This is a genomic window from Bradyrhizobium sp. BRP22 (assembly GCF_020194175.1).
GTDB lineage: Bacteria > Pseudomonadota > Alphaproteobacteria > Rhizobiales > Xanthobacteraceae > Bradyrhizobium.
On the sequence record NZ_JADYVX010000026.1, the window covers coordinates 1 to 57,671 of the forward strand.

The 57,671-nt window shown below is 63.7% G+C and carries 48 protein-coding genes (1 of these 48 running past the window's edge); 19 read left to right on the plus strand and 29 right to left on the minus strand.

Features of this window, described 5'->3' with window-relative positions:
* Positions 1–177 precede the first annotated feature (177 nt).
* Positions 178–1,797 carry a GMC family oxidoreductase N-terminal domain-containing protein gene (locus I6F35_RS26900; RefSeq protein ID WP_225120683.1) on the minus strand — a complete coding sequence of 540 codons (1,620 nt, stop codon included), beginning with the start codon at positions 1,795–1,797 and terminating at the stop codon, positions 178–180.
* A gap of 213 nt (positions 1,798–2,010) precedes the next feature.
* On the opposite strand from I6F35_RS26900, the gene I6F35_RS26905 reads away from it, so the two are divergent.
* The gene (locus I6F35_RS26905) at positions 2,011–3,183 is read left to right on the plus strand and encodes a M20 aminoacylase family protein (protein WP_225120684.1); all 1,173 of its coding nucleotides are present in this window, start codon (positions 2,011–2,013) and stop codon (positions 3,181–3,183) included.
* A gap of 172 nt (positions 3,184–3,355) precedes the next feature.
* Here the strand turns inward: I6F35_RS26905 and I6F35_RS26910 are convergent, their stop codons facing one another.
* Entirely contained in the window at positions 3,356–4,984 is a 1,629-nt protein-coding gene (locus I6F35_RS26910) for an inorganic phosphate transporter (protein WP_225120685.1), read from the minus strand.
* A 448-nt stretch (positions 4,985–5,432) separates the two neighbouring features.
* The gene (locus tag I6F35_RS26915) at positions 5,433–6,830 is read right to left on the minus strand and encodes a UdgX family uracil-DNA binding protein (RefSeq protein WP_225120686.1); all 1,398 of its coding nucleotides are present in this window, start codon (positions 6,828–6,830) and stop codon (positions 5,433–5,435) included.
* Positions 6,831–7,044: 214 nt separating this feature from the next.
* Between I6F35_RS26915 and I6F35_RS26920 the strand changes: the two genes are divergently transcribed.
* From I6F35_RS26920 to I6F35_RS26935, 4 genes are all read left to right on the plus strand, one after another.
* The gene (locus I6F35_RS26920; protein ID WP_225120687.1) at positions 7,045–7,836 is read left to right on the plus strand and encodes a DNA repair protein; all 792 of its coding nucleotides are present in this window, start codon (positions 7,045–7,047) and stop codon (positions 7,834–7,836) included.
* A complete protein-coding gene (locus I6F35_RS26925) occupies positions 7,730–9,358 on the plus strand; it encodes a DNA polymerase Y family protein (RefSeq protein ID WP_225120688.1) in 1,629 nt (542 codons plus the stop codon). Before I6F35_RS26920 ends, I6F35_RS26925 begins: the two co-directional genes overlap by 107 nt.
* Positions 9,358–13,017, plus strand: a complete 3,660-nt coding sequence (locus I6F35_RS26930) for an error-prone DNA polymerase (protein ID WP_225120780.1) — start codon at positions 9,358–9,360, stop codon at positions 13,015–13,017. Before I6F35_RS26925 ends, I6F35_RS26930 begins: the two co-directional genes overlap by 1 nt.
* Positions 13,018–13,193: 176 nt before the next feature.
* Positions 13,194–14,033 (plus strand): universal stress protein, encoded by an 840-nt coding sequence (locus I6F35_RS26935; RefSeq protein ID WP_225120689.1) that lies wholly within the window; start codon positions 13,194–13,196, stop codon positions 14,031–14,033.
* Between the two features lie 1,211 nt (positions 14,034–15,244).
* Here the strand turns inward: I6F35_RS26935 and I6F35_RS26940 are convergent.
* On the minus strand, positions 15,245–15,529 hold the full coding sequence (locus I6F35_RS26940; protein ID WP_225120690.1) for a hypothetical protein: 285 nt from the start codon (positions 15,527–15,529) through the stop codon (positions 15,245–15,247).
* Between the two features lie 347 nt (positions 15,530–15,876).
* Here I6F35_RS26940 and I6F35_RS26945 point away from each other — a divergent pair, with 347 nt between their 5' ends.
* Together I6F35_RS26945 and I6F35_RS26950 are read left to right on the plus strand one after the other, a co-directional pair.
* Positions 15,877–17,121 carry an efflux RND transporter periplasmic adaptor subunit gene (locus I6F35_RS26945; protein ID WP_225120691.1) on the plus strand — a complete coding sequence of 415 codons (1,245 nt, stop codon included), beginning with the start codon at positions 15,877–15,879 and terminating at the stop codon, positions 17,119–17,121.
* Positions 17,122–17,152: 31 nt separating this feature from the next.
* The gene (locus I6F35_RS26950; protein WP_225120692.1) at positions 17,153–20,281 is read left to right on the plus strand and encodes a CusA/CzcA family heavy metal efflux RND transporter; all 3,129 of its coding nucleotides are present in this window, start codon (positions 17,153–17,155) and stop codon (positions 20,279–20,281) included.
* Here the strand turns inward: I6F35_RS26950 and I6F35_RS26955 are convergent.
* From I6F35_RS26955 to I6F35_RS26970, 4 genes are all read right to left on the minus strand, one after another.
* Positions 20,271–21,242: an amidohydrolase family protein gene (locus I6F35_RS26955; RefSeq protein WP_225120693.1), complete on the minus strand. Its 972-nt coding sequence runs from the start codon at positions 21,240–21,242 to the stop codon at positions 20,271–20,273. The two genes, I6F35_RS26950 and I6F35_RS26955, sit on opposite strands and share 11 nt — an antisense overlap.
* Before the next feature lie 123 nt (positions 21,243–21,365).
* Positions 21,366–22,712: a TolC family outer membrane protein gene (locus I6F35_RS26960; protein WP_225120694.1), complete on the minus strand. Its 1,347-nt coding sequence runs from the start codon at positions 22,710–22,712 to the stop codon at positions 21,366–21,368.
* Between the two features lie 448 nt (positions 22,713–23,160).
* Positions 23,161–23,940, minus strand: a complete 780-nt coding sequence (locus I6F35_RS26965) for an enoyl-CoA hydratase (protein ID WP_225120695.1) — start codon at positions 23,938–23,940, stop codon at positions 23,161–23,163.
* A gap of 118 nt (positions 23,941–24,058) precedes the next feature.
* Positions 24,059–24,745 carry a hypothetical protein gene (locus I6F35_RS26970; RefSeq protein ID WP_225120696.1) on the minus strand — a complete coding sequence of 229 codons (687 nt, stop codon included), beginning with the start codon at positions 24,743–24,745 and terminating at the stop codon, positions 24,059–24,061.
* Between the two features lie 358 nt (positions 24,746–25,103).
* On the opposite strand from I6F35_RS26970, the gene I6F35_RS26975 reads away from it, so the two are divergent.
* Both I6F35_RS26975 and I6F35_RS26980 read left to right on the plus strand, forming a co-directional pair.
* Positions 25,104–25,649 carry a sigma-70 family RNA polymerase sigma factor gene (locus I6F35_RS26975; protein WP_225120697.1) on the plus strand — a complete coding sequence of 182 codons (546 nt, stop codon included), beginning with the start codon at positions 25,104–25,106 and terminating at the stop codon, positions 25,647–25,649.
* Between the two features lie 2 nt (positions 25,650–25,651).
* Positions 25,652–26,290: a DUF1109 domain-containing protein gene (locus I6F35_RS26980; RefSeq protein WP_225120698.1), complete on the plus strand. Its 639-nt coding sequence runs from the start codon at positions 25,652–25,654 to the stop codon at positions 26,288–26,290.
* Positions 26,291–26,403: 113 nt separating this feature from the next.
* Here the strand turns inward: I6F35_RS26980 and I6F35_RS26985 are convergent, their stop codons facing one another.
* Positions 26,404–27,510, minus strand: a complete 1,107-nt coding sequence (locus I6F35_RS26985; RefSeq protein WP_225120699.1) for a DUF2336 domain-containing protein — start codon at positions 27,508–27,510, stop codon at positions 26,404–26,406.
* A gap of 75 nt (positions 27,511–27,585) precedes the next feature.
* Positions 27,586–28,734: a GGDEF domain-containing protein gene (locus I6F35_RS26990; RefSeq protein WP_225120700.1), complete on the minus strand. Its 1,149-nt coding sequence runs from the start codon at positions 28,732–28,734 to the stop codon at positions 27,586–27,588.
* 425 nt (positions 28,735–29,159) lie between these two features.
* On the opposite strand from I6F35_RS26990, the gene I6F35_RS26995 reads away from it, so the two are divergent.
* From I6F35_RS26995 to I6F35_RS27010, 4 genes are all read left to right on the plus strand, one after another.
* Complete coding sequence (locus tag I6F35_RS26995; protein ID WP_028166186.1) at positions 29,160–29,729, plus strand: sigma-70 family RNA polymerase sigma factor; 570 nt, start codon at positions 29,160–29,162, stop codon at positions 29,727–29,729.
* Positions 29,726–30,454 (plus strand): hypothetical protein, encoded by a 729-nt coding sequence (locus I6F35_RS27000; protein ID WP_225120701.1) that lies wholly within the window; start codon positions 29,726–29,728, stop codon positions 30,452–30,454. The genes I6F35_RS26995 and I6F35_RS27000 overlap by 4 nt, the downstream gene beginning before the upstream one ends.
* Positions 30,455–30,609: 155 nt before the next feature.
* Positions 30,610–32,193, plus strand: a complete 1,584-nt coding sequence (locus I6F35_RS27005; RefSeq protein ID WP_225120781.1) for a S8 family serine peptidase — start codon at positions 30,610–30,612, stop codon at positions 32,191–32,193.
* A gap of 440 nt (positions 32,194–32,633) precedes the next feature.
* Complete coding sequence (locus I6F35_RS27010; RefSeq protein WP_225120702.1) at positions 32,634–33,092, plus strand: TIGR03809 family protein; 459 nt, start codon at positions 32,634–32,636, stop codon at positions 33,090–33,092.
* 120 nt (positions 33,093–33,212) lie between these two features.
* On the opposite strand, the gene I6F35_RS27015 is transcribed toward I6F35_RS27010, so the two are convergent.
* The 15 genes from I6F35_RS27015 to I6F35_RS27080 form a co-directional block, all read right to left on the minus strand.
* Positions 33,213–34,583 carry a TIGR03808 family TAT-translocated repetitive protein gene (locus I6F35_RS27015; RefSeq protein ID WP_225120703.1) on the minus strand — a complete coding sequence of 457 codons (1,371 nt, stop codon included), beginning with the start codon at positions 34,581–34,583 and terminating at the stop codon, positions 33,213–33,215.
* Between the two features lie 196 nt (positions 34,584–34,779).
* Positions 34,780–35,442: a pyroglutamyl-peptidase I gene (locus I6F35_RS27020; RefSeq protein WP_225120704.1), complete on the minus strand. Its 663-nt coding sequence runs from the start codon at positions 35,440–35,442 to the stop codon at positions 34,780–34,782.
* Entirely contained in the window at positions 35,439–36,425 is a 987-nt protein-coding gene (gene meaB / locus I6F35_RS27025; RefSeq protein WP_225120705.1) for a methylmalonyl Co-A mutase-associated GTPase MeaB, read from the minus strand. The genes I6F35_RS27020 and meaB overlap by 4 nt, the downstream gene beginning before the upstream one ends.
* The gene (locus tag I6F35_RS27030) at positions 36,422–37,213 is read right to left on the minus strand and encodes a DUF3298 and DUF4163 domain-containing protein (RefSeq protein WP_225120706.1); all 792 of its coding nucleotides are present in this window, start codon (positions 37,211–37,213) and stop codon (positions 36,422–36,424) included. The genes meaB and I6F35_RS27030 overlap by 4 nt, the downstream gene beginning before the upstream one ends.
* Entirely contained in the window at positions 37,213–37,326 is a 114-nt protein-coding gene (locus I6F35_RS40270) for a HepT-like ribonuclease domain-containing protein (protein ID WP_275945500.1), read from the minus strand. The genes I6F35_RS27030 and I6F35_RS40270 overlap by 1 nt, the downstream gene beginning before the upstream one ends.
* A gap of 26 nt (positions 37,327–37,352) precedes the next feature.
* On the minus strand, positions 37,353–37,556 hold the full coding sequence (locus tag I6F35_RS40275) for a HepT-like ribonuclease domain-containing protein (RefSeq protein ID WP_346283197.1): 204 nt from the start codon (positions 37,554–37,556) through the stop codon (positions 37,353–37,355).
* Position 37,557: 1 nt separating this feature from the next.
* A complete protein-coding gene (locus I6F35_RS27040) occupies positions 37,558–37,854 on the minus strand; it encodes a nucleotidyltransferase domain-containing protein (RefSeq protein ID WP_225120707.1) in 297 nt (98 codons plus the stop codon).
* A 35-nt stretch (positions 37,855–37,889) separates the two neighbouring features.
* Positions 37,890–40,046 (minus strand): methylmalonyl-CoA mutase, encoded by a 2,157-nt coding sequence (gene scpA, locus I6F35_RS27045; protein WP_225120708.1) that lies wholly within the window; start codon positions 40,044–40,046, stop codon positions 37,890–37,892.
* Positions 40,047–40,277: 231 nt separating this feature from the next.
* A complete protein-coding gene (locus tag I6F35_RS27050; RefSeq protein WP_225120709.1) occupies positions 40,278–40,742 on the minus strand; it encodes a GFA family protein in 465 nt (154 codons plus the stop codon).
* Positions 40,743–40,744: 2 nt separating this feature from the next.
* Positions 40,745–42,610, minus strand: coding sequence for a methylmalonyl-CoA mutase subunit beta (locus I6F35_RS27055; RefSeq protein WP_225120710.1), 1,866 nt, complete (start codon positions 42,608–42,610; stop codon positions 40,745–40,747).
* A gap of 187 nt (positions 42,611–42,797) precedes the next feature.
* Positions 42,798–43,292 carry a 2-amino-4-hydroxy-6-hydroxymethyldihydropteridine diphosphokinase gene (gene folK / locus I6F35_RS27060; protein WP_225120711.1) on the minus strand — a complete coding sequence of 165 codons (495 nt, stop codon included), beginning with the start codon at positions 43,290–43,292 and terminating at the stop codon, positions 42,798–42,800.
* Positions 43,285–43,665, minus strand: coding sequence for a dihydroneopterin aldolase (gene folB / locus I6F35_RS27065; RefSeq protein WP_225120712.1), 381 nt, complete (start codon positions 43,663–43,665; stop codon positions 43,285–43,287). Before folB ends, folK begins: the two co-directional genes overlap by 8 nt.
* Positions 43,662–44,510: a dihydropteroate synthase gene (gene folP, locus I6F35_RS27070; RefSeq protein WP_225120713.1), complete on the minus strand. Its 849-nt coding sequence runs from the start codon at positions 44,508–44,510 to the stop codon at positions 43,662–43,664. Before folP ends, folB begins: the two co-directional genes overlap by 4 nt.
* 55 nt (positions 44,511–44,565) lie before the next feature.
* Positions 44,566–44,973 carry a DUF4332 domain-containing protein gene (locus I6F35_RS27075; RefSeq protein WP_225120714.1) on the minus strand — a complete coding sequence of 136 codons (408 nt, stop codon included), beginning with the start codon at positions 44,971–44,973 and terminating at the stop codon, positions 44,566–44,568.
* Positions 44,974–45,010: 37 nt separating this feature from the next.
* Complete coding sequence (locus I6F35_RS27080; RefSeq protein ID WP_225120715.1) at positions 45,011–45,376, minus strand: DUF2267 domain-containing protein; 366 nt, start codon at positions 45,374–45,376, stop codon at positions 45,011–45,013.
* 347 nt (positions 45,377–45,723) lie between these two features.
* On the opposite strand from I6F35_RS27080, the gene I6F35_RS27085 reads away from it, so the two are divergent.
* Genes I6F35_RS27085 through I6F35_RS27095 form a run of 3 tightly spaced genes read left to right on the plus strand, consistent with a single transcriptional unit; the run spans position 45,724 to position 50,126 of the window.
* On the plus strand, positions 45,724–47,346 hold the full coding sequence (locus tag I6F35_RS27085) for a helicase HerA-like domain-containing protein (protein ID WP_225120716.1): 1,623 nt from the start codon (positions 45,724–45,726) through the stop codon (positions 47,344–47,346).
* A 45-nt stretch (positions 47,347–47,391) separates the two neighbouring features.
* Complete coding sequence (locus I6F35_RS27090; protein ID WP_225120717.1) at positions 47,392–48,723, plus strand: glycosyltransferase family 87 protein; 1,332 nt, start codon at positions 47,392–47,394, stop codon at positions 48,721–48,723.
* Entirely contained in the window at positions 48,723–50,126 is a 1,404-nt protein-coding gene (locus I6F35_RS27095; protein WP_225120718.1) for a M20/M25/M40 family metallo-hydrolase, read from the plus strand. Before I6F35_RS27090 ends, I6F35_RS27095 begins: the two co-directional genes overlap by 1 nt.
* A 107-nt stretch (positions 50,127–50,233) precedes the next feature.
* On the opposite strand, the gene I6F35_RS27100 is transcribed toward I6F35_RS27095, so the two are convergent.
* Together I6F35_RS27100 and I6F35_RS27105 are read right to left on the minus strand one after the other, a co-directional pair.
* The gene (locus tag I6F35_RS27100; protein ID WP_225120719.1) at positions 50,234–51,013 is read right to left on the minus strand and encodes a class II aldolase/adducin family protein; all 780 of its coding nucleotides are present in this window, start codon (positions 51,011–51,013) and stop codon (positions 50,234–50,236) included.
* Positions 51,014–51,122: 109 nt separating this feature from the next.
* The gene (locus I6F35_RS27105; RefSeq protein ID WP_225120720.1) at positions 51,123–52,772 is read right to left on the minus strand and encodes a glycosyltransferase family 39 protein; all 1,650 of its coding nucleotides are present in this window, start codon (positions 52,770–52,772) and stop codon (positions 51,123–51,125) included.
* Between the two features lie 335 nt (positions 52,773–53,107).
* Here I6F35_RS27105 and I6F35_RS27110 point away from each other — a divergent pair, with 335 nt between their 5' ends.
* Together I6F35_RS27110 and I6F35_RS27115 are read left to right on the plus strand one after the other, a co-directional pair.
* Positions 53,108–54,025, plus strand: a complete 918-nt coding sequence (locus I6F35_RS27110) for a DUF308 domain-containing protein (RefSeq protein WP_346283198.1) — start codon at positions 53,108–53,110, stop codon at positions 54,023–54,025.
* A gap of 184 nt (positions 54,026–54,209) precedes the next feature.
* Positions 54,210–54,623, plus strand: a complete 414-nt coding sequence (locus tag I6F35_RS27115) for a MucR family transcriptional regulator (RefSeq protein WP_225120722.1) — start codon at positions 54,210–54,212, stop codon at positions 54,621–54,623.
* Between the two features lie 116 nt (positions 54,624–54,739).
* Here the strand turns inward: I6F35_RS27115 and I6F35_RS27120 are convergent, their stop codons facing one another.
* Both I6F35_RS27120 and I6F35_RS27125 read right to left on the minus strand, forming a co-directional pair.
* Complete coding sequence (locus tag I6F35_RS27120) at positions 54,740–55,171, minus strand: SufE family protein (RefSeq protein ID WP_225120723.1); 432 nt, start codon at positions 55,169–55,171, stop codon at positions 54,740–54,742.
* A gap of 90 nt (positions 55,172–55,261) precedes the next feature.
* A complete protein-coding gene (locus I6F35_RS27125; protein WP_225120724.1) occupies positions 55,262–55,648 on the minus strand; it encodes a DUF5330 domain-containing protein in 387 nt (128 codons plus the stop codon).
* A gap of 426 nt (positions 55,649–56,074) precedes the next feature.
* Here I6F35_RS27125 and I6F35_RS27130 point away from each other — a divergent pair, with 426 nt between their 5' ends.
* Positions 56,075–57,671, plus strand: the 5' portion of a protein-coding gene (locus I6F35_RS27130) for an ATP-binding protein (protein ID WP_225120725.1). 218 nt of this gene lie beyond the right edge of the window; the window shows 1,597 of its 1,815 coding nt (coding positions 1–1,597); its start codon is at positions 56,075–56,077; its stop codon lies beyond the right edge, outside the window.

Below are 57,671 nucleotides of genomic sequence, written 5' to 3' on the forward strand. Positions count from 1 at the left end.
TTATCTCGTGCCCCTGCTGCTCAACATTGCGTCAGCGGCCATAGCCGGCTTCCACACCCTGATCTTCTGCCCAAAAGCTAGGATCTGTCCGGAATTGAGCGCGCCAGCCTAGCCGGACGCTCAAAACAATTCTTGCCCAGTCTCTGCGCTCCATCCGGGCTATGCGTCTATGCTCCGCTATTTGGCATCCTCCAATATCATCGCCGCAGCCTTCTCCGCGATCATGGCGGTTGGCGTGTTGGTGTTGCCTGAGGTGATCGTCGGCATCACCGAGGCGTCGGCGACGCGCAGGCCGGCGATGCCGTGGAAGCGCAGGCGTTCGTCGACCACGGCCATCGGGTCGTTGGCCGTGCCCATCTTCGCGGTGCCGACGGGATGGAAGATCGTGGTGCCGATGTCGCCGGCGGCTTTTGCCAGCGAGGCATCGTCGTCGCCGACGGAAGGGCCGGGCAGATATTCTTCCGGTCGGTATGGCGCCAGCGCTTTCTGCTGCATCAGGCGCCTTGTAGTGCGGATCGCGTCCGCGGCGACCTGGCGGTCCTCGTCGGTCGAAAGATAATTCGGCGCGATCGAGGGCTTCTCGTCGGGCTGGGCCGAGCGGATGCGCACGGTGCCGCGCGAGGTCGGCTGCAGATTGCAGGCGCTAACGGTGATCGCGGGGAAGCGGTGCAGGGGATCGCCGAACTTGTCGAGCGACAGCGGCTGCACGTGGAACTGGATGTTGGCGCGCTCGCGAGTGGAATCGGAGCGGGTGAAGATGCCGAGCTGCGACGGCGCCATGGTCAGCGGCCCGCGGCGGCGCAGCGCATAGTCGAGGCCCATCAGGCCACGGCGGAACAGCGAATAATAAGTCTCGTTCAGCGTGCGCACGCCGGTGACCTTGTAGATCGCGCGCTGCTGCAGATGGTCCTGCAGGTTGCGCCCGACGCCCTGTCTGTCGAGCACGACGTCGATCCCGAGAGGCGAGAGCCACTCGGCGGGCCCGATGCCGGAGCGCTGCAGCACCTGCACCGAGCCGATCGCGCCGGCGGTCAGGATCACCTCGCCCCTGGTACGGGCTTCGATGATTTCGCTGCCGCGGATGAAGCGCACGCCGACCGCGCGGCCCTGCTCGACGATCAGGCGATCGACCAGCACGTTCTTTTCCAGGTGCAGGTTCGGCCGGTGCAATGCAGGTTTGAGGAAGCCGCGCGCGGAAGACCAGCGGCGGCCGCGCTTCTGGTTGACGTGGAAATAGCTTACGCCTTCATTGTCGCCAGTGTTGAAATCCGGAATGCGTCTGATGCCCATTTCCTCGGCGGCATCGCCGACCGCATCCAGCACTTTCCAGGACAGTCGCGGTGCCTCGATGCGCCAGCCACCGCCGGTGCCATGATCCTCGCTCGGCCCTAGGAAATGATCCTCGAGCCGATGGAATACCGGCCGCACGTCGTCATAGCCCCAGCCGGTGAGGCCGAGCTGGCGCCAGTGATCGTAATCGGCGGCCTGTCCGCGCATCGAGATCATGGCGTTGATCGCCGAGCAGCCGCCGATCACCTTGCCGCGGGGATAGGCGAGCGCGCGGCCGTTGAGGCCGGGCTCCGCCTCGGTCTTGAACATCCAGTCCGAGCGCGGATTGCCGATCGCGAAGAGGTAGCCGACCGGGATGTGAAACCAGATCCAGTTGTCGTCGCCGCCGGCTTCGAGCACCAGCACGCGCTTGCTCGGATCGGCCGAGAGCCGGGTGGCCATGATGCAGCCGGCCGTGCCGGCGCCCACGACGATATAGTCGAAATCACCCTCGAGCTTCCCAGGCATTCTCTTGCTTTCCACCCATCCGCTGGCCGCGTTGCCGGAAAATGTTCCAGGCATCCATGGATTTTTCTGCCGTTCTAATAGTCAGAGGGGGGCGGGTGGGACAAGCCCGGCCATGACGGCTCGGCATGGGCCGCCGGGCTCGGCGGTTGGGTGGACCGCGGCTTGCATGGTAGAGAGATCACAGACGTTTGAATCACAGACTTGAGAAGTGCCATGCCCATCGTCAACCGCGTCGCCGATCTGCAGCCCGCCATCCAGGCCTGGCGGCGGAACATCCATGAACATCCCGAACTGATGTACGACACCCACCGCACCGCAGCATTCGTCGCCGAGCGGCTGCGCGAATTTGGCTGTGACGAGGTCGCGACGGGAATCGGCCGTACCGGCGTGGTCGGTGTGATCAAGGGCAAGAAGCCGGCCGGCAATGGCGACATCAGGGTGATCGGGCTGCGCGCCGATATGGATGCGCTGCCGATCGAGGAGGAGACCAATCTGCCCTATGCCTCCAAGACGCCGGGCAAGATGCATGCCTGCGGCCATGACGGGCATACCGCGATGCTGCTGGGCGCCGCCCGCTACCTGGCGGAGACCCGCAATTTCGCCGGAGACGCCGTCGTGATCTTCCAGCCGGCGGAGGAGGGCGGCGCGGGTGCCGCCGCGATGATCAAGGACGGGCTGATGGAGCGGTTCGGCATCGAGCAGGTCTATGGCATGCACAACGGCCCCGGCATCCCCGTCGGCTCGTTCGCCATCCGGACCGGCCCGATCATGGCGGCAACCGATGCGATCGACATCAGGATCGAAGGCGTCGGCGGCCATGCCGCGCGGCCGCATAAATGCATCGACAGCGTGCTGGTCGGTTCGCAACTGATCACGGCGCTGCAGTCGATCGTCTCGCGCACCGTCGATCCCTTGGATTCAGCCGTGATCTCGATCTGCGAATTCCACGCCGGCAATGCGCGCAACGTGATCCCGCAGACCGCGGAGCTGCACGGCACGGTGCGTACGCTGACGCCGGAGGTGCGCGCGCTGGTCGAGAAGCGCGTGCACGAGGTGGTCGCGGGCGTCGCGCAGATGACCGGCGCTCGGATCGACCTTACTTACGAACGCGGCTATCCCGTCACCGTCAACCATCGCTCGCAGACCGAGTTCGCGACCAAGATCGCCAGGGAAATCGCCGGGGACGGCAACGTCCACGAGATGCCGCCGATGATGGGCGCGGAGGATTTCGCCTACATGCTGGAAGCGCGCCCCGGCGCCTTCATCTTCTGCGGCAACGGCGACAGCGCCGGCCTGCATCACCCCGCCTATAATTTCAACGACGAGGCGATCGTCTACGGCACGTCCTACTGGATCAAGCTGGTGGAGAACACGCTGGCGGCGTGACGCTTTATCCGGCCGTCATTGCGAGGAGCAAAGCGACGAAGCAATCCATTTCTCAGCAAGTGGAGAGGTGGATTGCTTCGCTTCGCTCGCAATGACGGTGCCTGGCGCTGTCGTCGTACAAAACAAAAGGCCCGCGCGTCGCGCGGGCCTTTGTCGTTGATGGCTTGGCGGCTCAGAACACGTTCGCGAACAGCACGTAGAGCGACGCCGACAGCATGATCGCGGCGGGCAGCGTCAGCACCCAGGCCATCAGCATGTTGCGGATGGTCGCGACCTGCAGGCCCGAACCGTTGGCGGCCATGGCGCCGGCGACGCCTGATGACAGCACATGCGTGGTGGACACCGGCAGGCCGAAGGTGTCGGCCGCGAAGATCGTGCCGGCGGCGACGAGCTCGGCGGAGGCGCCCTGCGCGTAGGTCAGGTGAGTCTTGCCGATCTTCTCGCCGACCGTGATCACGATCCGCTTCCAGCCGATCATGGTGCCGAGGCCGAGCGCGATGGCGACCGCGATCTTCACCCAGGTCGGGATGAACTTGGTCGCGCTGTCGAGCGAAGCCTTGTAGGCGTTCAGCGTCGCGATCTCTTCCTTGGAGAGGTCGCTTTCCTTGTCCTTCATCAGGAAGCGGATCGCTTCCGAGGTCAGGTACATGTCGTTGCGGGTGTTGCCGACGGCTTCCGCCGGCACCTTGGTCAGCGAACCGTATCGCTGCACCTGCTCGCCGACATCCTTCACCAGTACCGCGAGCGAGGGATAGGTGCCCTCGTTGATGTGGTGCATCGCGATGTACTGCGTCACGGCCGGGCGGGGATCGCCGATGATGCTGTGTCCGGCGCCCTTCGCCGCGATCACCTTGGCGGCGGCTTCCGAGGTCCTCGCGAACTGGGCGACCTGGGATTCCGGTAGCGTGCGGTTCAGCGCATAGGCGGTCGGCACGGTGCCGATCAGGATCAGCATGATCAGGCCCATGCCCTTCTGCCCGTCATTGGAGCCGTGCGCGAAGCTGACGCCGGTGCAGGTCAGGATCAGGAGACCGCGGATCCAGAGCGGCGGCGCCTTGTTGCCTTCGGGCGCGGCATAGAGCGCGGGGTTGCGCACGATCGTCTTCAGCACGAGCAGGAGCACCGCGGCGCAGATGAAGCCGACCAGCGGCGACAGCAGCAGCGCATAGCCGATCTCGGTGGCCTTGCTCCAGTCGACGCCGGAGGTGCCGTCGCGGCCGCGCATCAGCGCGTTGGCGATGCCGACGCCGATGATCGAGCCGATCAGCGTGTGCGAAGAGGAGGCCGGCAGGCCGAAATACCAGGTGCCGAGATTCCAAAGGATCGCGGCGATCAGCAGTGCGAACACCATGGCGAAACCGGCGCCGGAGCCGACCTGCAGGATCAGTTCGACCGGCAGCAGCGAGATGATGCCGAAAGCGACCGCGCCCGACGAGAGCAGCACGCCGAGGAAGTTGAAGAAGCCCGACCACATCACCGCGACTTCGGCGGGCAGCGAATGCGTGTAGATCACGGTCGCGACCGCATTGGCGGTGTCATGGAAGCCGTTGACGAATTCAAAGCCGAGCGCGATCAGGAGCGCAACGAACAGCAGGATGTAGGGCAAAAACGTGGTGACGCGGGTGCCGGTGGCATCGACATCGACATAGATGCTGTAGGCAACGAACAGCAGCCCCGCAGCGAGGATGCCGAAGAAGATGATCATCGTCAGCGGATTAAAGCCTTTGTCGAGATTCGGTCTTGAAGCCGGCTGGATCGGTCTTTCGCCGCCCACTGATGAATTGAGTGCAAAATCGGTCATTCTGACGCCCCGTCACAATACAGAAGGAGGCCCTAGTTTTGACGGATGGACTTGAAGGTTAGATGACAGCCGTAGTTTGCTGACGCCGTAGTTTGCGCGGCTGCGTATCTCGGCGGTGCGTGAGTGCTGCATCGATGATGGTCTCGCGCGCGTCACGACGCGAACGATGACCATTCACGCAGCAAGCGATGCGCATGGCGGAAGTCTGATGCAGCGGAAAAGTGTGATGTAGCGGGAGCGGTCGCGCGCTGCCGGGCGCCGGGGCTGTGGCGCCGCGGCAGCGCGTCGACCCTCATGGGAACGTCATTGGCGTGAACAAGACGCCCCCAACTCCCCCTGTAATAAGAGAGTATCGTCCATCAATGTAAGGTTGTAAACAGATATTAGTTTTATCAACTGCTTGCCGCTCCTGGGGGCTATGCCGTGGGGGCTATGCATTGTGCCGTGCCTATGCCGCGGCCTGCGCGCGTTTCCTCAATAGCTCCGCCGCGAGCTTCAGATCCTCGACAAAGCGTTGATATTCCCGCTCTTTCGCATCCTGATCGGGCAGGCGCAGCAGATAGGAGGGGTGCACCGTCACCAGCGCCTTGACGCCTTCATCAAGGTCGATCAGGCGGCCGCGGTTCTTGTTGATCGGCGTGAGCTTGTTGAACACGCATTGTGCAGCAGTCGCGCCCATCGCCACCACCAGGTCCGGTTTGATCGAGGCGAGTTCCCGCTCGTACCATTGGCGGCAGGCCTTGATCTCCGGCGTATTCGGCTTCTGGTGCAGCCGGATTTTGCCGCGCGGCACAAATTTGAAATGCTTCACCGCATTGGTGATGTAGACCTTCTTGCGGTCGATGCCGGCCTCGATCAGCGCGCGGTCGAGCATCAGGCCGGCCGGACCGACAAACGGCTTTCCGGCGAGATCTTCCTTGTCGCCCGGCTGCTCGCCTACCAGCACCACCTGCGCGCTTTGCGGGCCCTGACCGAACACGGTCTGGGTCGCGTGTTTGTAGAGATGACAGGCGCGGCAATCCGCGGCTTCCTCGCGCAACACGCTCAGGCTGTCGGCGGCGCGGCGGATCATGGCTGGTTCCGGCATCTGCGGTTCGGTTGCGGCATGGGCGGTCGTTGCGCTCCCTAAGCCATCGGCGCTTTCGCTTTCGAGCTTAATCGTCGGAGCCGCCGGCAGGTTCCTCGCTTTCTTCGCTGCGAGCCGCGCCGGGTTGAAGATCGCAGCGTAATGATGCTGCCAAAGCTCCTCCAGCCGATTGCCTGCGGGCATCTCGGCGTTGCTGATGCCTGGCGTGATCGACACCGCATATCCATCCCAATGCGCGCAGACGTCCGGTGTGAGGATCGACCAGGGCATGTCGGCAAAGCGGCTCGCGAAGAACGGCGCGGTCAGTTCCACGACATGATGCTGCGGTTCGAACCAGGCGACGAAATGCGATTTGTGCTCGCGCCCGATTTCGCGAAGACGGATCGACGTCCGCATCCGCTGCGCCTCGTGATGCACGGCCTTCGCCATTGCATGGATGCGGGCGACGTCGGGATCGTGGGCGATGTCGAGCAGGTCATGATCGCGGCGCAGGCGCCATAACAGGCGATAGAGCAGGGCAAAACGCTCCGCATCGCGATGCAGGATCGCGGTTTTCGCCAGCTCGACGAATTTGGCCGGCACGTTGAAGGTGCCCTGCGGCGGCTCGAGCGGCGCCTGTGCACCGTCAGACAGTTCGTGCCCGTGATTGCGCACAACCCATGTCACCTTGTCGGGCGGCACCTCGTTCAGCACCAGCGCCCGCGCCGCAGTGCGCCAGCCGTCGAAATCGGTCTCGCAGTTGAGGATGATGTGGTGCATGGCACTTGCTCTCTCCCATCATGCCAGGCTTGATCGGGCTATGAAGGCCCTCACCAATCCCATTGATTTCACTCATGAATTTATCCCGTTACCAATCCGATTGACTCCTCCTGCGCAGTTGGCTTTATATTAGAACATATCATGAACGAATGGGCCAGCTTCTGGTTTCTCCTGAGCCAGCAACGGCCCCGATATCTTCCTTGAGGAGCGGCGCATGACGAGCGCACGCCTGAGCACGCTTGCGTCCTTGCGGGGGCGCATCGAACGCCTTGAGACATCCAATGAAGCGCGTGCGCTGCAGCGGATCGCGCTGGGACACGCCGGTGCCGATGCGATGCTCAAGGGCGGGCTTGCGAAAGCCGCCGTGCACGAGGTGTTTGCCGAAGGGCATCAGGGCGCTTCCGCCACCGGCTTCATCACAGGTCTCGCCGGGCGTCTTGCCGCGCGAAAGCCGCTGGTCTGGGTGCGGCAGGATTTTTCTGAAACCGAATCCGGCGCGCTGTCGATGAACGGCCTGTCCGAGCTCGGCCTCGATCCGCGCCTCCTCGTCACCGTGCGCGCCGCCGACATCGATAACGCGCTGCGCACCACGGCCGATGCGCTCGCCTGCGACGCGCTAGGCGCCGTCATCATGGAAGTCTGGGGCGAGTCCAAGCAGCTCGATCTGGTGGCGAGCCGCAAACTGACGCTTGCCGCGCAAGCTTCCGGCGTTCCCGCGCTGGTGCTGCGCCTGGCGGCAACGCCGTTTCCCTCCACCGCGGAAACCAGATGGATCGTGCGCGCGGCGCATTCGCCGCCGGGCGCCAGTTGGAATGCGTGGGGTGCGCCTCTGTTCGATGCGCAGCTCATTCGCAACCGTCATGGCCCTGTCGGGCGATGGATCATGGAATGGAAATGTGATGAGTGCCTTTTCAGTGAACCGTCGACGTATCCTCAGCCTGTGGCTGCCGCGCCTGCCCATCGATCGGATCAAACGGCAACTGGCCCGCACCGCCTCGCAGGCTGAAACGCGCGAACTCCCTCTCCCGCAAGCGGGAGAGGTGGAAGTGCCCAGCGTTGTCGTCATCAAGGAGCACAACGCGCTTGTCATCCACTCTCTCGACGACATCGCCGCGCGAAGCGGTCTGTCGATCGGACTGCCGCTGGCCAATGCCCGCGCGATCTGCCCGGAACTGACGGTCTACGATGCCGACGAAGCCGCCGATGCCAGGACGCTCAATGACATCGCCGACTGGTGCGACCGCTTCACGCCTCTGGTGGCGCTCGATCCGCCTTACGGTCTCTTCCTCGACATCACCGGCTGCGCCCATCTGTTCGGCGGCGAGCGCGCGATGCTGCAGATCATCTGCGGCGCCATCGCGAGGCGCGGCTTTGCCGTCAGCGGCGCGATCGCCGCCACCTCGGTCTGCGCCCGCACGCTGACGCGGCATTCCTCGGGCAGGATCATCGAGGATGGCGGGGAGGCCGAGGCGGTCGGCCCGTTGCCGATCTCGGCCCTCGGCGCCGATGATGCGATCACCAAGGGCCTGCGCCGTGCCGGCTTGAAGACGATCGGCGATGTCGCGGTTCGCGCGCGCCATGAGATCACGGCGCGTTTCGGCGCGGCCTTCACCACGCGGCTCGAGCATGCGCTGGGGCAGGGCGATGCGCCGATCAGCCCGCGCAAGCCATTGCCTGACTACATCGTCGAAAAGCGTTTTCCCGAACCGATCGCAACCGAGCCGATGATCGCGATGACGCTGCAGAACCTCGCCCGGATGCTGGTCCAGGCGATGGACAAGCAAGGCAAGGGCGCGCGCAAGCTGGAGGCGGCCTTCTTCCGCACCGACGGCGCAGTGCGCACGCTTGCCGTCGAGACCGGGCGTGCGGTGACCAGGTTTGAGGTGATCGACCGCTTGTTCCGCGAGCGGTTCGAGGCGCTGAGCGATCCCCTCGATCCCGGCTTCGGCTTCGACCTGATCCGCCTGTCCGCCGGCCGTACCGAGATCGTGGTGCAGCAGCAGCGCGATCTCGACGCTCATGTCCATGACAATGACGAGCTTGCCGCGCTGATCGACCGCATTGCCGCCCGCATCGGCGGCAGGCGCGTGGTCGTGCACCTGCCGGAGGATACCCATATCCCCGAGCGCGCAGCACTCGCGGTGCCTGCGCAGCATCATCTGGCCGCTTCATCGCAAGCCGCCTGGCCCGCACGCGCCGAGGGCGAGCCGCCGCTCCGGCCCCTGCGGCTGTTCGAAAGACCGGAGCCGATCAAGGTGCCGTTCGCCACCGTGCCTGACGGTCCGCCGCATCACTTCACCTGGCGGCGCGCCACGCATCAGGTGGTGCGGGTCGAGGGGCCTGAGCGCATCGCCATGGAATGGTGGCAGCGGGACGGCAAGGTGCTGACGCGCGACTATTTCCGCGTCGAGGACGAGCAGGGCCTGCGTTTCTGGATCTTTCGCGATGGCCTCTATGACAGCGAACTGATCGACGAAGAGGGCAAGCCCGTTCCTGCCAACTGGTTCGTGCACGGGTTGTTCGCATGATGGAGCCAACGCCCGACTATGCCGAGATCGGCATATCAAGCAATTTCTCCTTCCTGCGCGGCGGATCGGATCCGCGCGCCTATGTGCATCAGGCGAGCATATATCGTATTCCCGTGATCGGACTTGCCGATCACAACACGCTCGCCGGCGTGGTGCGTGCCTACAAGGAGCTCGAAAATTCGGAGGTGAAGCACCCGCCAAAGCTCCTGGTCGGTTCGCGCATTGTCTTCATGGACGGCACGCCTGACATCCTGGTCTATCCGCGCGACCGCGCGGCGTATGGCCGGCTGTGCCAGCTCCTCACCCGCGGCAAACGGGGCGATGACATCAAGCGGATCGAAAAGGGCGAGTGCCATCTGAAGCTGAACGACCTGCTGGACTTCGCCGAAGGCCAGCTCCTGGTGCTGTCATTGCCGCATCGTTTCGAGGCGGCCAAAGCGCTCGATCTGCTCGCGCGGTTAAAGGCGAGCCGCACTGATGGCGTGTGGCTCGCCGCAAGCCTGCTCTATCGCGGCGACGACAGGCGTCGCCTGGCGCGATTGCATCATCTTGCGATGAAGGCCGGTGTACCGCTGCTCGCGACCAACGAAGTGCTCTATCATCATCCCGCGCGCCGTCCCTTGCAGGACGTGCTCACCTGCATCAGGGAAAAGACGACAATCGATGCGATCGGCAGGAAGCTGGAAGCCAATGCCGAGCGGCATCTGAAACCCGCCCATGAAATGGCGCGGCTGTTCCGCGATTTTCCCGATGCGATCACGGAGACCATGCGCTTTGCCGAGCGCATCACCTTCTCGCTCGACCAGCTCAAATACCAATATCCGGACGAACCGGTGCCGCCGGGCAAGACCGCGCAGCAGCATCTCGAAGACCTGACCTGGGCCGGCGTCATCAATTATTTCGGCGACGAGATTCCCGACAAGCTCCGCGCCACCCTGCACAAGGAGCTCGCGCTGATCGCCGAATTGAAATACGCGCATTACTTCCTGACCGTGCACGACATCGTCCGTTACGCGCGCAGCCAGGGCATTCTGTGCCAGGGCAGGGGATCGGCGGCGAACTCCGCGGTCTGCTACGTGCTCGGCATCACCTCGGTCGATCCGACCAAGGTCGATCTGTTGTTCGAGCGCTTCATCTCCAAGGAGCGATTGGAGCCGCCCGACATCGACGTCGATTTCGAGCATTCGCGGCGCGAGGAGGTGATGCAATATGTCTATCGCCGCTATGGCCGCCACCGCGCCGCCATCATCGCGACCGTCATCCATTATCGTCCGCGCAGTGCGATCCGCGATGTCGGCAAGGCGCTGGGGCTGACGGAGGACGTCACCGCCGCGCTCGCCGATACCGTGTGGGGAAGCTGGGGCAAGGGCCTCAACGACATGCAGGTGCGGCAGGCGGGGCTCGACCCGAAGAACGCGATGATCGGGCTTGCCGTCGAGCTCGCCACCGAGCTGATCGAATTCCCGCGCCACCTCTCGCAGCATGTCGGTGGTTACGTGCTGACGCAGGACCGGCTCGACACCTATGTGCCGATCGGCAATGCCGCGATGGACGACCGCACCTTCATCGAATGGGACAAGGACGACGTCGACGCGCTCAACATGATGAAGGTCGACGTGCTGGCGCTGGGCATGCTGACCTGCATCCGCAAGAGCTTTGATCTGATCGCCGATCACAAAGGCAAGCGATATGAGCTTGCGACGGTCCCGCAGGATGACGAAAAAGTCTACGACATGCTATGCCGCGGTGAGTCACTCGGCGTGTTCCAGGTCGAAAGCCGTGCGCAGATGAACATGCTGCCGCGGCTGAAGCCGCGGGAATTCTACGACCTCGTCATCGAGGTCGCGATTGTGCGCCCTGGGCCGATCCAGGGCGACATGGTGCATCCTTATCTGCGCCGGCGAAACAAGCAGGAAAAGGTGACCTATCCATCGCCATCGCCGGACAAAGGCGATGCGGACGAACTCTACCGCGTGCTGCACAAGACACTCGGTGTGCCCCTGTTCCAGGAACAGGCGATGCGGATCGCGATCGAGGCGGCACACTTCACCTCCGAAGAAGCCAATGGTCTGCGCCGCTCGATGGCGACCTTCCGCAACCTCGGCACCATCGGCAAGTACGAAGACAAGCTGATCGGCAACATGGTCGCGCGCGGCTACGATCTCGAATTCGCCAAAAGCTGCTTCGAGCAGATCAAGGGCTTCGGCTCCTACGGCTTCCCGGAAAGCCATGCCGCCAGCTTCGCGCAACTCGTCTACATCTCCTCCTGGCTCAAGCATCATCACCCCGACGCCTTCTGCTGCGCGCTGCTCAATTCGCAGCCGATGGGTTTTTATGCCCCGGCGCAGATCGTCGGCGACGTCCGCAAGAACGGCGTCGAGGTCCGCGAGATCGATGTGTCCTTCAGCTTCGCGCAGAACACGCTGGAGGAGGGCAGCGGCAAACATTGCGCCGTCCGCCTCGGCTTCCGCCAGATCGACGGCTTCAACTGGAAAGACCCGGACGAGGAACGGCTGAAACAAATCCAAGCGTCATTCCGTGGTGAGTCTGCGATGTTGCCGCAAGCTCCCACCTCTCCCCAGCGGGGAGAGGTCGACTTGCACATGTGCAAGTCGGGTGAGGGGGCTCAGGCCCCACGAGAGACCGAACCCCTCACCCGGCGCTCCGCGCCGACCTCTCTCTATGGGAGAGGTGAAGCTGATTCTGCGCTCCTTCTCCCGCCTGCGGGAGAGGTCGAACAAATTCAGTCGTCGTTCCGGGGCGTCGCGGCAGCGACGAACCCGGAACCTCGAGATTCCGGGTCTGGTCCTGACGGACCATCCCGGAATGACGACGCTGACAAAGCAGATTGGGCCGACCGCATCGTCGCGGCGCGGCAGCGGCGTCCCTTCACCTCGCTGGAGGATTTCGCCCGCGACACCGGCCTGCCCAAGCGCGCGCTGATCCTGCTGGCGGATGCCGATGCCTTCCGCTCGATCGGGCTCGATCGTCGTGCGGCCCTCTGGGCGGTGCGGCGGCTGCCGGACGACGTGCCATTGCCTCTGTTCGAAGCCGCGATCGCGCGCGAGCAGCCGGACGAGAACGCAAAGCCATTGCCGCAGATGCCGCGGCAGGAACAGGTGGTCGCCGACTACCAGACCATCCGCCTGTCGTTGAAGGGCCACCCGATGGAATTCCTGCGGGCGATGTTTGCAAAAGAACGCGTCGTGCCCTGTAAGGAGATCTGCCATCGCAATGATAGGCGCCGCGTCCGCTGCGCCGGCGTGGTGCTGGTGCGGCAGCGCCCGGGCAGCGCCAAGGGTGTCGTCTTCATGACCCTTGAGGACGAGACCGGGATCGCCAATATCGTGGTGTGGCCGAAGGTGATGGAGCAGTACCGGAAAGAAGTGATGGGCGCGCGGCTGATCCTGGTCGAAGGCTATATCCAGAGCAGCCCGGAGGAGGTGACGCACCTGGTCGCGCAGCGCATGATCGACCGCTCCTGTGACCTCATCGGTCTCTCCAACGACGCGTTCAGCGCCAAGCCGGCCATGCCCGCCGGCCCCGCTCTGGTCGAACCCCTCAACGACGACCGCCGCGACCACGGCGAGAACTCCCCGCAAAAAATCCGCCACCCCCGCAACGTCCGCATCCTGCCCCCGTCACGCGATTTCCATTGAGGGCAAGCAGGCCCGTCTCTCTCTCCGTCATTCCGGGGCGCGCGTAGCGCGAGCCCGGAATCCATTTCGCAATGCACTCGTCTTGGCGTTCTTGTCCCCTAGGTCTAGCATGTCGAAAGTCAGTGCCGTTTTGGCTGCCTGGACTATCGTTCATTTGCGACGAGCGGGAGCCGGCGATGAAGACGATTTTGGTGCCAACCCAAAATACCCCGGCCATGACATCCACGCTTGAAACGGCGGTGCTGCTCGCCCAGCGCACCGGCGCCTACATCGAGGGTGTCCCACTGTGGTTTGGCGCGCCTGAGTTTGTCGTGGCGGGGCTGGGCAGCAGCTATTCCATGGAGGCCTATCGGGCACGCCGCGAAGCGGAGGCGGCGGGAGAGCGCAAGCTTTTCGAGACCTTCATGCAGGAGCACGGCGTTGCCGCTGTGAAAACGACCGAGCACCAACCTTGGTTTAGCTGGTTTGCCGAGGTGCCGCCGGGCGAGGGCCTCGTCGGCAGCCATGGCCGCACGTTCGATGTGATCGTCATGAGCAGGCCGTCCGCTGGTACAGACCCGCTCTATAAGCGAGCGATCGAGTCGGGACTGTTCGAGAGCGGCCGGCCCGTTCTGCTGTCGCCGCCGTCAGCTCCGAAACAGGTCGCGACCAACATCATGATCCATTGGAATGGCAGCACCGAGCAGGCCCGCGCCAACGCTTTGGCAATGCCATTGCTGCGCCTCGCCGAACGCGTGACGGTATTGACGGTCACCGGTGGACAGGGCGTGCCGGGTCCATCAGCCGATCAGGTGCGCAAGCAATTGCGGTATCACGGCATTGCCGCCGAACCCATGAGCATTGGGCTGGACGGTCGCAGCACCGGTGAAGCTGTCCTCGCCGCGGCAAAGGCGGAAGGCTGCGATTTGTTGGTCAAGGGCGCCTTCACGAGGGCCAGGCTGCGACAAATGATTTTCGGCGGCGCCACCAGCTACATCATGGAGCACGCAGAGCTGCCGTTATTGATGGCGCATTAGAGGTCGTCATTGGAAGTCGTGATGCCACGAACTCACCCTCATCCCGAGGACCCGCGCAAGCGGCGTCTTGCGGGATGGGCCGCGGTTCTTCACTCTGCGTCATTCCGGGCTCGGCTCGATGCTTCGCATCGCCCCGAATAACCCCCTCCTCCTGAGGAGCCGCGAAGCGGCGTCTCGAAGGATGGGCCGCGGGCGAGGCTGGGGCCTCATGGTTCTCAAGGCGATGCGAAGCATCGTCCGGAGACGCGCCTTCGGCGCTCCTCACCATGAGGGGCTGACAGCGCATGCGCAGCGGGACGAATTAAGCGAGCAATTCCAACATGATTTGCCCCGTCCAGCCTTGCCACAAAAAACATTCCGCTTCCGTCGTCGGGCAAATCAGTGATTTAACTCCGCGCGTCTCACGGCAGATGAGGGGCGGATCGCGATCGTCACGAACGTGCGGTGAGATGCGGTGGACGTGATGCGTGTGACTGACGAGCACGCGCGTTGCGGACGGCGAAGTCGTGTGGTTCTGGCGCCCCGACGCTGGCGCTAAGTTTTTTTGCGCGAAGAGGTTCGCGCGAGAGATGACGGTGGCAAGAAAGCCCGGTCACCGAGAAGAGCACGAAGTAAGCCGTAAACCATCGCGCAGGAAAAGCCGGTGTTGCTCCGGTTGACCTGTGGTCCTACCCCCGTGCTTTTTGTTGCACGGGGCCCACGGGTGCGACCGGCACCCGGCTTTCCCTGCGCCCTCACTTCAATGCGAGGGTGATACGAGATGCAAACCTCGGACGCAATGCGCCGCGAGAACGCGAACCTGCATCCTCACTCTACCGTCATGCCCGCGAAGGCGGGCATCCAGTATCCCGCGGCCTCTCGGCATAAGCACGACCGCCTCTGGAATACTGGATCGTCCGGTCAAGCCGGACGATGACTGCGGAGAAGCTGTTTGACATTTGAATCAGTATCTCTCCCCCGTCGTCCCGGCCTTGCGGCGCCGCGGCGAAGCCCTCGGGCGTAGCCGGGAGCCGGAACCCCTAACACATGCCGTTTGTGGCGTGCTCCGCTGTCACCGCTTGCTCACGCCACAACGCCTCCCTGTGGTTATGGGTCCCAACCTTCGCGGGGACGACACCGTGCGGGCGTTGGGAGAATCGTAGCGAGCGCAGCGCCGGACTGTGGGCACGGCGCGAAGCGCGCCTTTGCCCATCCTACGCGCCATCGCAAATCTACTCCACCGCAGCCCCGACCGGTGGCCCGCCGGGAGGCCGATGCAAGAATGTCATCGTCGCGTAGGCGCCGAGCCAAGAGCCGATTGCGGCGAACGCCACGTAGATGGAGTTTTCGGTGTAGCTGATCACCGCGTAGGACGAGAGCACGTACCAGACGCTGCTCCAGGTCGCCGCCGGCACGCGTTTGCGCGCCACCACGGCGGATGTGAACATGACGTAGACCGCATCGGTTGCGGCCGTCGCCAACACCACGGCGGCGGCGGTCAGGGGATCGATGGCCATTGCAACTCCTTCCGGGTTCGCGCACTGCTCTTGCGTCAAAGGTTGAGGGAACGCCGAAGCGCGACCGGTTCAACCATGCCGAAAAGGCAGGCGGTCGGCATCGCCGAAGCGGGAGGAGGGATCGTCAGGCTAGGTCTGCGAGCGCGTGGCGGGCCTGTCGCGGCCCGCGCTTGGCCTCGCCGGCCGTCACCACCGGAATTGCCCGGGGCTTGGCATTCACCCGGTGTTCATGCCTCACTGTCCAAAGATTAACCGGAAACCTGCGTCCAATTGTCGCTTTTTTTGTTGTCTCGGCCGGTAATTGGGCACTATTAGCGCAGCGGAACTCCCGACATCAGCCACGGCCCATGGTCAAAGATATTACCAAGCGATTGCAGACCCTTAGCCGCCGACATCTGGCGGTGGTCGTGGCCGTGCTGATGATCGCCGGCGGCGTGGCTTATGGATCCCTGTATACAAAGGGGGCAAAGGGCGACCACTCGGAGATCTCCAGTCAATCCCGCAAAGGCCTGCAACGCTACACGCCGACCCCCGCCGAATGGGCAAGCCTCAGCCTGCAGCCGGTCTCCCAGCGTGACTTCCGTGCCGAATACGTGACCGAGGGCAAGATCGGCATCGATGAGGACCGTTCGACGCCGGTGTTCTCGCCCTACACCGGCCGCATCACCCGGCTGCTGGCGCGGCCCGGCGACACCGTCGTCAAGGGCCAGCCGCTGTTCGTGATCGAGGCCGCCGACACCGTGCAGGCGCAGAACGACTACATCTCGGCGATGACCAGCGTGAACAAGGCGAAGTCGGCGCTCGATCTGGCGCAGATCCAGGACACCCGCGCCAAGGACTTGTTCGAAGGCAAGGCCGTGCCGCTGAAGGATTATCAGCAGAGCCAGGCCACGCTGATCCAGGCGCAGAACGATCTGCGCTCGGCGCAAACGACGATGGAGGCCGCACGCAACAAGCTGCGCATCCTGGGCTTTGGCGACGAGGACATCGACAAGCTGCGCCAGAAGGGCGGCATCAATCCGGAGATCACGATCTTCGCGCCGATCGGCGGCACGGTGGTGCAGCGCAAGGCCGGCCCCGGGCAATATGTCTCCTCCGGCGCCAGCGATCCCGTCTATGTCATCGGCGATCTCTCGACCGTCTGGCTGCTGGCCTTCGTCCGCGAGAGCGACGCCGCCAAGGTCGCGGTCGGGCAGGATGTCACCTTCAGCGTGATGGCGCTGCCGGGCCGCTCGCTGACCGCGCGCATCAACTATGTCGCCGCCGCGATCGATCCGGTGACGCGCCGCCTTCTGGTCCGCGCCACCATCGACAATCCGGACGGCGCGCTGAAGCCGGAGATGTTCGCCAATGTCACGCTCTATTCGCCGGGCGACCATCCCGCGGTCGGGGTGCCCAGGCAGGCGCTGATCTATGAGGGCGATCAGGTCCGGGTCTGGGTCGCCCATCAGGACAAGTCGATCGAGCTGCGCCAGGTCAAGCCTGGGATCACCAATGGCGATCTCGTCGAGATCGTCGGCAATCTGCGACCAGGCGAGCAGATCGTTACCAGAGGCAGCCTGTTCATCGACCGCGCCGCCTCCGGCAGCTGACCTTCCCCGGATTTTGAAAGCTCCGATCTGAATGGATCGCCTTGTCGCTCTCGCAGTCAGCCGCCGCTATCTGATGGTCGGCATCTTCGCCGCCGTCCTGATCGGTGGCCTGATCGCTTTCCAGCACCTCAATATCGAGGCCTATCCCGATCCGACCCCGCCGATGGTCGACGTCGTGACGCAAAGCCCGGGCCTGTCGGCGGAGGAGATCGAGCGCTACATCACGATCCCGATCGAGACCCAGGTCGCCGGGCTGAAGAACCTGCGCACGATCCGCACCATCTCGCTGTACGGCCTCTCCGACGTCAAGCTGCAGTTCTCCTTCGACTACACCTATGACGAGGCGCAGCAGCAGGTCCTGAACCGTCTCGCACAACTGCCGCCCTTGCCGGGCAGTGTGCAGCCGACCATCTCGCCGCTCAGCCCGATCGGCGAGATCTTTCGTTACCGGCTGGTCGGTCCGCCCAACTACAGCGTCCTCGATCTGAAGACATTGCAGGACTGGGTGCTGCAACGCCGCTTCCGCGCCGTGCCTGGCGTGATCGACGTCACCGGCTGGGGCGGCAAGACCAAGACCTACGAGGTGCAGGTCGATTTCAACAAGCTCGTCGCCAACGGCCTGACCCTGCCGCAGGTGTTGCAGGCGGTCGGCAACGCCAACATCAATGTCGGCGGCAACACCGTCGATATCGGCAGCCAGTCCGCGGTGGTGCGCGGCGTCGGTCTGATCCGATCGGTCGACGATCTCAACAACACCATGGTGTCGCAGTCCGGCGGCAACCCGGTGCTGGTCAGGGATATCGCGACCGTCACCGTCGGCGAGAAGCCGCGGCTCGGCATTGCCGGCCTCGACAATGACGATGACATCGTCCAGGGCATCGTGCTGATGCGCCGCGGCGAGCAGAGTTCGCCGACCATCGCCCGCGTCGAGCAACTGGTCAAATCCATCAACCATTCCTCGATCCTGCCGCCGGGGGTCCGGATCGAGCGCATCTACGATCGCAAGGACCTGATCGATGTCACCACACACACCGTGCTGCACAACATGGTGGTCGGCATCGTCCTGATCGTGCTGCTGCAATGGATGTTCCTCGGCGACCTCCGCAGCGCGCTGATCGTCGGCTCCACGATTCCGTTCGCGCTGTTTTTCGCGGTGATCATCCTGGTGCTGCGCGGTGAATCCGCCAACCTTTTGTCGGTCGGCGCCATCGATTTCGGGCTGATCGTGGACGGCACCGTCATCATGGTGGAGGCGATCTTCCGCCGTCTGTCGCAGACCACGGCGCTGTCGGAAGCCGAGCAGAGCCATATCTCCGCCGAGACCATCATGGGCATCAAGAGCCACGCGATCCTGTCGGCGTCTGCCGACGTCTCGCGCTCGATCTTCTTTGCCGCCACCATCATCGTTGCCGCCTTCCTGCCGCTGTTCACGCTGAGCGGCGTCGAGGGCAATATCTTCGGTCCGATGGCGCGGACCTATGCCTATGCGCTCGCCGGCGGCCTGATCGCGACCTTCACGGTGACGCCGGCGCTGAGCGCGATCGTCCTGCCGGCGCATATCGAGGAAACCGAGACCTGGATCGTCAAGCAGCTCAATCGCGTCTATCTGCCCGTGCTGAACTGGGCGATTGCTAACCGCGGATTGGTCCTCATCGGCGCGATCGGCCTCGTGATCCTCACCGTCTCCTTCGCACGCTTCCTCGGGCTCGAATTCCTGCCGAAATTGGAAGAGGGTAATCTGTGGATCCGCGCCACGCTGCCGCCGACGATCTCGCTGCAGGAGGGCAATACCTATGTGAACGAGATGCGTCGGATGATCCGCGCGCGTCCCGAGGTTGAATCGGTGGTGTCGCAGCATGGCCGTCCAGATGACGGCACCGACGCCGCCGGCCTCTTCAATGCGGAATTCTTCGCGCCGCTGAAGCCGGTGAGCGAATGGCCCGGCACGCGGGACAAGGACGAACTCACTGCGCAACTGTTGGCGCAGTTGCAGGACAAGTTTCCCGGCGTCGAGTTCAACTTCTCGCAATATCTGCAGGACAACGTCTCCGAAGCCGTCTCGGGCGTGAAGGGCGAGAACTCGATCAAGCTTTACGGCAATGACCTGCAGGCGCTGACCGATACCGCCAACCAGATCAAGTCGGTACTCGCGACGGTGCAGGGCGTGACCGACCTTGCGGTGTTTACCTCGCTCGGCCAGCCAACCATCCAGATCGACATCGATCGCGCCCGCGCCGCGCGCTATGGCCTGTCGCCGGGCGACATCAATGCCACGATCAAGGTCGCGGTCGGCGGCGACAGCGCCGGCGACCTCTATGAGCCCGGCAGCGACCGGCATTTCCCGATCATCGTGCGGCTCGCGCCGGAGTACCGCAAGAGCGCCGAGGCGATCCAGAACCTGCGCATCGGCGTCGCCGGCCCGAATGGCGGGATCACGCAGATTCCGCTCAGTGAGGTCGCCTCGATCAAGCTGATCTCCGGTGCGGCCTATATCTACCGCGAGCAGCAGGAACGCTATCTGCCGATCAAGTTCTCGGTGCGCGAGCGCGATCTCGGCAGCGCGATTAGGGAGGCACAGCAGAAGGTCGCCGATCAGGTCAAGCTGCCGCCGGGATCGCATGTCGAGTGGGTCGGCGAGTTCGGCAATCTGCAGGATGCGATCAAGCGCCTGTCGATCGTGGTGCCGATCAGTCTCGGCTTGATCGCCGTGCTCTTGTTCTTCAATTTCGGCTCGATGGTCGACACACTGCTCGCCATGAGCGTGATCCCGATGGCGATCTTCGGCGGCGTGCTCGGGCTGCTCGTCTCCGGCATTCCTTTCAGCGTCTCGGCTGCGATCGGCTTCATCGCGCTGTTCGGCATCGCGGTGATGGACGGCATCATCATCCTGTCGCAGTTCAACCAGCTCATTGATGAAGGTTACGACCGGGTGCGGGCCGTGGTCCGCACCGGTGAATTGCAACTGCGCCCCGTGCTGATGACCTGCGTCGTCGCCGGCGTCGGGCTGTTGCCGGCGGCGCTGTCGGAAGGGATCGGCTCCCAGGTGCAGAAGCCGCTCGCCGTCGTGGTCGTGACCGGCATGATGCTGGCGCCGCTCGTCATCCTGGTGACGCTGCCGGTCCTGATTTCCTACTTCTCGCGGCGCGACTCTAGGAGGTGAAGCCGTAGAGCCGAGCGGGGTTGTCGACCAGGATCTTCTTGCGGGTTGCCGCGTCCGGCGCCCACACCGCAAGCTGATTGAGGAGCCGCCCGTCGTCGATCTGGTACAGGGGAACGACGTCCGTGACCTGCTTTCCGGGCGGGACCACCGTATCGGGATGCGGCCAGTCGGTGCCCCAGACGATGCGGTCGGGATTCGCCGCGATCAGGGCCTTGGCGAGTGGGATCGCGTCCTGATAGTCGGGCGCGAGCTTGGAGGCGCGGTAGGCGCCGGAGATCTTCACATAGGCCTTGCCGGACTTCACCAGTTCGACCAGGTCGGCAAACCCAGGTTGCTCCACGCCAAGCGCAGCCTGCGCGCCGCCGAAATGATCGAACACGACAGGCACGGGCGAGGCGGCGACGAGGTCCTTGACCGCGGGGATGATCGGCAGGTTCGTGTACACCTGCACATGCCAGCCGCGCGCCTTGACGCGGTCGATGCCCGCGGTCAGGCGGGCACGGCCGACATTGGGATCGTTGACGCCGCCGGTTGCGAGATTGATGCGGATGCCGCGAAAGCCATCCTTCTGCATCGCATCGAGATCGCTTTCCGGTGTCTTGTCGTCGATGACAGCCACCCCGCGCGCCGTGCCGCCGCGCGCCATCATGCCGAAGCGGGTTGCGGAATTGTCGGTGCCGTAGACGCTCGGCGTCACGATCACCACGCGCTCGATCCCCAGCGCCTTGTGCAGCGCGCTCATCTCCTCCGGCGAAGCCGGCTCCGGCGTGTAGACGCGGCCGGTGAAGAACGGGAATTTCTGCGGGTCGCCATGGATGTGGGTGTGGCAGTCGCAGGCGCCGGCCGGCACGTCGAAATTCACCGGCGTCGATGGCTGCGCTGCCTTGGCGTACAGCTTTCTGTTGTTCATGGTCACTCCAGCCGCGATGGAGGCAAGCATCATACTGCGTCGCGTCAGCATTGGTGTTCTCCCTGCGTTTCCTCGTTTGATTTGGCGCTTGCTGCGCCCCAGCGTTGTCAGCCGCTGGTCGAGCGAGGTTACAGGGCGAATGTAGGCGAGAAGGCGGCGGTGCCTATTGTCGGATCACTGTCCGGACGGTGTGCGCAGGCCGTGCCAGGCGTCGCGCACCTGGTGGTAATGCACTTCCGGCAGGTAATCCGGCGTATTGAGATTGAGGTTCTTGACGTCGAGCCGGCCGATGGCGCTGAGCAGGCTGTAGGAGGCGATCACGCGGTCGCGCAGCGCGCCGATCAGCCGAGCCCTGGCCAGGATCAAATCCTGTTGTGCATTGAGCACGTCGACGGTGGTGCGCTGGCCGCCGGTCGCTTCCCGCTGCACACCCTGCAGCGCAACGTTCGCGGCGCGGACTTCGGACTCCGAAGCGGCCACCGCGGTCTTGGCGCCTTCGTTGGCGACCCAGGCGCTGACCGCGGCGGTGCGTGCCTGGTTACGAACCTGGTCGAGCACCAGCCGGCTCTGCGCCGCCACTTCCTTGGCCTGGCGGGTCTGGGACGCGGCCATGCCGCCATCATAGATCGGCTGATTCAACTGGCCGATGATGGAAGCCTGGTCGGTTCCGAATGTGCCGAGCGTCGGGTCGGAGTCGCGGCTGCGGCTTATGCTGCCTTGCACCGTGACGTTCGGCATCAGGCTGCTCTCGGCGACGCGGATCGTGGTCGAGGCAACGTCGACGTCATAGCTTGCCGCCATCACCGCGGGATGTTCGCGATAGGCGAGCCCGATTGCGTCTTCGCGGCTGCGCGGTAGCAGTCGGTCGATGGTTTCGGCCGGCCGCAATTGCCCGGGCGCATTGCCGATAATCTGCGCGTAAGTCGCCTGGCTGATCGCAAGGTTGATCTCGGCGGCATTGAGATCGGCGAGCCCGCGGTTCAGTCGCGCTTCAGCCTGCGCGGTGTCGGTCGGCGTGACATCGCCGGCATTGAGGCGCTTTTGCGTGATGCCTTGCGTTTCGCGCAGGAACGCGACGTTGGCGCGCTGCGCCTCGACCAGCGACTGGTTGGCGAGCACGTTGGTATAGGCGGTAACCGCGTCCAGCAGCACGCCCTGGCCGACATTGCGCAGCGCTTCGCGGCCGGATTGTACTTGCAGTTCCGCCACCCGCACGCTGTTGGCGGTCTTGAAACCGTTGAACAGCGTCTGCGTCACCGTCAGACCGATCTGCCACGGCTTCAGGTTTGCGGTCTGAACGACGTTGTTCGGCAACAGGTCGCGCACCGCCTGCAGACCGGCGGAGAGACCTGCGGCGATCTGCGGACGATAGCCGGCCAGCGCCTGCGGCACGTTCTCGTCGGTCGCCCGCTGGCGCGCCCGCTCGGCATTCAGCGCCGGATTGGTCTGGTAGGCTTTGGCCAGCGCCTCGGCGAGACCTTCCGCACGGACCGCCGAAGCAGTGAAATCGACACAAAGCATAACGCCAAGGCAAATGCCTGTCTGAAGCAAACGCCTTCTTACCTCGCTAATTGTAGCGGCACGTCCGACCATAATAACCCGCAAACCGCCCCGACTGCCTGCCCCCGCCGACTTGGTCACATCTACTGTTTAGGGGATGGTGTTGCCACTGACAAACAGTCGCGCGACATCTGCACATCAAATCAGTCCTTGTCTGTTGCCCGTTCGTCACAGCCAAACACCGGTCGCGTCGAATCCATAGCCTTTGAATGGCTGCGCTCGCAACGATGGCCCACGTCGTCCCGTCCAAAGATCGGACTGTACCCACAGGTTGTCGTCGCCAGAGCAAGCGTCCACAGTTCCGCAAATCACGAGCGCTCGTGGTGACGGTCGTGGGTCAGGCCGGCGCTTGCAACTGGACGAACGGATTGCAGGCGCGACTGCGTCGCGCGCCCGCATGACAGGGAACTTACCTGTTCTTGTTCACAGGCTGTCGCTTCTCGATGAAGGCGGCCATGCCTTCGGAACGGTCTTCGAGCGAGAAGGTCGAGTGGAACAGGTTGCGCTCGACGCTGAGGCCTTCCGCCAGCGTGGTCTCGAAGGCGCGGTTGACGGCCTCCTTGGCCATCGCGGCCGCCGGGCGTGACATCGATGCGATCTTTTCAGCGGCCGAGAGCGTTTCTTCCATCAGTCTGTCGGCGGGTACGATGCGGCTGACGAGGCCTGAGCGTTCGGCCTCGGCCGCATCCATCATCCGTCCGGTGAGGCAGAGATCCATCGCCTTCGACTTGCCGATCGCGCGCGTCAGCCGCTGCGTGCCGCCGATTCCGGGGATCGTGCCGAGCGTGATCTCGGGCTGACCGAACTTCGCGGTGTCGGCAGCGATGATGATGTCGCACATCATGGCGAGCTCGCAGCCGCCGCCAAGCGCATATCCCGCCACCGCTGCAATCGTCGGCTTGCGGCATCTGGCGACGCGGTCGCCGCCGATCGCGGCGAAGTCGCTGGTGAACATGTCGATGAAGCCTTTCGGCTGCATCTCCTTGATGTCGGCACCGGCGGCAAAGGCCTTCTCGCTGCCGGTGAGGACAATGCATCCGATCGCGTCGTCAGCCTCGAGGTCGTCGACTGCGGCCGCGATCTCGCGGAAGACGCCAAAGGAGAGCGCATTGAGCATTTTCGGACGGTTCAGCTTGATGATGCCGACCGCGCCCTTGTTCTCGACAATGATGTGTTCAAACGTCGACATGATCCACCCCGTTTCTCTGATCTGCCGGCAATGTGCCCGCTGGCGGGATGGGCTTCAAGTGGGCTCCCGGACGCGGGGTGTGGCGCTATTTGCGCCGCGCGTCCGGGTAAAAGGGACGCTAGGCCATGAACATGCGGGCAGCTGACGCCATGGTCAGCAGCGCACCCGCGGCGATGAAGATCTTCCCGATCAGGGAGGTCCGGTCCCACGTCGAGTTGTCGTCACTGGCGACGGGGGCCGGCGACGCCTGGGCGGTCGTCATCGCGACCGCGGGGGCAGGCTGCGGCTGCGCGACGGGCTGGTTCTGCGGCTGGCTCTCCTGCAGCGCGCGATCGACTTCGTTGAGCTGGTCGGAGGCGACGACGTCGGCATCGCCGGGCGCCTTCGCCTCGTCGGGCTTGTCGGACGCGGCGAGCAGCATGTTGGCCCTCGCCGACATCGCACCCGCATTCTCGGCAGGAACGTTGGGGGTCAGCTCGGCCTTGGCGTTGGCGACCGATGCCGGCAAGGTCGGCGCGGCTGCGGCGTCGGCGACCTCGGCGCTATCCGGCTTCTTGGTGTCGGAGGACTTGGACTCGGAGGATTTGGATTCAGCAGACTTGGATTCAGTCTTGGATTCAGTCTTGGCCGACTTGTCCCGCTTTCCGTGACGCGTACTCTGTTTCTTAACACTTGCTGCGGTATCCGAATCCGATGCAGTCGTGCTGCCCGAACCTGCCGCCTCGACCGGCGACGGCGCGGCGACGCATGCAAACAGGCCCGCGGCCACAAGCACCGCCAGAAGCCCGCTGGCTTTGGTGATCATCTGACAATCTCCCCATTTGCCCGCCCCCGGGCGCGAAATGAGACCCCGAGCCGTGTCCACAGCGGGGCAAAAAAAGGGAATCTTCGGGTTTTGCCGGACCAAAACAGGGCAGCACTATTGCGCGAAAGAGGCCGCTTTCGGGCGAGTCGCCGATTTTTCCCTTACGCAAAATTCCGCGCGTCCGCCCCGCCAGTGCGGGCACAGGCAATCGATGTTAAGAGCGCTCCGGATTTCGACCGAGTTCGCTCGGTCCGCATTTGAGATCCTGTCGCCGGCTTGTTGGTTCACGACTTCGTGATCAATCGGCTCGTGGCGTAACAAATTGAAGGATGGACCGAATTGCGTTGTGGGAGCGCGCGTGCGCGAGCGTGAGGACGAATGGACCGGCCTAATGCGGTCGGCCATTTCAGGCGATAGCACGGCATATCATCGCCTGCTCAAGGCGATTACGCCGGTCCTGCGGGCGACCGCGCGCCGCGGTTTGGCGCGTGCCGGGCAGCCGATCGATCAGTCCGAGGATATCGTGCAAGACATTCTGTTGGCGGTGCATTCGAAGCGACACACCTGGGATGCAAATGCCCCGTTTGCACCCTGGCTGTTCGCAATCGCGCGCAACAAGCTGATCGACGCGCTGCGGCGCCGGGGCAAACGGGTGTTCGTCAACATCGACGATTTTGCCGAGACCCTGCCTGGCGAGGCGCAGGAGGAGACGGCCTCCGCGAGCGAAATCGCCACGCATCTGAACACACTGCCGGCACGGCAGCGCGAGGTGTTGCAGTCGATCGCGGTCGACAACGCCTCGATCAAGGACACGGCGGCAAAATTCTCGATGAGCGAGGGCGCCGTGCGGGTGGCGTTGCACCGCGGGCTCGCCAACCTCACGGCGAAACTGCGGGAGAGCTGAGCATGGACACCGATCAGCTCATTCGCACGCTTGCCGCCGACAACACCCAGCGTGAGCGGCCGGTGGGTTTTGCCTTGATGCTGGCATTGCTCGCCGCCGCACCGGTTTCCTTGCTGATGTTCTTTACCGAACTCGGCGTCAGGCCTGATGTGATGACCGCGATGCGCAACCCGTTCTTCGACCTGAAGTTCGCCGTGACGATTGCGCTTGCCGCTTCCGCAATCGCCGTCAGCCTGCATCTGTCGCGGCCCGAGGCTTCGCTGCGAGGCTTTGGCTTGTGGCTGCTTGTTCCGGCCGGGCTCCTCGTTGCGGGTATCAGCGGCGAGATGATGATGCCGCAGCGCGCGCCGATGATGACGCGGCTGGTGGGCAACAATTCGCGGGCATGTCTGATCTCGATTCCCTTGATGTCGCTGCCAATGCTTGCGGGCGCGTTGCTCGGTCTGCGCCATGGCGCGCCGGCGCGCCCGGCAGTCGCCGGCGCGATCGCCGGGCTGGTGGCGGCGGGGCTTGCCGCAACGCTCTACGCGTCGCATTGCACCGACGATTCACCGCTGTTCGTGGCGACCTGGTACACGCTCGGAACCATCGTGGTGGCGGCAATCGGTGCGCTGATCGGGTCGAAGGTGCTGCGATATTGATCGCGGTGGCTCCACGTCGTCATTGCCAACGCAGCGAAGCAATCCATAGCGCCGGTAGTGGAGACATGGATTGCTTCGTCGCTTTCGCTCCTCGCAATGACGAGTGGGGGGAGCTAAGCAGCGGGTGCGGTTTGCTGCATGCGGTGGAAGCGCAAGACCTGTTGCGCGGTCGATGGGCGCAGCCCTTCGTAGGTTTCCATGCAGGCCAGGAGGTCGGTCGGGTCGCCGCCTGACAATTCATCGCGCAGGTTGATGATCGAGCGCACGGTCGACCAAGAGAAGCCTGCGACCTTGGCCAGGATCATCACGCCCTCGGCGCGGGTCTCGATCATCATGTTCTCGGCGACTGCCAACGTGACGTTGGCAAGAGCGGCGATCGAGGCATTGGTCTCGTCGAACTTGCCGGCTTCGGCAAACGCTGCCACCTGGAATTCGTCGAGGCGGCCATCCTCGTACAGCGACTTCACCAGCGCATGGGCGATCGCCGTGTCGCGCGTGACCGCCGAAGGCGAGGAGCGCGCGCGCCGCGCTGCCTCGCGCACCGCACTCGGCACCTCCTTGGCCTGTTGCGGGTTGGCAGCTTCGAGCCGGTGCCGCACCGTGTCCGATGCCTTCGCCAGCAGCTTCAGATAGAGATGCCGCGGCATACTCGGGCGCAGCCCGACGCAGGTCGCAAGGTCGTCATCGCCTTCGGCGCGGCTGATCAGGCGGGTGAAACCGCGCTCGGTGAACTCGGCGCCGGGATTATTGACGGTGCTCTGGATCACTTCGTCGTTGCCGCGCAGCACCAGCACGTCGGTGACCGCGCCGCTCAGCGTCTTGCGCGCCGAGATCGCCATCAGATGCGCCTGGCTTTTGTTGCGCGCGGTCTCGATCAGGGTGTCATCGTCGAGCCGGTTTGATTGCGTCAGCACGGGGCCGGCGACCTCGATCATGTCGTCGAAGGCAAGCGTCCGCACGGTCAATGGCGGGGCGGTGTCGATCGGCGCCAGCCGATTGGACAATAGCGCCTTTGCCGAGGTCTCGATATGAAGCAGCAGGCACTGGAACACATCGTCGAACAGCGCGATCTGCTGGTCCGAATAGTCCACCGCGCCGTTGACGAAGAGATCGGTCACGCGGCGCAGGGTCTCAACCCTTCGCGCTACCGTTCCATGGGCGAGCGCCGTCTGCAGCTCGTCAAGCAGGTTTTCGGGGCCGATTGCGGGTTTCGAACTCATGACTGTGACTCTGTCCTGGAGTATTGGCGATGCGACCGTGCCGGATTCTCCGACGGTCCAGGCGAATTCGTTTGATCATGCACTGGCGATGCAATTGCGTCCCCGTGCCTTGGCTGCGTAAAGCGCGCGGTCGGCGCGCGCGAGAAGCATGTCCGGGCCCTCGTTCGGCCGCAGCGTGGCGATGCCGGCGGAAATCGTCACCTTCATGCCCAGCGAAAATGCGCCCCAGTCGAGCTCGGCGATGATGGCCCTGAGCCGGTCGAGCGCGCGCGTGGCGCCATCTTCGTTCAGCTCGGGCAATATCAGCAGGAACTCTTCGCCGCCGTAGCGGCCGAAACGGTCGATGCTGCGTATGTTGGCGAACATCGAGATGGCGAAGGTCCTGAGCACTTCGTCACCGGTCGGGTGGCCATAGACGTCGTTGACGCGCTTGAACCAGTCGAGATCGATCAGCGCGACCGAACAGGGCGCGCCGGTGCGCTCGGAGCGGACGATCTCCTCGTCCAGCATCCGCATGATGCTGCGCCGGTTGAATGCGCCGGTCAGCTCATCAAGCTCGGCGAGTTCCTCGATGCGCTTGTAGGCTTCCTTCAGCTTCTGCCCGTTCTGGTACAGCGATTGCTGCATCGAACTGGAGAAGATGCCCAAGAACATGCAGCGCCCGATGGTGAGCGCAAAGACCAGCATCGTGGCGAGCCGCTCCAGCAGGCTGCTGTGTGGCATCGAGATCGGTTTGTCGGTCAAAAGGAATAGTGCGGCGAGGCCGAGCACCATCACCGTCCAGATCAGGCCAGTCTGGCGCGCCGAGGTCCTGAGCGCGCCGAAGCCGAACACCACGAACAGATTGCACAGGAACAGCACTCCGACTTGCGGCGCGATGTAGGTGAATGCGAGTTGGTTCACCATGTGCAGGGCCGACTGCGGCGCCACCAGATAGTGATCCCTGAAGCGCTCGTGGAAACCGAACTCGGAAAGCAGCACGTAAAGCGCGCACAGGCTCAGCCCGCAAAGTGCGTAGGCCATGGCCAACGCCGCCGGGACCGTGCCGGCGCCCGCATAGACCATGAGCACGAGGGCGTCGACCACGTAGCAGGCGCCGATCATTGCCTGGATTTGGCGCCGCCGTCTGGCGCGGCGCAACAGCTTCGTGGCGGCCAATCGGGAGCCGCGGCCATCCAATCCGCTGGCAACCGGGTTCAGAAATGAGGACGCCGCGGTGCCCATGCGCTCGCCATTGACGGAAAACTCCCAAAATCTATGCGGGAAAGCCTTTAGGTTTGGTATCTTTCGACGCGAATCCGGCTCGTGGAATCCCGCCATCTCCCTTGTTTTCGCAGGTGAAAATCCGGCTTGCCCCGACGACGGGGGGCTGCCGCGGCGAGCGAGCGCCAGATACGACGCTTGGGAGTCGGCGGAGGACTACCTTTTGGGCGGACTCTTGCTAAGGTTGCGACCGATCGGCATGGTCCCAGGGAGGTTATCCCTACTATGATACCGATACTGGGGGCGGGAGTGCAAAATTCATTCGAAATTGGCAGTCTGTGGGATAGCCCACACATGCATTCTGCACATTGCGGTAATGTGAAGAATTCTGCTCTCGCCATCGAACCAGCCCCCACTCCCTTCAGACCAATCTTGCGAGACGGCCATTGAGCGCGACACAGGCGGCTTCAGACGAGGTTCTGATCGCCCGGATCGCCCAAGGCGACCGGCTCGCCATGCAGGTGCTGTACGGGCGCCACCACGTGAGGGTGTACCGTTTCGGACTTCGGCTTGTGCGGGACGAACAGGTCGCGGAAGACCTCATCAGCGAGGTGTTTCTCGATGTGTGGCGCCAGGCCGGTAAGTTCGAAGGTCGGTCCGCCGTTTCTACCTGGTTGTTGGCGATCACCCGGTTCAAGGCCCTGTCTGCGCTGCGGCGCAGGAAGGACGCTGAGCTGGACGAGGACGCCGCGAACGCAATCGAGGATGCGTCCGATGATCCGGAAGTGGCGGTGCAGAAGAAGGATACGGGTGAAGCGTTGCGCAAGTGTCTGACGGCACTTTCGCTGGAGCACCGGGAAATTGTCGATCTCGTCTACTACCACGAGAAGTCCGTGGAGGAAGTCGCCGAGATCGTCGGTATTCCCGAGAACACCGTGAAGACGCGCCTGTTTTATGCGCGCAAGAAATTGGCCGAACTGCTCAAGGCAGCCGGCATAGAGCGAGGTTGGCCATGATGGCAGCGAGAAGAAAAATGCTGGAAGAGCCCAGCGACATCGAACTGCTGCTGCCCTGGCATGCCGCCGGCACGTTGAACGCGCGCGATACGCGGCGTGTCGAGGAGGCGCTGGCCAGCGATGCGGAACTCGCCAGGCAATACGCCGTGATCCGCGAGGAATATGCCGAGACCATCCACCTCAACGAGAGCCTGGGCGCGCCGTCCATGCGGGCGATGCAGAAGCTGTTCGCCGACATCGATCAGGAGCCCGTGCGCACACCGTCGCGGTCGGTGAGCCTTTCGACGCGAATCTCGCAGTTCTTCGCCAGCCTGTCGCCGCGGACGTTGGCGTGGTCGGCGGCAGCAGGCGCGATCTTGCTGCTGCTGCAGGCCGGCGTGATCGGCGCGGTGCTGATGATGAAGAGCCAGGGCAGTTCATTCCAGACCGCGTCCCTGACGCTTGAACAGCGGTCGGCTGCACCGGAACTGCGGTCGGCGCCGATCACCCGCAATCTCGGTGCGGCGAGCGCACCGCGCGCGCTGGTGCGTTTTGCTCCGGATGCCCGTATCTCCGACATCACGGCGTTGCTCGACAATTACCAGGCTTCGATCATCGGTAGCGCCCGCGAAGGCATGTTCCGCATCCAGTTCGGCAACAGCGCGATGAACAAGGACGACGTCGCCGCGCTGCTCGGCCGGCTGCAGAAGGAAAAGATCGTCAGCCTCGCGGTGGAGACGCCGTAAGGCGCAAGCCGGCCATAGATTTTCCCACGACGCGCTAGCGCGAGATGCCATTGGCCTGTGGACGCTCGAAATGGCGGAGCAAGACGGCGGTCGCGCTGATTGGCGCGCTGCTACCGATCATCAGCCTTTCGGGGCCGGCCGCGTCGCAGAGCATCATGCGCGCGCCGGAAATCCGCGTCGCCCCTCGCGTGCCGAGCGTCAGCACCAATGTCGGGCCGCGGGTCAATACCAATATCGGCGGAGCGGCGGTGGCGCGGACCCCTTCGCGGATCAGCGTCACTCCCCATGTGATGCCCCGCATTGGGGTGCAGTCGACGCTGCCCTCTGCGCGCTATTCGCCCAACATCCATCGTGCCTGTGACCCTGCCTATCGCGGCAGCGACGGCGACTGCCTCGATCGTCCCGTCTCGTCCGCGAATGGCGGAAATGTCGGCAACGCGGCCGGCAAGAAAGCGAACGGCGGACCGCGCAACAACGCGCCGCAGACAGTGGCTGATCTGCGCGCGGTGCCCAACGAACTCGTCGCCGAAATCGATGGTGCGCTGACCGACGCACAGATCGAACAATTGGCGCGGCGCCACCGCCTTGTGCGGGTGGAGATGCAGAACGTCCCGCTGCTCGGATCCACGATTGGCCTGTTCCGCATCACCGATCGCCGCCCGGTGGACGTGGTGCGCCGCGCGCTCGCCGGCGATGCCAGCGTGCGCTCGGTGCAGCTCAACTTCCGCTATCTGCTGCAGGACCAGAAGACGGCGCCGACCGAGGGCGATCCGGCGCAATACGCGCTGGCGCAGCTTCGCCTGCCGCAGGCGCATACGCTCGTCCGCGGCATGAACGTAACCATCGCGGTGATTGATTCCGGCATCGATGCCAGCCATCCAGAACTGGCAAATACGATTGCCGACACGTTCGATGCGATCGGCAGCAAGGAAGGGCCGCATGCGCACGGCACCGGCATTGCCGGCGCCATCGCCGCTCATGCCAGATTGATGGGCAGCGCGCCTGAGGTGCGCCTTCTCGCGATCCGCGCATTCGGCGCGACCGCAAACGGGGCGCAGAGTTCGTCCTATGTGATCCTGAAGGGATTGGACTATGCGGCGCTTCACGGCGCCCAGATCATCAATATGAGCTTTGCTGGGCCCAAGGATCCCCTGATTGAACGGGCTGTTGCCGCGAGTGCGGCGCGCGGGATCGTGCTGGTTGGCGCCGCCGGAAATGCCGGAGCCAAATCCGCGCCGCTCTATCCGGCAGCGAACCCGAACGTGATTGCGGTCAGCGGCACCGATGCGCAGGAGAAACTGTTTTCCGCCTCGAACCGGGGCAACCACATCGCGCTCGCCGCGCCGGGCGCCGATATCTTCCTGCCGGCCCCGGACGGCAAATACCAGATCGTTTCCGGTACGTCGTTTTCCGCCGCCTTCGTCAGCGGCATTGCGGCCCTGGTGCTGGAGCGTAATCCGTCGCTGAAGCCGAACGAGGTGCGCTCGATCCTGACCGGCACGGCACGCGATCTCGGCGACCCCGGGCGCGACGATCTGTTCGGCGCGGGGAGCGCCGATGCCTTCGCGGCGGTGTCCGCAGCTGCGCCGCCGGCGGTTCCGCTCGCCTCCAGCAAAGACACGCCGGCTGCGCCCGCGCGGGATAACACTTCTGTGAGCCGGGCGATGGAACAGCCGGTGCCGTCCATGGCCGCGGACAAATCGGCCGCAAATGACGCGAAAAGCCCCGCCGCGCAGTGAGTTTTTTTGCGCGTTCGCGCCGCAGACCGGGGCTGGCCAAGGTTAAAAAAATCGAACGGCGATTTTGAACGTCAGGCAGGGTGTCGCGACCAATATGTGTGGGAGCGATCCATTCCTCCCCAGCAGCTATATCAGGCGCGAGCGCCCATCCACCCCAAGCGCCCATATGGCTTGACCCGTCCGGTTGTCCCCCCGGACGGGTCTTCATTTTTTGACCAGCGCGCGTCCTGGTCACGCGCACGTCATGCCAGCGTCGCCTCGACGCCTTAATAGCGGCGGACCCAATAAACTCCAGTATTTGCGCGGACTTCTCTGAGTGCCCCGAGTCGTTTACGAAAAGGTGTTAGACTTTTTTAACCTTTTCCACAGAATATCCCCATCGCATTTTGATTCGGTTCGGTTGCGTCCTGCGTCCGTTTCTCTCTTTACGGGCTGTCTTAATGGCAAATCGAACTGACGCGGCCAGAGGCCGCGAGATCGTGGCGCGTTGGTGCGCGCTGGCGGAAGCACGGCTGGAACACCTCACCGAACTGTTCGAATCCGGGCGCTGGCGCCGCTATCACAGCGATGTGTCCTTCCTCGAAAACGTCCAGGAAGCCAAGCAGGCGGTCGAGACCTGGCGCGACCTGTTGCGGCGGGAGGCCTCGCTGGACAATTCGCCGATCGACATCTCCTGGCTTGGCCGCGGCCGTGTGACGCCGCTGCCGGCTCCGGTGCGGCTGCAGCCGCGACCGGTCGAACCGCCGGTGCCGGTGGCGCCGCCGGCGCCGCCAATCGAGATCGTCGCGCTCGAGCAGGCCGTGGAGGAGGAAGCGCCGGCGCCGGAAGAGACGCCGCTGCCGCTGCTCGACCTTGCCGCCATACAGGCGCGCTACCCGCTGCTGCGCAACGCGTTCTAGAGCATTTTCGGTTCTGATTGAATCAGAACCGAAGCTCTAGATTCTTGTTTTGACGCGTTTTCTTCACGCGAACCGGTATCCACTTTGCTCGAAAACGCTCTAGCCAGAGCTGGCTGGACGTTATCTCCGGACCGCGTTGCCGCCGAGCACGACCTGCGCGTATTGCTGGGCGCCGGCAACCGACAGATCCGCGGTGACCGCCCGCGCGTGGTCGAGCCCGACCACGGCGCCACGCGGCGCCTCCGAGATCATGTTGTTGTTGACCAGCGCGATCCCGGCGCCCGGCACCACCGACACGCCGATGCCGACAAAGGCCTTGCGGATCACATTGCCCGATATGGCGACGTCGCGCAGATATTTGCCCCAGCCGGCGACGATGCCGAAGGAGGGCGCGTTCTCGATCACATTGCCGGTGACGGACGTGTCCGCCTCGACATAGATGCCGATGCCGGCATCATCGTCCGGCGCCGTTCCGATCGGCCGTTTCGGGATCAAATTGCGGATGATGTTGCCCTGGACCACCGCGATGCGGCCCCCCTCGTTGAAATTGCAGACGGAGACGCCGACGGCGGCACCGTCGACCGTGTTATTGGCGATGACGGCGCCCTCGAAGGAGAATTCCGAATAGAGCGCGACCTCGCGGACGTCGCTGACGCTGTTGTCTGATATGTGGATGTTCGACGCCGAATTGCCGCGCACGGCCGAATAATCGCAATTACGGATGCGGTTGCCGCGCACAATCACGTTGCCGGCGCGAAAGGCGTTGATGGCGTTGCCATACTGGCCGGAGCCGCCGGGCCCGGCCTTGATGTCCTCGATGCGATTGTCGGCAACGATCGTGCCGTCGTCACCGATCGCCGTGCGCAGGATCTCGATGCCATTGTCGTTGGTGCCCGAGACCGTGTTGCGCGCGACCATCAGGCCCAGCGCGTCGAACGACACGATGGCGGTGGTCGCAATGTCAGTGAAGATGTTGCCGCTGACGTCGCCCGAGACCTGCTCGAACCAGATGCCGTTGCCGCCGCTGCCTTTGATCTCGCAAGCAGTGATGCGGATGTCGCGCCCGGTGAGGCAGTGCACGAGGCCGCGTCGCGTCGGCAGCGGCACATTGCCGCCGTCCAGCGTGAGGCCGGAAAGGCCGATGCTGTCGGCGCCTTCACCAAGAAACATCGACGGCCCGCCATTGAAGACAAGCCTGGTCGCGCCGCGCACGCCGACGAGTTGCGAACCGCGCTGCAGACGGAGCAGGCCGGTGCGGTAGACTCCGGGCGGCAGCGCCAGCGGCACTTGCGCGCGTGCAGCCTCATCGATCGCACGCTGCAGGGCTTTGGTCTGGTCGTCAGGACTGCCGGGGCGGACGCCATATTGCGTGGCGTCGCGGCCAAGCGCAGAGGCGAGCGGCGCCGCCCGCGCGGCATCCGCCGACAGCGCCAGCGCGCCGGCGGCGCCCGCTGTGGAAACGGCGATGAGATGACGGCGATTGACATCCATGATGCATGGCCCTCGCGAGGTCGGGTTCTAGCGCAGAACGACGTTTGCGTGGCGAACGCGAAGGCGCGCGTGGATGATTGTTCGGGGTAGGGTTAATCCGAAGTTGGATCAAAAACGGTGTCGTCCCGGCCTTGAGCCGGGAGCGCGCAATTAATCCCAGCGCAAAAGCGATAGATCACGCGGTATGGGTCCCGGCTCAAGACCGGGACGACAGTAGAGAACTACGCCGCGCCAGCTTCACCATTTCCATCAGCAGCGCCTCGCCGGCATCGACGAGAGCCTCCAGCGTGATGCGCTCGGTTCCCTTGCGCAGCGACGTGCCGTGGCGCGGGATCAGCGGCACATGCACGAAGGCGGCGAGCCGCGGGCCGTCGCCCTTGTCCATCGCCTCGATCGCGCGCCAGCTCAAGTAGTTGCAGAGATAGCTGCCGGCATCGCGGGAGGCGCGCGCGTCGATGCCGGTCGCAAGCGCGGCGCGCAGCAGCTTTGCGGTATGCGGTCCGAACATTGTCGCATCGGCGCCACCGACGATCGAGCCCTTGCGCGCGCGGTGGCGACCGGCATCGGCGACCAGCGTGGTGACCGCATTGCGGGCGCGGGTCTCGACCCGCAGATGCGCGGTGCGGCCGGCAAGCCCGAACATCAGAAGCGCCTGCGGACGGACGCGCGCGATCAGCTCCGGCAATTCGCGATCGACGGTATCGTACGTCACCTTGAAGATGTGGCTCGTCAGCTTGACGTCGTCGAAGGCGGGACGGCGAAGCTGCGTCAGCCGTTTCACCAGCGGCATGGTCGGGTTGAACGGCGCGCCGGGAAACGGTCCGAAGCCGGTGACGAGCACCGAGAGCTTTTCGCTCATCGCAACAGTTCCGCGATCTGCTCGGCCGCCACCGCCGGCGAAATGCGGCCGTCGGCGACCTCGGCCTCCGTCTTCTTCACCCTGGCGCGGATCGCGGGGTCCGAACGCAAGCGCGCCATGATCCGCTGCTCTAGCATCGACCACATCCATTTCACCTGCTGCTCGCGCCGTCGATCGGCGAACTCGCCGGAGGCGTTCATCGCGGTGCGATGCGCGACGATCTTCTGCCAGAGCCTGTCGATGCCCGCGCCGGTCAGCGCCGAATAGGTCTCGACCGGCGGGTGCCAGTGCTCGGAGCGGGGCTTGAGGATATGCAGCGCGCTGCGATAGTCGGCCGCGGCGAGATTAGCGCGCTTGAGATTGTCGCCGTCGGCCTTGTTGATCGCGATCATGTCGGCGAGTTCGACCAGGCCCTTCTTGATGCCCTGCAATTCGTCGCCGGCGCCAGGCAGCATCAGGGCAAGGAAGAAATCGGTCATGTCAGCGACCGCGGTCTCGGACTGGCCGATGCCGACAGTTTCCACCAGCACCACATCAAAGCCCGCCGCCTCGCAGAGCAGCATCGCCTCGCGCGTCTTTGCCGCGACGCCGCCGAGCGTGCCGGAGGAAGGCGAGGGGCGGATATAGGCGTGATCGGATGCCGACAGCCGCGCCATCCGCGTCTTGTCGCCGAGGATCGAACCGCCGGTGCGCGCGGATGACGGGTCGACCGCCAGCACCGCGACCTTGTGATCGTGCTCGATCAGGTACATGCCGAGCGCGTCGATCGTGGTAGACTTGCCGACGCCCGGCGAGCCGGTGATGCCGACACGGAAAGCCTTGCCGGTGTCGGGAAGCAGCGCCTGCACCAGGTCGCGCGCCGTTGCCTGGTGATCAGCGCGGCGGCTTTCGATCAGCGTGATCGCGCGCGCCAACGCCGCGCGGTTGCCGGCGCGCAGGTCATGGGCGAGGGCGTTGATGTCGAGCGCCTTGGTGCCGCTCATTGCTGATGATCCTCATCGGCTTTGGGCCGCGATCCGCCGAAAATCCTGACGCCCTCGGATGTCAAATACGGCTTCAACGTCTCCCAGGGCACGAAGGCCACATATTGGCCTTCGGCGTAGGAGCCGACCGCATAGGGCGGATAGTGGAAGGTCAGGCCGGAGCTCCTGCCGGCTTCGGTCGAGGGCGCCAGCGCCACCGCGCCGATCTTGAGCAGGGTCGGCTTCAGCTCCTTGTACCACTCGGCGGTCGCGGTTTCGCCGGCGCCGCGCTTCTTCTTCTCGACGTTCAACGAAGCGATCGCCGCATCCAGCATCGCCGTCATGGTTGGGCCGTTGTCAGCAGTCTCCTTGAAGAAGGGGCGGATGCTGATGCGCTTCTTCTCGGCAGAATCCCACAGGATGGTGTTGACGTCGGAGTTCGGATGCGCGCCGTGGGTATTGATGTAATCGTTGCGGACGATGCTCACGTAGCGGCCATCGACCACCGAACGGACATTGTATTTGCGCTCGAAGGTCCAGCCGCCACGGTCGAACAGTTGCGGATCCTGCTTGCGCGTGGAGGCCGCCTCGGCGGCGCTCTTGTCGATCCATTTTCGGCCTTCAGCAAGGCAATCAGCGGCCAAGGCGGGATCGGCCTTGACCTTGTCGTCCAGAAAGACGCTGGCCTCGATGCTCCTGTTCTTGACCAAAGCGTCGGGCTTTGGGTCGGCGGCGGGGGCAGGTCCGAGACATATGATGCTTACTGTGACGCTTATTGCCAGTGCGGCGCTCAATTTGCTCAGTAACATCAAGGCTTCGCTTCCTTGGCAATTTGTTCGGCAAAGTTCTTGAGAGGTTTGAGATCGCGCTCGACCACGTTCCACAGCAAATCTGCGTCTGTCCGGTGATAGGCGTGGCGCAACCAATTTCCGAGATCAGCCAAACCTCTCAATCGATGCCAGGTTCTTTCACCTTCAATTCAGCTGGAATGTATCGGGACGCCTCGCTGATGATTTCAAGCAACCGTTCCGCTGCCAATCGTACGATCAGATCGTTTGCAAAGCTTTCACGCGTAAACCCGGCCACCATGTGTTGAATATCGTCGATCGCCGTGACGATGTGATCGATTCGATCAGTAAGGGTCGGGCGCACGTCAAAAGACTTCGACGATGTCGTCTGCTATACGCTGCGCGAAACGGGGAGTGAGCGAGCGCCGCGTGGTAGCCTGCGCCTGCAATCCGGTCGCATCCTCGATGAGGTGCTCAACACCGATCAAATTTAAAAGCGAAAACGGGGCATCCGGCTCGAGCTCTACGAGTACGTCGATGTCGCTGTCAGGCCGATTGTCGCCGCGTACGTGCGAGCCGAAAATGGCGAGCTTCGACACACCCGTTGCCTTGATGGCATCGGCGTTCTTTCGTATCGCAGCAATGATCTCGTCACGCGTCATGGCACAACCCGCGGGCAGTTCGGTCAGTCTATCAGCTACTCCGCCGCCTCGCTATGGCCGAGGCGGGCATTGAGCTTGTGGATCAGCTCCTCGGCGGCGTCGGAGATTACGGTGCCAGGCGGGAAGATCGCTTCCGCACCGGCCTGGTACAGCGCCTCATAGTCCTGCGGAGGCACCACGCCGCCGACGATGATCATGATGTCCTCGCGGCCGTACTTCTTCAGCGCGGCCTTCAGTTCCGGCACGGCCGTCAGATGCGCGGCGGCGAGCGAGGAAACGCCGAGGATGTGCACGTCGTTTTCGACCGCCTGCCGGGCTGCCTCGTCAGCGGTGGCAAACAGCGGTCCGATATCGACGTCGAAGCCGATGTCGGCAAAGGCCGATGCGATCACCTTCTGGCCTCGGTCGTGGCCGTCCTGGCCGATCTTCGCGACCAGGATGCGTGGCCTGCGGCCTTCGGCCTCCTCGAAGGCGTCGATCAGCGCCTGCACCTTTTCGACCCGGTTGGACATGGCGGCTGCCTCCCGCTTGTAGACGCCGGTGATGGACTTGATCTCGGCACGATGGCGGCCGAATACTTTTTCCATGGCATCGGAAATCTCGCCGACGGTCGCCTTGGCGCGCGCGGCGTCGATCGCGAGCGCCAGCAGGTTGCCGTTGCCTTCGGAGGCCGAGCGGCTCAGCGCCGCCAGCGCCTGCTCGACATCCTTCTGGTTGCGCTCCTGCCGGAGCCGCTTCAGCTTGTCGATCTGCAGCCGCCGCACGTTGGTGTTATCGACCTTCAGGACGTCGATCGGTGCCTCGTTCTCCGGTTTGTACTTGTTGACGCCGATCACCGCCTGCTTGCCGGCGTCGATCCGCGCCTGCGTTTTGGCGGAAGCCTCTTCGATGCGTAGCTTCGGCACGCCAGCTTCGATCGCCTTCGCCATGCCGCCGAGTTCTTCGACCTCCTGGATATGCCCCCAGGCTTTCGCGGCGAGATCGCGGGTCAGCCGCTCGACATAGTAGGAGCCGCCCCAGGGATCGATGATCCGGTTGGTGCCGCTTTCCTGCTGCAGGAAGAGCTGGGTGTTGCGGGCGATGCGGGCGGAGAAGTCGGTTGGCAGCGCCAGCGCTTCATCGAGTGCATTGGTGTGCAGCGACTGGGTGTGTCCCTGCGTTGCCGCCATCGCCTCGATGGTCGTGCGCATCACATTGTTGAAGACGTCCTGCGCGGTCAGCGACCAGCCGGAGGTCTGGCAATGCGTGCGCAACGAGAGCGAGCGCGGGTCCTTCGGGTTGAACGGCTTAAGCAGCTTGGCCCAGAGCAGCCGCGCGGCCCGCATCTTGGCGACTTCCATGAAGAAGTTCATGCCGATCGCCCAGAAGAACGACAGCCGCGGCGCGAAGCGGTCGACATCGAGGCCGGCGGCAAGGCCCGCGCGCAGATATTCGACCCCGTCGGCGAGCGTATAGGCGAGCTCGAGATCCTGCGTCGCGCCGGCCTCCTGCATGTGGTAGCCGGAGATCGAGATCGAGTTGAACTTCGGCATGCGCTGCGACGTGAACGCAAAGATATCGGAGATGATCCGCATCGAGGGCGACGGCGGATAGATGTAGGTGTTGCGCACCATGAATTCTTTCAGAATGTCGTTCTGAATGGTGCCCGACAGCTTTTCCGGGGGCACGCCTTGTTCCTCGGCAGCCACCACGAACAGCGCGAGGATCGGCAGCACCGCGCCGTTCATGGTCATCGACACGCTCATCTGGTCGAGCGGGATGCCTGCGAACAGCGTGCGCATGTCGTAGATCGAGTCGATCGCCACGCCGGCCATGCCGACGTCGCCGGAGACGCGCGGATGATCGGAGTCGTAGCCGCGGTGGGTGGCGAGATCGAAGGCGACCGAGAGGCCCTTCTGCCCGGCGGCAAGGTTGCGGCGGTAGAATGCGTTGGAATCTTCCGCCGTGGAGAAGCCGGCATATTGCCTGATGGTCCAGGGCTGGTTGACATACATGGTCGGGTAGGGGCCGCGCAGGTATGGCGCGATGCCCGGCCACGTCTCGAGGAAATCGATGCCTTGGAGATCGGCTTCGCTATAGGCCGGCTTGACCGGGATACCTTCGGGGGTGAGCCATGGCTCCGCGCTGCCGACTGGCGCGGCGGTCGCGGCAGGCTCGAAAGCGATATCAGCGAAATTGGGAATGCGGGTCATTCCTTATTTCCTCAAACCTGTGTAATTCCGTTCGATCAATCGCTGTACATTCTTCTTGTAGACGGGATCATCCCGATAATCTTTTGAGAAACCGTCCACTCCCTTTGCTATCAGCGAACAGATCCATGCAAAGGGGTTAGTTACCCAATCCACCCACTCTATAACTCGTTCATCGCCGAACCTCGCTCAGCGTTACCACAGTGGACCCGATAGTTAGTTCGCGGGCTGTACTCAATCATGGTCTGGATGCTGGTGGCTGACGATGGTCGCCATCTTCTCCGGCCCGTAATTCTGCTGCGTGGTCTGGCTCGGCAGGTTGGCGATGCCGACCACCCAGCCGAGGCGGGATTCGCTGCCATATTGCCGGGTCGGCACCACCATGTCGGGCCGGTCGAAGGTGCCGGTCATGATCTCGATCCGGGGACCGTCGATAACGCGGAAGCTCAAGGGTGTGCCGCAGGCCGGGCAGAAATCGCGCTCGGCGATCGTGGAGGAACGGAACGACGCCGGCTTGCCGCGGGTCCAGGTGAAGTCGGCATGGTCGATGTCGGCGAAGGAGGCGAACGGGGCGCCGGAAGCCTTCTGGCACATCCGGCAATGGCAGATGCTGATCCGCGTCGGCGCCGCCGTCACGGCAAAGCGGATGGCGCCGCATTGGCAGCCGCCGGTCAGAACAGGTTTTTGGCTCGACGTCATGCTCACTCCATCCGCCGATAGGCTTCCTGCAGCGTTGCCAGCACGTCGCAGCCGGCAAAGATGAAATCAGTCACGCCGGAGGCGCGCAGTGCGGCTTCCAGTTCCCCGGGTCGTCCAGCCAGATAGATATGCCTTGTGCCAGCGGCTTGAAGGGCCTTGGCGGCCGCCGCGGCGTGTTCCGCGTAGACCTTGTCCGAGGAACACAGGCAGGCGATCGCGGCTCCCGACGCCTTGAAGGCGTCCGCAAGCGCTGCAGGGTCGGAAGATCCCTGGCTGTCGAGCGCCTCGATGCCGCCGGTCTCGAAGAAGCTTTTTGCGAACGTGGCGCGCGCGGTGAAGTCTGCGGGCGTGCCGAGATTAGCGAGGAAGATCCTCGGACGAGCACCGCCGGACTTCAGCCTTGCGTCGGATTTGTCGCGCAGCAACTCGAAAGGCTCGGCGAGCCGCATTGGCGACAGCGCGTCGAATTTGAATTTGGCCTCGCCATAAGGCGGCAGCACGATCGGCTTTGCCTCCAGCACCGTCGCATCGGCCTCGTGCAGGTTCGGAAATTCGCTGGCGCCCGTCAGCACGTCGCGGCGCTTGGCAATGTTGGTCTCGCGCGCGGCGCGCGTAGCGGCGACCTTGCGCTGGATCAGGTTCTCTCGAAGCGCGGCAAAGATGCCGCCGGCTCTCTCGATCTCCTGGAACAATAGCCAGGCCGCTTCGCAAAGTTCTTTGGTCAGCGCCTCGATGCCGCCAGAGCCCGCCGCCGGATCGGATACTTTCGCGAGATTGGATTCTTCCAGGAGGATGAGCTGCGTGTTGCGTGCGATGCGCCGCGCGAACTCGTCGGGCAGGCCGAGCGCGAGCGTGTGCGGCAGCACGGCAACGGCGTTGGCGCCGCCAAGGCCTGCGGAGAAGGCGGCCATGGTGGCGCGCAGCATGTTGACGTAGGCATCGCGCTTGGTCAGCATCCGCCAGGCGGTGTCCGCGGCGATGAACAAGGGCCGTGGCGCCAGTCCGCAGCCCTGCTCGATCCGCGCCCATAGGAGCCGCAGCGCGCGGAATTTCGCCAGGGTCAGGAACTGGTCGGCATCTGCGCTGAGCCGCGCATAGACCATGCCTTGGGCATCTTCGAGCGTGACACCTGCTTGTTCGAGGGCGCGCAGGTAGGCGACCCCGCAAGCCAGCACGAAGGCGAGTTCCTGTACCTCCGATCCGCCGGCATCATGGATCACCCGCCCATCGGCGGCGGCGAAGGGGCCCTTGAAGCCGAGCGCCACAAGGCCTTTGATCGCGCCAGTCATCGCCGGCACGATCTCGTCCCAGTCATAGGGGCTAAAGCCCCAGACCGCGCCGGCCGCCAGCGGATCGAGCCCGAAACGGATGTCGCAGTTGGCGGGAGCAAATCCCCTGCGCTTCACATACTCCGCGACATGGATCGCGGCCATTCGCGATTGCGGACCGATCTGCAGATCAAGGGCGATACCTGCATCGAGGTAGATGCCGTCGAGCACCTTGTCGACGGCTTCCGCCGTCGGCTCCAGTCCAAAACCATGGGCGCCGCTGCCGCCGGCGAAGACCAGCGCGAGGCCGGTGGCGCCATTCTCGAGATCATGCAGTGCCTGGGCATTGGCACGACGCAGATCGGGATCGTCGATCCGCTGCATGACCTGCCAGGGCGCAGCCAGGGCACGGCCGGCGACCGGGCTGGCATTGGTGGCGCGGCGATAGATCGGCTCGATCCTGATGCCGTCATAGGTCTTGCCGACGAGCTTCTCGAACGGCGCGCCCTTCAGCACGCCGTCGACCAGCTTGCGCCAGTCCTCATAGGTCGCGGGCGCAAATTCGGCCGCCAATCGCAGATCGTCAGTCGTGGTCGTCATCCGCCCTATCGTTCCTCATGTCTTCCTCGCCGTTTGGCCGGAAATTGCCATGCCAAAGCCGCCAAGCCAAACCCTGTTTTCAGTACCTTGATGCTGTAGCCCGGGTTAAGCGCAGCGCAACCCGGGACCGCTCTTAAATGTCGACGCAGACCCGGGTTGCGCGTTCCGCTCCACCCGGGCTACGCCGTCACTCGCCGAGCTCCGGGAGCCGCACGATACCGTCGGTCGAAACCGCTGTCAGCGCATCCTTGACCCTGCGTCCCGCAATGACACGGTCGGGTGCAATTTCCGCAAGCGGCACCAGCACGAAGGCGCGCTCGAACAGGCGAGGGTGCGGCAGCGTCAGTTCCGGGCGGTCGATCCTGACATCGTCATAGGCGAGCAGGTCGAGATCGAGCGTGCGCGGGCCGAAGCGGCGTTCAGGGGAGCGGTCGCGGCCGAACTTGGTCTCGACCTTCTGCAGGCAGAACAATAACGCATGGGGATCGAGGCTGGTCTCGATCTCGATGCAGGCGTTGATGAAGTCCGGCTGCTGCTCATCGCCCCAGGCTGGCGTGGAATAATCCGCAGAGCGCGCCACCAGCGCGGCCTGTGTCATGCCGCAGACTTGCGAAATGGCCTTGTTGAACGTCGCGCGGACGTCGCCGAGATTGCCGCCCAGTGCAATCAGCGCGCTAGCCATGCGCGGCCGTTTGCCGCGTGCGGATCAGCACCACGCCGACATCCTCGAAGATCGCGGCAATCGGCGCGTGCGGCTTGTGCACGGTGACCTTGACTGCGCTGACGCGGGTGAATGTCGAGAGCACGGCGTCCGCCACCGCGCCCGCTGCGCGTTCCAGGAGCTTGTAGTTGGTATCCCTGAATGCCTCGGTCGCGGTCGCCACCACGTTGGAATAGGACACCGTGTCGGCGAGTTTGTCGGTACGCGAGGATTCCGAGAGGTCGACGGAGAGTTCGAGATCGATGACGAAGCGCTGCCCGACTTCGCTCTCATGTTCCAGTACGCCGTGGCGGGCATGGATGACGATGCCGGTGATGAAGATCGTATCGGTCATTCCTGTTCCCTGATCGCTGCCGCCACCCGCAACGCTTGCACGGTTTCCGCAACATCGTGGGCGCGGATGATCTGCGCGCCGCCTTGCGCGGCGATGAGATGCGCCGCGATCGAGCCGCCGATGCGCTGGTCCGGCTCCGACGGCGTCACGGTGCTGATGAAGCGCTTGCGCGAGGCGCCGACGAGAAGCGGCAGGCCGAACGCGCGAAGCTCGGCAAGCCGCGCCAGCACCATCATGCTCTGCTGCGGCGTCTTGCCAAAGCCGATGCCGGGATCGAGCACGATCTGGTCGGCCGAAATCCCGGCCTTGGCGGCGATGTCGAGCGAACGCGCGAAGAAGGCCGAAAGATCCCGCATGATATCGATTGATGGATCGGCGCGGTCGCGGTTATGCATGATGATGACGGGCACGCGCCGCGCGGCGACCAGCGGCGCCATGCCGGCATCACGCTGCAGGCCCCAGACGTCGTTGGCGATGAGCGCGCCGTGATCGAGCGCCCATGCCACCACTTCCGATTTCATGCTGTCGATCGACACCGGCACGCCGAGCGCGACGACTTCCGCCAGCACAGGCTGCAAGCGCCGCAACTCCTCCTCCGCCGAGACCGCCTGGGAGCCGTAGGGGCGGGTGGATTCGGCGCCGATATCGATGATATCGGCGCCTTCGACGACCATCCTGCGGGCTTGGTCGAGTGCCTGCTCAGGTGCCGTAAACCGGCCGCCATCGGAAAAGGAATCGGGGGTGACATTGAGCACGCCCATCACGGCCGGATAGGGCCGGGATAGCAGCGCCGGCAGCACCGCAGTCCCGCCGGAAGGGACATCCCTTTGCATCGCAGCAATCATGCGGTCGCTTTGCGCGTCCTGCAGCGGCGAGTCAAGCCGGGAATAGCTAGCCGGCTCAGTAAGTGATCTTGGGCGGCAATTTGCGCGCGCGCTCGATCAATAGCTCGACCGATTTCTCCGAAGGCAGGACACGGACGAGCTTACGCCTGGTGTTCACTTCCTTCATGTTCTGCGCAAGCCGCGCCGGATTGCGCAGCGCGAGTTCGCGAACGGTGGTGACGCCGGCGGCACGCACCAAACCGACCTTCGCCTTGCCCATCCCGGGAATACGCATGTAGTCGGAGACGTTGGCCCATTCGAGCAATTGCTGCTCGCTGATGCCGGTCTTGGCTGCGAGCGCCTTGCGGCCCTTGACGGTGCGGGCGGCCTCCAACAGTGCGTCCGTGGTGCGAATGCCCTGAGCCTTCAATTTCGAGGCGCAATAGGCGCTCAAACCTTCGATCTCGGAAAGAGGATATGTCATGATGTCTGGTATTGAATGACTCAACCTGAGGGTGCGTTCAAGCAAATTGGCTGAGCCCTGGGGTCCCCGCGACGATCTCGCCCATCTGATCCGCTCCGAGTTTGTCGCGCCCGAACCGGAAAAGTTCACGCGCAATCTTCTGAACCTCATTCATGCTGAGGCCGAGCGCCATCAGCCTGGTGCCGACAGCCATCAATCCGCCGCCCATCAATCGCACGAGACCTGCGCTGCTGTCCGAAGCCGCAATCGCCGCTTCCGCGCCCGGAATCTGGTCGATCAGCGCTTCAACCTGGCTGGATGGCCCCTCCCGACGGAGGAAACCCAGAACTATGCCGACGGCTTTTTCGGCGATAGCGTTATCGATGCCGGCCTCGGCGGCCAGCCGTCCAACCAGTTCGTCCATCTTGCCCCGCCCTCAGCCGGCTTGCCGCCGGACCTTCCTTGGGAATTGATCTTGAGCGCCCAGGATACGAATTACAAGCGAGGAGCGCAGATGATCCCGCTTTTCGTCTTCATCACAGGCGAAGTGTTGCAGTAATGCAAGAGTGTACATGCAAACGGCGTTGTTCTATCGCGTTGCGTCATCGCCTTTTGAACGGCTCGCAAGCGAAAAAGAAGATGAGACGTGTTGCAGCCGGGCAGCAAAAAAAGCGCTGCCGGCGCTTGACAGTTTCAATCGATGGGCAAGATGCAATATGATGGACGCGTTCGGCGAAGATAGCTTCCCGATACGCGCGAAGAGGCGATGCGATGGCGACTTCCGATAACAAGATTGCCGATACGGATGAGAAGATCTTTATCGGCAAGGGCGAACAGGCGGCGTGGCTGACGCTTGCGCTCGCCAATCGCCACGGCCTTGTCACAGGTGCGACGGGAACCGGCAAGACCGTCACGCTGCAGGTGATGGCGGAAGGATTTGCGCGCGCCGGCGTTCCGGTTTTTGCTGCTGATATCAAGGGCGATCTGTCCGGGATCGCCGAAGTCGGTGAGCCCAAGGATTTCATTGTCAAGCGCGCCAGCGAGATGGGGCTGAAATTCCAGCCGGACCAGTTCTCGACGGTGTTCTGGGACGTGTTCGGCGAGCAAGGGCACCCGGTGCGCGCCACCGTCACCGAGATGGGACCGCTGTTGCTGTCGCGGATGCTTGATCTCAACGATGTCCAGGAGGGTGTTCTCAATGTCGCGTTCCGCGTCGCGGACGAGAACGGACTTACGCTGATCGACATGAAGGATCTGCGCGCGCTTCTGGATGCGATCGTGCCATCGGGCGGCAAGAAAGCCGCCGATGACGAGGAGGATCCGCTGGAGCCGATCCGGAAAGCCGCGCAGAGCTTCGGCAATGTCAGCAAGGCGACCGTCGGAACCATCCAGCGCCAGCTCCTGGTGCTGGAAAATCAGGGCGGCGCGAAATTCTTCGGCGAGCCGGCATTGACGCTGAAGGATTTCATGAAGACCGACGGCGACGGCCGCGGCATGATCAACATCCTGACGGCCGATAAGTTGATGCAGAGCCCGCGGCTCTATGCAACCTTCCTGTTGTGGATGCTTTCAGAATTGTTCGAAGAATTGCCGGAGGCCGGCGACCTGCCGAAGCCGAAGCTGGTGTTCTTCTTCGACGAGGCGCATCTCTTGTTCAACGATGCGCCGAAGGCGCTATTGGACAAGATCGAGCAGGTGGTGCGGCTGATCCGCTCGAAAGGCGTCGGCGTCTACTTCGTGACGCAGAATCCAATCGATGTGCCGGACAAGGTGCTCGCGCAATTGGGCAATCGCGTGCAGCATGCGCTACGCGCCTTCACCCCGCGCGACCAGAAGGCGGTCGCTGCCGCCGCGCAAACGTTCCGGCCCAATCCCAAGCTCGATACCGCGCGCGTGATCATGGAACTCGGCAAGGGGGAAGCGCTGGTGTCCTTCCTCGAAGGCGGCGGCACGCCGTCGATGGTCGAACGCGTGATGATCCGGCCACCGTCGGCGCGGATCGGGCCGGTCACGCCGGAAGAGCGCAAAAAGATCATCGACGCGAGCCCGTTCAAGGGCAAATATGACACTGCGGTCGATTCAGAGTCCGCCTACGAGATGCTGCAGAAGCGGATCGAGGGCACGGCGGTCACGGCAGACGGTCCGGAGGCCGGCGGAGGCGGCGGCATTCTCGGCCAGATCGGCGATATCGCCGCCACGATCTTCGGTACCAATGTCAAGCGCGGCAGGCTCTCGACCGGCCAGGTCATCGCGCGCAACGTCACCCGCTCGGTCACCAACAAGGTGATCGGCGGCATCGTGGCCGATGTCGGCAAATCGGTCGGTGGTCAGATGGGCGGCTCGATCGGACGCGCGCTGGTGCGCGGCGCGCTCGGCGGGCTGCTGCGGCGGTAATATGTATTCCCGCCGCGACCTGCCCACGATTCCTGGAACGAGCTTGTGCTGAGATATCCATCGCTTCGGGCGCCGCTCGACATCCTGTTTTTCCTCGCCTGTATCGCGCTGACCGCCGACGTGCTCGTTCCCGAGATTTTCGGGCACGGCAAAACCAAGGATTATCCGCTCTGGTATTGGGCCGGACAGCAGGTGCTGCAGGGCAAGGATCTCTATCCCGCCGATCCCCGCACCTACTTTGATTTCATCTACCCGCCGCTGCCGGCAGTGCTGCTTGCCGCGCCGAGCTACTTCGGCAAGATCGCGCTCTATCTCGCGCTCTGCCTGCTCAACATCATCGCGTGGTGGATGAGCGCGCAGTTGTCGCATGCGATGGCGGGATCGGGCCGCAAGCCGGGCTGGCTATTGGAGGCGCTGCCCGGCTTGGTCACGCTGACGTTTGTCTTCGATATGTTCGATCTCGGCCAGCCGAACCTGATCCTGCTGGCGATGATGCTGTACGGATTCTGGCTGTTGCGGCTGAAGCGGCCGTGGTTCGCGGGAAGCATGTTTGCGCTGGCGACGGCGATCAAGGTGTTTCCGGTGGCGGTATTGCCCTATCTGATCTGGCGCAGGCACTGGACGGCGGTTGCGAGTACGCTCGTGTTTCTCGCCGTGTTCCTGTTCGTGCTGCCGGCGCCGTTCCGCGGCTTCCAGCACAACGTCACGGAACTGAAGACCTGGTATCAGGGCATGGTCGGCTCGAGCTCGGAAAAAGGCTTCGGCCAGCGCGACGAGCAGAACTGGTCCTGGGTCAACCAGTCGATCATCGCGATGACGCATCGGCTGACGCGCCCGGTCAACTACAACCAGGATGATCCGTTCAAGGCCAAGCCGGCGCGCTACATGAACGTCGTCGATCTCGACTTCAGGACGTCGAACCTCATCGTGCTCGCGATCTCGCTCGCGCTCGGTCTCGGCTATATCGCGGTGATGCCATCGGCATCGCGCCGCACCGAGAAATCCGATGCGGAGGAGATCGGCATCCTGTTCTGCTTGATGACGGTCGCCTCGCCGCTGGCCCGGCAATACTACTTCCTGTGGCTGTTCTTTCCGATGACCGTCCTGATGCATCGCGCCGCCTATGATCCGCGGCCGGCGGTCAGGACCGGGACGTGGATCCTGCTGGCGCTGGCGGGCTGCCTGCTTCTCTTGTCATTGCCGCTATTTCCGATCGATGTGCAGGCCTATGGTAACAATCTCGTGGCGACCATCGTGCTCGCGGCCGGATTAGTGTGGCATATGCAGCATCCGCCTGCGGCCGCCGGCGCTTTGCCTGCCGCGGAAGCCGAGCTAGAACTTGCTGACAACAGCGCCCACAGCCAGGGAATTCAGTGATGTCCAATCCGAAGCTTCAGTCGGTCCTCGACCGCATCGACGCCGATTTCGACAACAGCCTGGAGCGGCTGTTTTCGCTGCTGCGGATCAAATCGATCTCGGCCGATCCGGCCTTTGCGGCTGACTGCAAGGCCGCGGCAGAGCATCTTGCCAAGGACATCGCGACGCTCGGCTTTTCGGCCGAGGTCAGGCCGACCGCGGGCCATCCGGCGATCGTCGCCAAGGCCAATGGCAGCGCGGATGGCCGTCCGCATGTGCTGTTCTATGGCCACTACGACGTGCAGCCAGTCGATCCGCTCGATCTCTGGCATCGTCCGCCGTTCGAGCCGGTCGTCACCGATCATGCCGACGGCCGCAAGATCATCGTTGCGCGCGGCGCGGAGGACGACAAGGGCCAGTTGATGACCTTCATCGAAGCCTGCCGCGCCTGGAAGCAGGTCGCGGGCTCGCTGCCGGTCGACATCACCATCCTGATCGAGGGCGAGGAGGAAGTCGGCTCGAAGAATTTCGTGCCGTTCCTGGAAGCGAACAAGGCGGAGCTGAAGGCCGATTTCGCGCTCGTGTGCGACACCGGCATGTGGGATCCGAACACGCCGGCGATCACCACCTCGCTGCGCGGCCTGGTCTATGACGAGGTCAAGATCAAGGCCGCCAACCGCGACCTGCACTCCGGCGTGTTCGGCGGCGGTGCGCAGAATCCGATCCGCGTGCTGACGCGCATTCTCGGCGGCCTGTTCGACGACAATGGCCGCATCACCATCCCCGGCTTCTACGACGGTGTGAAGGACCTGCCGGCGGATGTCCTCGAGCAGTGGAAGAAGCTCAACCTCACGGCGGACAGTTTCCTGAAGCCGATCGGGCTTTCGGTCCCGGCCGGCGAGAAGGATCGTCTGTTGATCGAGCAGATCTCCTCGCGCCCGACCTGCGATATCAACGGCATTGTCGGCGGCTATATCGGCGAAGGTTCGAAGACGGTGATCCCGTCGCTTGCCTCGGCCAAGATCTCGTTCCGCCTGGTCGAGGGGCAGGATCCCGCCAAGATCCGAAAGGCGTTCCGTGATTATGTGACCGCGCGTATCCCGGCTGATTGTTCGGTCGAATTCGGCGACCATTCCAGCGCGCCCGCGATCGCGCTCGACTGGAACATGAAGCCGCTCGCGGCCGCCAGGCGCGCGCTAACCGAAGAATGGGGCAAGGAGGCGGTTCTGATGGGATCAGGCGCATCGATCCCGATCGTCGCCGATTTCAAGCGCACGCTCGGCCTCGATTCGCTTCTGGTCGGCTTCGGGCTCGACGACGACAACATCCATTCGCCGAACGAGAAATACGACCTCAAGAGCTTCCACAAAGGCATCCGCTCCTGGGCACGGATTCTCGCAGCGCTCGCTGAGGCACCGAAGTAAATCCGCACGCGCCTCACAAAGCTAAAACGCCGCCCGGGATTGGGCGGCGTTTTTATTCGGTCGTGCAGAGGTTGTTGGCGACAACCTTACACGAAAATCCCGAAAATTCAATTCCTGTAGCTCGGGTCGATGCGGTCGAGCTTGCGGAGCAAAGGCGGCCAGACCAGCGTCGTCGAGCGCAATTCGGCGCGGTCGGGATTGGACAGTAGCGTGGTGTTCTTGTCGATCACGGACTGCTCGACCGGGTAGACGGTCGGGCCGAGCATGCGGGTGCGCACCTGCATGGTGCAGGCCCGCTCCAGATGGTACATGCGCTCGAACGCGGAGGCGACTGAGCGGCCGACCGTCAGCGTGCCGTGGTTGCGCAACAGCATATGGTTCTTGTTGCCGAGGTCGCGCTGCAGCCGCGGCCGCTCGTCATGATCGAGCGCGATGCCCTCGTAATCATGATAAGCGAGATCGTGGGTGACGAGCTGGGCGGTCTGGTTCAGCGGTAGCAGCCCCTCCGGGCAGCTCGAGACTGCGGTGCCGTCGGGCGTGTGCAGATGGAGCACGCAGCCGGCGTCCTCGCGCACCTCGTGGATGGCGGAATGGATGGTGAAGCCGGCGGGGTTGATGTTGTAGTCGGTCTTGGACAGCAGGTTGCCGTTGAGATCGACCTTGACCAGGCTGGAGGCTGTGATCTCCTCGAACATCAGGCCGTAAGGATTGATCAGGAAATGATGCTCCGGCCCGGGCACGCGCGCGGAGATGTGGGTGTCGACGAGATCGTCCCAGCCATAGAGCGCCACGAGGCGGTAACAGGCGGCAAGGTTGACGCGCTGTTGCCACTCGGCATCCGTCATATCGGACGGCACTTCCTTCAGGCGGGCTTCCGCTGGCGACATGACCGGCTTCTCCTGTGTGTCGATTTGTCGGCGCGAAGCGTAACCCTGCCGCTGGCCAGCAGCAAGGCGGCTTCGGCGTGACTGATATGCGGTGTCGCCGCGCGGAAGCTCAAGGGGCAGGGATTGCAAGCAGGCTCGAGATGCTGCGGCCGCGGATGTCGTAGACGCGGGCGAACACGACGTCATCGCGCTTGATCTCGACCAACACGGGCGCGGTCAGGCCCTTGCAATAGAACTCGCCGAGCGTCATGGCGAAATCGGCCGACTGGCTGTCCCAGCCGATCGTGAAGTCCGGGCCGAGCGCGACCTGCGCCGGGCGCTGCGGCCCGCAGACGGCGACCTTCCATTTGCGGTTGTGCGGCGGAATTTCCTGCCGCTCGATCAATTGCTCGCGCAGGTCATCGGACGCCTGCTTCAGGGCAAGGCCCCAGTAATCCAGCATGAACAGGTCGTCGGCACCGCGGACGGTGCCGGCGATATGGTTGAAGTGGGTATATTGATAGGGATGGAGCCGGATCATTTCGCTGAGCGGCAGCAGCAGGCCGAAGGTGAAGATGGCGAGCCCCACCGGCTGCCAGCTCCGCCGCTTTTCGCCGAGCCAGTCCATGGTGCGCGCGAAGGCATAGCCCGCCAGCACGGCCATCGGCGGAATCACGAAGATGAAATGGCGGATGCCGTTGTAGAGCGCCGGCCGCTTCACCATGGCGATCACCAGCGGCAGCGTTGCCGCCAGCGTCAGCATCAGCAGGATCGTCTTGCGCCGCGCCGTGACATCGGCGCGCGACAGCGATGTCAAGCTCATGACGACCCCCGCAACCAGGAAGCCCAGCAGCACTTCGGGAAGCTGCAGCGCGAACAGCGTCGGCAGATAGGACCACGGCATATCCGGCACCGAGACCAGTGCGCCGTCGAACATCTCCTTCCAGGGCTTTTCGAAGAAGTGCGAGAAATAGGTGACGGCCTGAAGCGGGTGGCCCGGTTCCATGATCGACCACGGCCAGATCAAGCCCATCACCAGATAGCCGAAGATCAGCGCGGGCAGCAGCACATAGACCACATGGACGAAGCGATGCGCCGCCTCGCGCGGGCCCTGCTTGCGGATCTCCTCAAGCAGCAGCGGCAGGAAGCCGACCGCCGCATAGATCAGCGCGAGTCCGCCGAGAACGCGGCAGCCGAGTGAAAGCCCGGCGCCAAATCCGACGATCAGGATGGTGCGCGGCGAGGGCGCCGGATATTCCTCGGCAAGGCGCACAAGGCCCATCAGCAGGATCGCCATTGCCACCGCGAATGGCGCATCCTTCGGATTCATGAACATGTGGCCGTAGAAGGTGGGGCACAGCGCGAGCAACAGCAGCGCGGCGAGGCCGGCGAGCGGGCCGCCCACCCGGCGGCCGAGCCGCCACGTGACCGCGAGCCCGATCACGCCAACGACGGCGCCGAGCAGCCGGCGGGTCTCGAACAGTTCGAGCGGGATGACCTTGTGCAGAAGCGCCGCGGCCATGTCGAATCCGCCGCCATACATATAGAGATTGGCGAACGACAGCGCGCCGGTGTCCTTGAAGCCGGAACCGTACATGCGCAGCAGGAGATCGGCATATTCGGCGTGGGTGTAGTCGTCCCAGCCCAGCCCGTAATCGCGGAATGTGAGGCCCGCGATCAGGGCGACCGCGCTCAGTACGACGATCGCGAGATCATCGCAGGTCTTTTCCACCGAGCGCCGCGCGGGCGTTTCGATGGCAGAAGTCGTGATGGATGACATGGCTACTGGTGACCCGGCGTCCCTCGGCCCTGATGGCGCTTTAGGGCCTCATTCCCCGGCATCCATATAGCGCAGTTCCATTACCGAGTAATTGGGAATTGTGGCGTAATTTACTGATGCGTCGCAGCAATTTGGCATCAATTGGTAGCCGGTAAATTTACGGGGACCGTGGCCGGGCGGCCAAAGGAAGAGCTGGAGGCAGGGTATCTCATGGTTCAAGATCCGGGATAGGAACCGTCTCCGGAATTGTTGGTTGGCGATGCACATAATATGACGGTATCGTGGCATTGGGGGCCGGCGCAAAGATTTGGCGCGGTTTTCGGGGGAGTTCGATGATGGTCGGGACGTTGGTCGCGGGTTTTGGCCTGCTTTTGGCAGGCCTGCTGGCGATCGGCTATGGCATTCAATACAAGGAATTCAGCGTCGGCAGCACGCTGATCCTCTCCGGTGTGTTCGGATTCTGCACCGGCCTGATCATGCTCGGTTTTTGGCTCACTGTCCGGGAGCTGCGGAACCTCGCCCAGCGTCTCGGCGCCGGGACGGCCGCAGAGTCGAGCCCGGAATTTCCGCAGTCGCCGGTCGGGCCGCGCGCCGCGCCTGCATCCGAGGGTCGCTTCGCATTCACGCGCGATCAATCGGCAGCCGAAGGTCCTGGGGGAGACGAGCCGGCTGCACCCCCAGCCGGTGCGACCCCGCCGCCATGGTATCATGAGGCTGCCGCACGCGATCGCGCCCGCAACGAAGCGCCGCCTGTTGCTCCGCCGATTGTGGAACCGCCGGAGGCTGCTGCGGCAGCGCCCAAGCGGCGCAACCTGATGTTCTCTTCCACGCGTAAGGAGCGTGAACGGGCGCAGGGGCGCGCAAGCGAGCCTTTGACGCCTGACCTGCTGACGCCGGAGTTGCGTCCGAACCCGCCGCCACCGGAAGCCGAATCGGGCGAGCCGCAGCAAGTGAACTTCGATAACGCATGGCCGAGATCGGAGCGGCAGCGAACTTCCGACCTTCCGCCGCGGCGCGTGCCCCGCACGCCGTCGACCCTGGGTGAGAGCCCCAGCGGGCCGCCGATGGCCGACCGTCGTCCGCCGCAGCCGCAGGAACAGCCGCCGGTAACGGTGCTGAAATCGGGCGTCGTCGACGGCATGGCCTATTCGCTCTATTCCGACGGCTCGATCGAGGCCCAGATGCCGGAAGGCATGATGCGCTTCGCCTCCATCGACGAGCTGCGGGCGCATCTCGACCAGCGTTCGTCGTAGACCGGGAAATACTTGCAATAGCACCGTCTTGAAAATAAAGGCGCGTAGTTCTTGCTAGATTCCGGGCAGTTCGCCCATATTTTGCAAAGTAATGGCGTGACCCCGCTGATGTATTGGCGCGGCCCGATACTGTCTGCCCGGTCCCGCCCTTGCCACTGTCCGAGCCTCAAGAGAAGGTTGCACGATGACCGATGCCACCGGCAAAAGCCCCGTCGAACTGACCGCCAACATCGTGTCGGCCTATCTCAGCAACAATCCCACCCAGGCCTCGGAGATCCCCAACCTGATCAGCCAGGTCCACGCCGCCCTGATGCGGGTCGCAAACGGACGGACCGAGGCTCCCCTCGAGCCGGCCAAGCCTGCGGTGTCCGTGAAGAAATCGGTTACGCCAGAATATTTGGTCTGCCTGGAAGACGGCAAACGGTTCAAGTCACTGAAGCGCCACCTGCGCACGCAGTACAACATGACGCCGGAACAATACCGGGAGAAATGGGGGCTGCCGGCCGACTATCCGATGGTCGCACCCAACTATGCGGTAGCGCGCTCGCAGCTCGCCAAGAAGATGGGTCTCGGCCAGCAGCAGCGGAAACGGAAATAATTGGAGCGTTTTCGAGCAAAGTGGACGCCGGTTCGCGTGAAGAAAACGCGTCAAAACAGGAATCTAGAGTTCGGTTCTGACTCCATCAGAACCCGAAACTCTAGTCTAGGAAGCATCTAGGAAGCAGCGGTAGCGAGCGTCTCGCGCGCGTCCGAGCGGATACGCTCGATCATGGAGCGCAGTCCGTTGGAGCGCTGCGGCGTCAGGTGCTCGCGGAACCCGAACTCGTCGAAGATCGCGAGCGCATCCGTCGCCAGGATTTCCTTGGGCGTGCGGTCCGAATAAAGCGTGAGCAGGATCGCGATCAGCCCGCGCACGATATGCGCGTCGCTGTCGCCGAGATAATGCAGCCGGGGCTCGCCATTGCCGGCGCGGTCGATCTTCCTGGAGAGCCAGACCTGGCTGGCGCAACCCTGCACCTTGTTGGCGGCGGAGTGCTCCTCCTCCGGCATCGGCGCGAGCATGCGGCCGAGCTCGATGACGTAGCGGTAACGGTCGTCCCACTCGTCAAGCAGCGAAAAGTTTTCCCTGATTTCGTCGATCGTCATCGTCACCCGAGTCCCATCACTCCACCGTTATATAGGGGTGCGGGCGGCCGAATGCGATGAAAATACTGCCGGTTCCGGCTTATTTTGCGGTCATGGCGCGGTCGGCGGCCGCCATTCGATGGTCTGGTCGTCGGCCGTCAGGGTGTCGCGGGATGCGACGAGGGAGACCTCGTTATTCTCTGACGAGCCGATCGAGCCGGTGTGGTCCGGCGGCTTTTTGTCAGTGATGATCTGATAGATTTTTCTCGCGCCGTCGGTGGCGCGCTGGCCGATCGCGGTTGCGGCCTGGCCGCCGACCTCGCAGGCTGCGGGCTGGCGCTTGCAGAACTGGCTCATATCGCTGACCGCGGCGGTCGCCGCCTGCACGGCTTCGGCGGCGCCGACCTGCGGCAGCTTTTCCGATTCAGGTGTCTTGTCCCTTGGCAACAGCACGAGCACGAGCCCGAGCCAGAATGCCATGCGCAGCAGGAAAAACATCTCGCGACCCCGTCATCTTCGTTTGCGGTTGATCCGCAATTCGCACGTGACTAGCAGCGGTCAATAAAACGCAAGTGTTTGCCTTGAAGTTAAATCGTCGAAAATTCGCGGAAAATGCGCGCTGAAGTCCGCACGCGTTTCGATTCGCCGTAAATTTTCGATTGATTTCGGCACGCCGCGGCAAGATGCGTGAGCCTTGCTTTGTCCACCATTTCGAAACCATAGATGATCGATCGCGGAAACCTTGCGTTCACCATCCGCGCCAAATGCACCCGTTGTGAAGTGCAAAAGCAGTGCGAATGCACAGAGTCTGGCGGCCAGGAGTGGTGCCTTAGCGTTCGCTTAAGTTCACTCTGACACGGTGAGTCCAAGATTAAGGGGGCGTTCCGGCGCGTCTTTGACGAAGGATCGGAAAGCGCGAGAGCCGTGAGTGTTTTGAGTATTATCCGCGATTGTCTCGATGCCCTGCTGCATCCGTCGGCGAGATATGACGCGTTGACGCGGGCGCGGCATCGCGCCTTCATGGCGCCGCGCCTGCTTGGCAGCCTGGCCGCGTTCGCTGCCTTTCCGGTCTATCTCGCGCTCCGCGGCGCACCGACCGCGATCGAGGTCGCGGCTTTCGCCTGGCTGATCGCGCCGATCCTGTTGTCCTGGTTCCTGTCGCGCACCGGGCGCTATGAAGGCGCGCATGTGTTGTCGTCACTGGCGCTTGCCGGCTTCGTCATGATTGTGGCGGCCGCCACCGGCGGAATCGCGTCCTTTGCCGCGGTCTGGCTCATCGTCGTTCCGATCGAGGCGGCGCTGTCGGCTTCGCGCCGCGTGGTCGCATTCGCCTTTGCGCTTTCGATGTCATGTGCGGCGGTCTTGATCGTACTCGGCCATTACCACGTGCTGCCGCCGTCAAATCTGAGCGCGCCATTGCAGGGAGCCTTAATCGGGTTCGGCGTCGTTTCCGCGACGCTCTATGCCGCGGGCCTTGCGTTCGGTGCCGAGTCGCTTGCGCGCACCAGCGTGGCGCTGCTCTATCGCGAGGAAGAACGGTATCGTCTGTTGGCGCACAATATGAGCGATGTGCTGTCGCGTCACAGCCGCAACGGGACGGTGCAATTCATCTCGCCGGCGGCGGAAGCGATGCTCGGCGTCCCGTCGCCGCGGCTGATGGGACACGGACTGTTCGATCGCGTTCATGTCGCGGATCGTCCAGCCTATCTCACCGCGCTGTCGGATGCGGCGCGGGGCGGCGAGGGACGCAGCGTCGAATTCCGTCTGCGGCGGGACGCGCCGCGCGGTTTGGCACAGTCGGCGGATTTCATCTGGGTCGAGATGCGATGCCGGCCGCTCGACCAGGTCGCAGGTGAGGGCGAGGTCGTCGCCGTGATCCGCGACATCACCGACCGCAAGATGCAGCAGGAGGCGCTGGAGCAGGCGCGCAACGCCGCCGAACAGGCGGACGCCTCGAAGACGCGGTTCCTCGCCACCATGAGCCACGAATTGCGCACGCCGCTGAATGCCATCATCGGCTTCTCCGACATGATCGCCCAGGAAGACGTGCTGATGCTCGATGCGGCGCGCCGCAAGGAGTATGCGCAGCTCATCCGTGATTCCGGCCAGCATCTGTTATCGGTGGTGAACGGCATCCTCGACATGTCGAAGATGGAGACGGGCACTTTCGAGATTGCACCCGAACCGTTCGCGCCGCGCCCGGCGCTGCTCAACTGCTGCAACCTCCTGGCCCTGAAGGCACGGGAGAGCGGCGTCGACCTGATTACCCGCGCGCCGGAGGATCTGCCCATGATGAATGGCGATCCGCGCGCCTTCAAGCAGATCACGCTCAATCTCGTATCCAACGCCATCAAATTCACCGAGCGCGGCGGCAGCGTCACAGTGTCGGCCGCAGTTGAAGGATCGCGGCTGGTATTGCGCGTCACCGATACCGGTGTCGGCATCGATGCCGACGATCTCAAACGGATCGGCAATCCTTTCTTCCAGGCTGGCAAGACCTATCAGCGCCGCCATGAGGGCA

Excerpts from the sequence above, each read along its gene's own strand:
- I6F35_RS26900 (WP_225120683.1), bottom strand. The coding sequence starts at position 1,797 with ATGCCTGGGAAGCTCGAGGGTGATTTCGACTATATCGTCGTGGGCGCC.
- I6F35_RS26905 (WP_225120684.1), top strand. The coding sequence starts at position 2,011 with ATGCCCATCGTCAACCGCGTCGCCGATCTGCAGCCCGCCATCCAGGCC.
- I6F35_RS26910 (WP_225120685.1), bottom strand. The coding sequence starts at position 4,984 with ATGACCGATTTTGCACTCAATTCATCAGTGGGCGGCGAAAGACCGATC.
- I6F35_RS26915 (WP_225120686.1), bottom strand. The coding sequence starts at position 6,830 with ATGCACCACATCATCCTCAACTGCGAGACCGATTTCGACGGCTGGCGC.
- I6F35_RS26920 (WP_225120687.1), top strand. The coding sequence starts at position 7,045 with ATGACGAGCGCACGCCTGAGCACGCTTGCGTCCTTGCGGGGGCGCATC.
- I6F35_RS26925 (WP_225120688.1), top strand. The coding sequence starts at position 7,730 with ATGAGTGCCTTTTCAGTGAACCGTCGACGTATCCTCAGCCTGTGGCTG.
- I6F35_RS26930 (WP_225120780.1), top strand. The coding sequence starts at position 9,358 with ATGGAGCCAACGCCCGACTATGCCGAGATCGGCATATCAAGCAATTTC.
- I6F35_RS26935 (WP_225120689.1), top strand. The coding sequence starts at position 13,194 with ATGAAGACGATTTTGGTGCCAACCCAAAATACCCCGGCCATGACATCC.
- I6F35_RS26940 (WP_225120690.1), bottom strand. The coding sequence starts at position 15,529 with ATGGCCATCGATCCCCTGACCGCCGCCGCCGTGGTGTTGGCGACGGCC.
- I6F35_RS26945 (WP_225120691.1), top strand. The coding sequence starts at position 15,877 with ATGGTCAAAGATATTACCAAGCGATTGCAGACCCTTAGCCGCCGACAT.
- I6F35_RS26950 (WP_225120692.1), top strand. The coding sequence starts at position 17,153 with ATGGATCGCCTTGTCGCTCTCGCAGTCAGCCGCCGCTATCTGATGGTC.
- I6F35_RS26955 (WP_225120693.1), bottom strand. The coding sequence starts at position 21,242 with ATGCTGACGCGACGCAGTATGATGCTTGCCTCCATCGCGGCTGGAGTG.
- I6F35_RS26960 (WP_225120694.1), bottom strand. The coding sequence starts at position 22,712 with ATGCTTTGTGTCGATTTCACTGCTTCGGCGGTCCGTGCGGAAGGTCTC.
- I6F35_RS26965 (WP_225120695.1), bottom strand. The coding sequence starts at position 23,940 with ATGTCGACGTTTGAACACATCATTGTCGAGAACAAGGGCGCGGTCGGC.
- I6F35_RS26970 (WP_225120696.1), bottom strand. The coding sequence starts at position 24,745 with ATGATCACCAAAGCCAGCGGGCTTCTGGCGGTGCTTGTGGCCGCGGGC.
- I6F35_RS26980 (WP_225120698.1), top strand. The coding sequence starts at position 25,652 with ATGGACACCGATCAGCTCATTCGCACGCTTGCCGCCGACAACACCCAG.
- I6F35_RS26985 (WP_225120699.1), bottom strand. The coding sequence starts at position 27,510 with ATGAGTTCGAAACCCGCAATCGGCCCCGAAAACCTGCTTGACGAGCTG.
- I6F35_RS26990 (WP_225120700.1), bottom strand. The coding sequence starts at position 28,734 with ATGGGCACCGCGGCGTCCTCATTTCTGAACCCGGTTGCCAGCGGATTG.
- I6F35_RS27000 (WP_225120701.1), top strand. The coding sequence starts at position 29,726 with ATGATGGCAGCGAGAAGAAAAATGCTGGAAGAGCCCAGCGACATCGAA.
- I6F35_RS27005 (WP_225120781.1), top strand. The coding sequence starts at position 30,610 with ATGCGCGCGCCGGAAATCCGCGTCGCCCCTCGCGTGCCGAGCGTCAGC.
- I6F35_RS27010 (WP_225120702.1), top strand. The coding sequence starts at position 32,634 with ATGGCAAATCGAACTGACGCGGCCAGAGGCCGCGAGATCGTGGCGCGT.
- I6F35_RS27015 (WP_225120703.1), bottom strand. The coding sequence starts at position 34,583 with ATGGATGTCAATCGCCGTCATCTCATCGCCGTTTCCACAGCGGGCGCC.
- I6F35_RS27020 (WP_225120704.1), bottom strand. The coding sequence starts at position 35,442 with ATGAGCGAAAAGCTCTCGGTGCTCGTCACCGGCTTCGGACCGTTTCCC.
- meaB (WP_225120705.1), bottom strand. The coding sequence starts at position 36,425 with ATGAGCGGCACCAAGGCGCTCGACATCAACGCCCTCGCCCATGACCTG.
- I6F35_RS27030 (WP_225120706.1), bottom strand. The coding sequence starts at position 37,213 with ATGTTACTGAGCAAATTGAGCGCCGCACTGGCAATAAGCGTCACAGTA.
- I6F35_RS27040 (WP_225120707.1), bottom strand. The coding sequence starts at position 37,854 with ATGACGCGTGACGAGATCATTGCTGCGATACGAAAGAACGCCGATGCC.
- scpA (WP_225120708.1), bottom strand. The coding sequence starts at position 40,046 with ATGACCCGCATTCCCAATTTCGCTGATATCGCTTTCGAGCCTGCCGCG.
- I6F35_RS27050 (WP_225120709.1), bottom strand. The coding sequence starts at position 40,742 with ATGACGTCGAGCCAAAAACCTGTTCTGACCGGCGGCTGCCAATGCGGC.
- I6F35_RS27055 (WP_225120710.1), bottom strand. The coding sequence starts at position 42,610 with ATGACGACCACGACTGACGATCTGCGATTGGCGGCCGAATTTGCGCCC.
- folK (WP_225120711.1), bottom strand. The coding sequence starts at position 43,292 with ATGGCTAGCGCGCTGATTGCACTGGGCGGCAATCTCGGCGACGTCCGC.
- folB (WP_225120712.1), bottom strand. The coding sequence starts at position 43,665 with ATGACCGATACGATCTTCATCACCGGCATCGTCATCCATGCCCGCCAC.
- folP (WP_225120713.1), bottom strand. The coding sequence starts at position 44,510 with ATGATTGCTGCGATGCAAAGGGATGTCCCTTCCGGCGGGACTGCGGTG.
- I6F35_RS27075 (WP_225120714.1), bottom strand. The coding sequence starts at position 44,973 with ATGACATATCCTCTTTCCGAGATCGAAGGTTTGAGCGCCTATTGCGCC.
- I6F35_RS27080 (WP_225120715.1), bottom strand. The coding sequence starts at position 45,376 with ATGGACGAACTGGTTGGACGGCTGGCCGCCGAGGCCGGCATCGATAAC.
- I6F35_RS27085 (WP_225120716.1), top strand. The coding sequence starts at position 45,724 with ATGGCGACTTCCGATAACAAGATTGCCGATACGGATGAGAAGATCTTT.
- I6F35_RS27095 (WP_225120718.1), top strand. The coding sequence starts at position 48,723 with ATGTCCAATCCGAAGCTTCAGTCGGTCCTCGACCGCATCGACGCCGAT.
- I6F35_RS27100 (WP_225120719.1), bottom strand. The coding sequence starts at position 51,013 with ATGTCGCCAGCGGAAGCCCGCCTGAAGGAAGTGCCGTCCGATATGACG.
- I6F35_RS27105 (WP_225120720.1), bottom strand. The coding sequence starts at position 52,772 with ATGTCATCCATCACGACTTCTGCCATCGAAACGCCCGCGCGGCGCTCG.
- I6F35_RS27110 (WP_346283198.1), top strand. The coding sequence starts at position 53,108 with ATGGTCGGGACGTTGGTCGCGGGTTTTGGCCTGCTTTTGGCAGGCCTG.
- I6F35_RS27115 (WP_225120722.1), top strand. The coding sequence starts at position 54,210 with ATGACCGATGCCACCGGCAAAAGCCCCGTCGAACTGACCGCCAACATC.
- I6F35_RS27120 (WP_225120723.1), bottom strand. The coding sequence starts at position 55,171 with ATGACGATCGACGAAATCAGGGAAAACTTTTCGCTGCTTGACGAGTGG.
- I6F35_RS27125 (WP_225120724.1), bottom strand. The coding sequence starts at position 55,648 with ATGTTTTTCCTGCTGCGCATGGCATTCTGGCTCGGGCTCGTGCTCGTG.